Origin of the sequence: Caballeronia sp. LZ035 (assembly GCF_031451175.1) — a bacterium.
Taxonomy (GTDB): domain Bacteria; phylum Pseudomonadota; class Gammaproteobacteria; order Burkholderiales; family Burkholderiaceae; genus Caballeronia.
The window spans coordinates 635452-689991 of record NZ_JARUXS010000004.1 but is presented as its reverse complement, the minus strand read 5'-3'; the positions used below and the strand labels follow the sequence as shown (position 1 = coordinate 689991).

Annotated in this window: 58 protein-coding genes and 1 tRNA gene (2 of these 59 cut by a window edge); 32 read left to right on the top strand and 27 right to left on the bottom strand. The window is 64.1% G+C overall.

Annotated features, from left to right (window positions below; genetic code table 11):
* The 8 genes from QCE88_RS33495 to QCE88_RS33460 form a co-directional block, all read left to right on the top strand.
* Positions 1–391 carry the 3' portion of a DUF6232 family protein gene (locus QCE88_RS33495; protein WP_309909662.1) on the top strand. It extends 65 nt beyond the left edge of the window, so 391 of the gene's 456 nt are visible here — the last part of the coding sequence; the start codon falls outside the window, past its left edge; the stop codon is at positions 389–391.
* 26 nt (positions 392–417) lie between these two features.
* A complete protein-coding gene (locus tag QCE88_RS33490) occupies positions 418–741 on the top strand; it encodes a hypothetical protein (protein ID WP_309909661.1) in 324 nt (107 codons plus the stop codon).
* Positions 742–766: 25 nt separating this feature from the next.
* Positions 767–982: a hypothetical protein gene (locus QCE88_RS33485; protein WP_309909659.1), complete on the top strand. Its 216-nt coding sequence runs from the start codon at positions 767–769 to the stop codon at positions 980–982.
* 816 nt (positions 983–1798) lie between these two features.
* Entirely contained in the window at positions 1799–1963 is a 165-nt protein-coding gene (locus tag QCE88_RS33480; RefSeq protein ID WP_309909657.1) for a hypothetical protein, read from the top strand.
* On the top strand, positions 1960–2082 hold the full coding sequence (locus tag QCE88_RS33475; RefSeq protein WP_309909655.1) for a hypothetical protein: 123 nt from the start codon (positions 1960–1962) through the stop codon (positions 2080–2082). Before QCE88_RS33480 ends, QCE88_RS33475 begins: the two co-directional genes overlap by 4 nt.
* 24 nt (positions 2083–2106) lie before the next feature.
* Positions 2107–2235: a hypothetical protein gene (locus tag QCE88_RS33470; protein ID WP_309909653.1), complete on the top strand. Its 129-nt coding sequence runs from the start codon at positions 2107–2109 to the stop codon at positions 2233–2235.
* A 166-nt stretch (positions 2236–2401) separates the two neighbouring features.
* A complete protein-coding gene (locus QCE88_RS33465) occupies positions 2402–2743 on the top strand; it encodes a hypothetical protein (protein WP_309909651.1) in 342 nt (113 codons plus the stop codon).
* Positions 2744–2775: 32 nt separating this feature from the next.
* A complete protein-coding gene (locus QCE88_RS33460) occupies positions 2776–3609 on the top strand; it encodes a YfdQ family protein (protein ID WP_309909649.1) in 834 nt (277 codons plus the stop codon).
* Positions 3610–4475: 866 nt separating this feature from the next.
* Here the strand turns inward: QCE88_RS33460 and QCE88_RS33455 are convergent.
* Positions 4476–4736: a hypothetical protein gene (locus QCE88_RS33455; protein WP_309909648.1), complete on the bottom strand. Its 261-nt coding sequence runs from the start codon at positions 4734–4736 to the stop codon at positions 4476–4478.
* On the opposite strand from QCE88_RS33455, the gene QCE88_RS33450 reads away from it, so the two are divergent.
* The gene (locus QCE88_RS33450) at positions 4735–5397 is read left to right on the top strand and encodes a hypothetical protein (RefSeq protein WP_309909646.1); all 663 of its coding nucleotides are present in this window, start codon (positions 4735–4737) and stop codon (positions 5395–5397) included. The two genes, QCE88_RS33455 and QCE88_RS33450, sit on opposite strands and share 2 nt — an antisense overlap.
* Here the strand turns inward: QCE88_RS33450 and QCE88_RS33445 are convergent.
* Entirely contained in the window at positions 5394–5606 is a 213-nt protein-coding gene (locus QCE88_RS33445) for a hypothetical protein (protein WP_309909645.1), read from the bottom strand. The genes QCE88_RS33450 and QCE88_RS33445 overlap by 4 nt on opposite strands.
* Before the next feature lie 82 nt (positions 5607–5688).
* On the opposite strand from QCE88_RS33445, the gene QCE88_RS33440 reads away from it, so the two are divergent.
* The 4 genes from QCE88_RS33440 (at position 5689) to QCE88_RS33425 (ending at position 8102) form a co-directional block, all read left to right on the top strand.
* Complete coding sequence (locus QCE88_RS33440; RefSeq protein ID WP_309909644.1) at positions 5689–6411, top strand: HNH endonuclease signature motif containing protein; 723 nt, start codon at positions 5689–5691, stop codon at positions 6409–6411.
* Entirely contained in the window at positions 6408–6671 is a 264-nt protein-coding gene (locus QCE88_RS33435; protein ID WP_309909643.1) for a hypothetical protein, read from the top strand. Before QCE88_RS33440 ends, QCE88_RS33435 begins: the two co-directional genes overlap by 4 nt.
* A complete protein-coding gene (locus tag QCE88_RS33430; protein ID WP_309909642.1) occupies positions 6668–6886 on the top strand; it encodes a hypothetical protein in 219 nt (72 codons plus the stop codon). The genes QCE88_RS33435 and QCE88_RS33430 overlap by 4 nt, the downstream gene beginning before the upstream one ends.
* Positions 6887–7103: 217 nt before the next feature.
* On the top strand, positions 7104–8102 hold the full coding sequence (locus tag QCE88_RS33425; protein ID WP_309909640.1) for a hypothetical protein: 999 nt from the start codon (positions 7104–7106) through the stop codon (positions 8100–8102).
* Positions 8103–8126: 24 nt separating this feature from the next.
* Here QCE88_RS33425 and QCE88_RS33420 read toward each other — a convergent pair whose 3' ends face one another.
* On the bottom strand, positions 8127–8426 hold the full coding sequence (locus QCE88_RS33420) for a hypothetical protein (RefSeq protein WP_309909638.1): 300 nt from the start codon (positions 8424–8426) through the stop codon (positions 8127–8129).
* A 36-nt stretch (positions 8427–8462) separates the two neighbouring features.
* On the opposite strand from QCE88_RS33420, the gene QCE88_RS33415 reads away from it, so the two are divergent.
* Together QCE88_RS33415 and QCE88_RS33410 are read left to right on the top strand one after the other, a co-directional pair.
* On the top strand, positions 8463–8702 hold the full coding sequence (locus QCE88_RS33415; RefSeq protein WP_309909637.1) for an excisionase: 240 nt from the start codon (positions 8463–8465) through the stop codon (positions 8700–8702).
* Positions 8678–9853: an Arm DNA-binding domain-containing protein gene (locus tag QCE88_RS33410; RefSeq protein WP_309909636.1), complete on the top strand. Its 1176-nt coding sequence runs from the start codon at positions 8678–8680 to the stop codon at positions 9851–9853. Before QCE88_RS33415 ends, QCE88_RS33410 begins: the two co-directional genes overlap by 25 nt.
* Positions 9854–9878: 25 nt before the next feature.
* Here the strand turns inward: QCE88_RS33410 and QCE88_RS33405 are convergent.
* From QCE88_RS33405 to QCE88_RS33385, 5 genes are all read right to left on the bottom strand, one after another.
* Positions 9879–9955 (bottom strand) — tRNA-Ile (locus QCE88_RS33405).
* Positions 9956–10117: 162 nt separating this feature from the next.
* A complete protein-coding gene (gene rpoD, locus QCE88_RS33400; RefSeq protein WP_309821065.1) occupies positions 10118–12184 on the bottom strand; it encodes an RNA polymerase sigma factor RpoD in 2067 nt (688 codons plus the stop codon).
* A 470-nt stretch (positions 12185–12654) separates the two neighbouring features.
* On the bottom strand, positions 12655–14535 hold the full coding sequence (dnaG, locus tag QCE88_RS33395; protein WP_309909635.1) for a DNA primase: 1881 nt from the start codon (positions 14533–14535) through the stop codon (positions 12655–12657).
* Positions 14536–14554: 19 nt separating this feature from the next.
* On the bottom strand, positions 14555–15001 hold the full coding sequence (locus tag QCE88_RS33390; protein ID WP_309838653.1) for a GatB/YqeY domain-containing protein: 447 nt from the start codon (positions 14999–15001) through the stop codon (positions 14555–14557).
* A gap of 294 nt (positions 15002–15295) precedes the next feature.
* Positions 15296–16522, bottom strand: a complete 1227-nt coding sequence (locus tag QCE88_RS33385; RefSeq protein WP_309909634.1) for an NAD(P)/FAD-dependent oxidoreductase — start codon at positions 16520–16522, stop codon at positions 15296–15298.
* A gap of 111 nt (positions 16523–16633) precedes the next feature.
* On the opposite strand from QCE88_RS33385, the gene tsaD reads away from it, so the two are divergent.
* On the top strand, positions 16634–17662 hold the full coding sequence (gene tsaD, locus QCE88_RS33380; RefSeq protein ID WP_309909632.1) for a tRNA (adenosine(37)-N6)-threonylcarbamoyltransferase complex transferase subunit TsaD: 1029 nt from the start codon (positions 16634–16636) through the stop codon (positions 17660–17662).
* A gap of 6 nt (positions 17663–17668) precedes the next feature.
* Here the strand turns inward: tsaD and QCE88_RS33375 are convergent, their stop codons facing one another.
* Together QCE88_RS33375 and QCE88_RS33370 are read right to left on the bottom strand one after the other, a co-directional pair.
* Entirely contained in the window at positions 17669–18307 is a 639-nt protein-coding gene (locus QCE88_RS33375; protein ID WP_309909630.1) for a glutathione S-transferase N-terminal domain-containing protein, read from the bottom strand.
* A 24-nt stretch (positions 18308–18331) separates the two neighbouring features.
* Positions 18332–19573 (bottom strand): MFS transporter, encoded by a 1242-nt coding sequence (locus QCE88_RS33370; protein ID WP_309909629.1) that lies wholly within the window; start codon positions 19571–19573, stop codon positions 18332–18334.
* 104 nt (positions 19574–19677) lie between these two features.
* On the opposite strand from QCE88_RS33370, the gene QCE88_RS33365 reads away from it, so the two are divergent.
* On the top strand, positions 19678–20595 hold the full coding sequence (locus QCE88_RS33365) for a LysR substrate-binding domain-containing protein (RefSeq protein ID WP_309909628.1): 918 nt from the start codon (positions 19678–19680) through the stop codon (positions 20593–20595).
* A 56-nt stretch (positions 20596–20651) separates the two neighbouring features.
* Here QCE88_RS33365 and folE2 read toward each other — a convergent pair whose 3' ends face one another.
* The 4 genes from folE2 to QCE88_RS33345 all read right to left on the bottom strand — a co-directional run bounded on the left by folE2 (position 20652) and on the right by QCE88_RS33345 (position 24844).
* Positions 20652–21458, bottom strand: a complete 807-nt coding sequence (folE2, locus tag QCE88_RS33360; protein WP_309909626.1) for a GTP cyclohydrolase FolE2 — start codon at positions 21456–21458, stop codon at positions 20652–20654.
* Positions 21459–21609: 151 nt separating this feature from the next.
* On the bottom strand, positions 21610–23526 hold the full coding sequence (dxs, locus tag QCE88_RS33355; protein ID WP_309909624.1) for a 1-deoxy-D-xylulose-5-phosphate synthase: 1917 nt from the start codon (positions 23524–23526) through the stop codon (positions 21610–21612).
* A gap of 95 nt (positions 23527–23621) precedes the next feature.
* Positions 23622–24509, bottom strand: a complete 888-nt coding sequence (locus tag QCE88_RS33350; protein ID WP_309909623.1) for a farnesyl diphosphate synthase — start codon at positions 24507–24509, stop codon at positions 23622–23624.
* The gene (locus tag QCE88_RS33345; RefSeq protein WP_309909622.1) at positions 24506–24844 is read right to left on the bottom strand and encodes an exodeoxyribonuclease VII small subunit; all 339 of its coding nucleotides are present in this window, start codon (positions 24842–24844) and stop codon (positions 24506–24508) included. Before QCE88_RS33345 ends, QCE88_RS33350 begins: the two co-directional genes overlap by 4 nt.
* A gap of 312 nt (positions 24845–25156) precedes the next feature.
* On the opposite strand from QCE88_RS33345, the gene QCE88_RS33340 reads away from it, so the two are divergent.
* Complete coding sequence (locus QCE88_RS33340; protein ID WP_309909620.1) at positions 25157–26263, top strand: aromatic ring-hydroxylating dioxygenase subunit alpha; 1107 nt, start codon at positions 25157–25159, stop codon at positions 26261–26263.
* 102 nt (positions 26264–26365) lie between these two features.
* Here the strand turns inward: QCE88_RS33340 and QCE88_RS33335 are convergent, their stop codons facing one another.
* On the bottom strand, positions 26366–26626 hold the full coding sequence (locus QCE88_RS33335; protein WP_309909619.1) for a PepSY domain-containing protein: 261 nt from the start codon (positions 26624–26626) through the stop codon (positions 26366–26368).
* Positions 26627–26764: 138 nt separating this feature from the next.
* Here QCE88_RS33335 and QCE88_RS33330 point away from each other — a divergent pair, with 138 nt between their 5' ends.
* Positions 26765–27634: a sulfurtransferase gene (locus QCE88_RS33330; RefSeq protein ID WP_309909617.1), complete on the top strand. Its 870-nt coding sequence runs from the start codon at positions 26765–26767 to the stop codon at positions 27632–27634.
* Positions 27635–27640: 6 nt separating this feature from the next.
* On the opposite strand, the gene QCE88_RS33325 is transcribed toward QCE88_RS33330, so the two are convergent.
* The 3 genes from QCE88_RS33325 to polA form a co-directional block, all read right to left on the bottom strand.
* Positions 27641–28516 carry a dienelactone hydrolase family protein gene (locus QCE88_RS33325; protein WP_309909616.1) on the bottom strand — a complete coding sequence of 292 codons (876 nt, stop codon included), beginning with the start codon at positions 28514–28516 and terminating at the stop codon, positions 27641–27643.
* A 202-nt stretch (positions 28517–28718) separates the two neighbouring features.
* Positions 28719–30089: an NAD(P)/FAD-dependent oxidoreductase gene (locus QCE88_RS33320; protein WP_309909614.1), complete on the bottom strand. Its 1371-nt coding sequence runs from the start codon at positions 30087–30089 to the stop codon at positions 28719–28721.
* A 184-nt stretch (positions 30090–30273) separates the two neighbouring features.
* Positions 30274–33012, bottom strand: coding sequence for a DNA polymerase I (polA, locus tag QCE88_RS33315; protein WP_309910999.1), 2739 nt, complete (start codon positions 33010–33012; stop codon positions 30274–30276).
* Between the two features lies 1 nt (position 33013).
* Here polA and QCE88_RS33310 point away from each other — a divergent pair, with 1 nt between their 5' ends.
* Positions 33014–33763, top strand: coding sequence for a TIGR00730 family Rossman fold protein (locus QCE88_RS33310; RefSeq protein WP_309821083.1), 750 nt, complete (start codon positions 33014–33016; stop codon positions 33761–33763).
* A 48-nt stretch (positions 33764–33811) separates the two neighbouring features.
* On the opposite strand, the gene QCE88_RS33305 is transcribed toward QCE88_RS33310, so the two are convergent.
* Positions 33812–35338 (bottom strand): AMP nucleosidase, encoded by a 1527-nt coding sequence (locus QCE88_RS33305; RefSeq protein WP_309909613.1) that lies wholly within the window; start codon positions 35336–35338, stop codon positions 33812–33814.
* A gap of 219 nt (positions 35339–35557) precedes the next feature.
* Here QCE88_RS33305 and QCE88_RS33300 point away from each other — a divergent pair, with 219 nt between their 5' ends.
* The 3 genes from QCE88_RS33300 to QCE88_RS33290 all read left to right on the top strand — a co-directional run bounded on the left by QCE88_RS33300 (position 35558) and on the right by QCE88_RS33290 (position 37895).
* The gene (locus QCE88_RS33300; protein WP_309909611.1) at positions 35558–35968 is read left to right on the top strand and encodes a hypothetical protein; all 411 of its coding nucleotides are present in this window, start codon (positions 35558–35560) and stop codon (positions 35966–35968) included.
* Between the two features lie 125 nt (positions 35969–36093).
* Positions 36094–37065 (top strand): homoserine kinase, encoded by a 972-nt coding sequence (locus QCE88_RS33295; protein ID WP_309909610.1) that lies wholly within the window; start codon positions 36094–36096, stop codon positions 37063–37065.
* A gap of 8 nt (positions 37066–37073) precedes the next feature.
* On the top strand, positions 37074–37895 hold the full coding sequence (locus QCE88_RS33290; protein WP_309909609.1) for a BPSS1780 family membrane protein: 822 nt from the start codon (positions 37074–37076) through the stop codon (positions 37893–37895).
* 111 nt (positions 37896–38006) lie between these two features.
* On the opposite strand, the gene QCE88_RS33285 is transcribed toward QCE88_RS33290, so the two are convergent.
* On the bottom strand, positions 38007–38180 hold the full coding sequence (locus QCE88_RS33285; RefSeq protein WP_309909607.1) for a DUF3563 family protein: 174 nt from the start codon (positions 38178–38180) through the stop codon (positions 38007–38009).
* 129 nt (positions 38181–38309) lie between these two features.
* Positions 38310–39476, bottom strand: a complete 1167-nt coding sequence (locus QCE88_RS33280; protein ID WP_309909605.1) for a PHB depolymerase family esterase — start codon at positions 39474–39476, stop codon at positions 38310–38312.
* A gap of 322 nt (positions 39477–39798) precedes the next feature.
* Here QCE88_RS33280 and QCE88_RS33275 point away from each other — a divergent pair, with 322 nt between their 5' ends.
* A complete protein-coding gene (locus QCE88_RS33275; protein WP_309909604.1) occupies positions 39799–40485 on the top strand; it encodes a phosphatase PAP2 family protein in 687 nt (228 codons plus the stop codon).
* Positions 40486–40506: 21 nt separating this feature from the next.
* Here the strand turns inward: QCE88_RS33275 and QCE88_RS33270 are convergent, their stop codons facing one another.
* A complete protein-coding gene (locus QCE88_RS33270) occupies positions 40507–41331 on the bottom strand; it encodes a TOBE domain-containing protein (protein ID WP_309909603.1) in 825 nt (274 codons plus the stop codon).
* 56 nt (positions 41332–41387) lie between these two features.
* Positions 41388–42851 carry a CHAD domain-containing protein gene (locus QCE88_RS33265; protein WP_309909602.1) on the bottom strand — a complete coding sequence of 488 codons (1464 nt, stop codon included), beginning with the start codon at positions 42849–42851 and terminating at the stop codon, positions 41388–41390.
* A gap of 197 nt (positions 42852–43048) precedes the next feature.
* On the opposite strand from QCE88_RS33265, the gene QCE88_RS33260 reads away from it, so the two are divergent.
* Both QCE88_RS33260 and QCE88_RS33255 read left to right on the top strand, forming a co-directional pair.
* Positions 43049–44635, top strand: a complete 1587-nt coding sequence (locus QCE88_RS33260) for an inorganic phosphate transporter (protein ID WP_309909600.1) — start codon at positions 43049–43051, stop codon at positions 44633–44635.
* 324 nt (positions 44636–44959) lie between these two features.
* Positions 44960–45118 (top strand): DUF3309 family protein, encoded by a 159-nt coding sequence (locus tag QCE88_RS33255; protein WP_309838823.1) that lies wholly within the window; start codon positions 44960–44962, stop codon positions 45116–45118.
* Between the two features lie 105 nt (positions 45119–45223).
* Here the strand turns inward: QCE88_RS33255 and QCE88_RS33250 are convergent, their stop codons facing one another.
* Positions 45224–45532, bottom strand: coding sequence for a hypothetical protein (locus QCE88_RS33250; RefSeq protein ID WP_309909599.1), 309 nt, complete (start codon positions 45530–45532; stop codon positions 45224–45226).
* Positions 45529–45774 (bottom strand): hypothetical protein, encoded by a 246-nt coding sequence (locus tag QCE88_RS33245; protein ID WP_309909598.1) that lies wholly within the window; start codon positions 45772–45774, stop codon positions 45529–45531. Before QCE88_RS33245 ends, QCE88_RS33250 begins: the two co-directional genes overlap by 4 nt.
* Positions 45775–46050: 276 nt before the next feature.
* Here QCE88_RS33245 and QCE88_RS33240 point away from each other — a divergent pair, with 276 nt between their 5' ends.
* From QCE88_RS33240 to QCE88_RS33230, 3 genes are all read left to right on the top strand, one after another.
* Positions 46051–46323: a DUF2866 domain-containing protein gene (locus QCE88_RS33240; RefSeq protein ID WP_309909597.1), complete on the top strand. Its 273-nt coding sequence runs from the start codon at positions 46051–46053 to the stop codon at positions 46321–46323.
* A gap of 93 nt (positions 46324–46416) precedes the next feature.
* Positions 46417–46854 carry an MbcA/ParS/Xre antitoxin family protein gene (locus QCE88_RS33235; RefSeq protein ID WP_309909596.1) on the top strand — a complete coding sequence of 146 codons (438 nt, stop codon included), beginning with the start codon at positions 46417–46419 and terminating at the stop codon, positions 46852–46854.
* Positions 46854–47585, top strand: coding sequence for an RES family NAD+ phosphorylase (locus QCE88_RS33230; RefSeq protein ID WP_309909594.1), 732 nt, complete (start codon positions 46854–46856; stop codon positions 47583–47585). The genes QCE88_RS33235 and QCE88_RS33230 overlap by 1 nt, the downstream gene beginning before the upstream one ends.
* 21 nt (positions 47586–47606) lie before the next feature.
* Here QCE88_RS33230 and QCE88_RS33225 read toward each other — a convergent pair whose 3' ends face one another.
* Both QCE88_RS33225 and QCE88_RS33220 read right to left on the bottom strand, forming a co-directional pair.
* The gene (locus QCE88_RS33225) at positions 47607–48926 is read right to left on the bottom strand and encodes a DNA topoisomerase IB (RefSeq protein ID WP_309909592.1); all 1320 of its coding nucleotides are present in this window, start codon (positions 48924–48926) and stop codon (positions 47607–47609) included.
* Between the two features lie 84 nt (positions 48927–49010).
* Complete coding sequence (locus tag QCE88_RS33220; RefSeq protein ID WP_309909591.1) at positions 49011–49748, bottom strand: metallophosphoesterase; 738 nt, start codon at positions 49746–49748, stop codon at positions 49011–49013.
* A 137-nt stretch (positions 49749–49885) separates the two neighbouring features.
* Between QCE88_RS33220 and QCE88_RS33215 the strand changes: the two genes are divergently transcribed.
* The 3 genes from QCE88_RS33215 to QCE88_RS33205 form a co-directional block, all read left to right on the top strand.
* The gene (locus tag QCE88_RS33215) at positions 49886–50557 is read left to right on the top strand and encodes a DUF1345 domain-containing protein (RefSeq protein ID WP_309909590.1); all 672 of its coding nucleotides are present in this window, start codon (positions 49886–49888) and stop codon (positions 50555–50557) included.
* A 328-nt stretch (positions 50558–50885) separates the two neighbouring features.
* Positions 50886–52562 carry a glycogen synthase GlgA gene (gene glgA, locus QCE88_RS33210; protein ID WP_309909589.1) on the top strand — a complete coding sequence of 559 codons (1677 nt, stop codon included), beginning with the start codon at positions 50886–50888 and terminating at the stop codon, positions 52560–52562.
* A 399-nt stretch (positions 52563–52961) separates the two neighbouring features.
* Positions 52962–54540, top strand: partial view of a maltotransferase domain-containing protein gene (locus QCE88_RS33205; protein WP_309909587.1) — the 5' end (the start) only. Its footprint extends 1826 nt past the window's final position; only the first 1579 of its 3405 coding nucleotides appear in the window; its start codon is at positions 52962–52964; its stop codon lies off the right edge, out of view.

Sequence of the window (54540 nt, the reverse complement as noted above, 5' to 3'; positions counted from 1 at the left end):
CGAGGAGATTTTTTACGACGACGGAGCGGTCCGAGTCACCAACGCACGATTTATCGTGCCAGGCCAGACGTTCGCTATGAGCGGGATCACGTCAGTCCAGCATTGGCGGACGCCGCGGAAATGGCTGTTTGGGGTCTTGTTGATTGCGCTCGCCGTTCCGATGTTTCTTTCCGGCCTGGTGCTGATCTCCAATGGCGAGTCAGTCGGCCCGCTCGGTCTCGGTGGCATCATCGCCGCGCTCGGCGCATATCTATTGTGGCGCGGCCGTCCGCAGTCACAGGTGCGTCTCAGATCATCGTCGGGCGAGACAAAAGCCTTTGTCACTTACGATGACGCGCAAGTCGCCCGAATCGTTCTCGCGCTCAACGATGCGATCGTCGCGCGCGGATGATGACCACATTTCCGAATCGTCGGACAATGAACCGAATCGTTCTGCTCGCGCTCATCGCAACCTTGGGAGCCTGTGAATCTTCGGCCGATCTGCGCGGTAGACAAGCCGTCTTCTCTGGCACGACCAGCCGGCCGGCACCCGAGTATGCGGGCTGCGTACAACGCGGATGGCAGGACAAAGGGACCAATACCGTCGAGTACTCCCCGACGAAGGACGGCGTCACGCTGACCGTGCGAGGCATGTCCGGGCACGAAGTGGTGCTCGATGTCGTATCCGGCAGGGTCACGATGTTCAGCAGGGTTGCGTTCGGCGAGCATGAGCTAGTCGACGTGGCGCGGCGCTGTCTGTGATTTGCATAACCATCAAGGGTTAACCATGATGAACGACGAACCTCGCTGGACCAAAACGCAGATGTTCGAGGCGCTCCGCACCTATCAAGCCGGCTTCGGCGAAATCCAGGGGCACATCGACGAAATCTCCGCAAAGCTCAACAGATCAGGACTGACGCCAGAGCTACGGACGTTCCTCGACCAAATCCTTGGGACGATCGTGGCTACCACCGTAGACGTCGCTTCTTTGCTGGATGAGTGAGCGGTGCTGTCTGTGATGGTTGACGTTCATACTAGCGACGCGGCCGCGAAGCCAAGGATGCCTTAGCTAACGTAGTGGGGATCGATCCCGCTTCGGCGGGTTTTTTGTTACAGGCGCAGCCTTGCCTTCCGCGCGGCGTTTTCTATACTGAACCCCGATACCCAACTTTCTACCCTTCACGGGTAGCCACGTCCCGCCAACAGGCCCTCCTGGCGGGATTTTTTTCGTCCGCGTTGCTTGTCCGCAGGGTTATCGGCGATTTTATGCAAGTATTTAGTCCGCACGTTTCCCGATTTGCGTCCACACGCTCCGAGCGTAAATTGGGTTTGCCTCCGAGGGCGTTCGACCGGCAACAAGCCGGCACCCACATAAAATCATCTGAGAACACCTGCGTCTTCGCAGGTTGAGCCCGCCGCGCGCGGGCTTTTTGTTGCCTGGACAGTTCGTTCCGCCTTCCTGTCCCTGTCTGTTACAAAATTCCCGCGAATCTAGTAGCGTTTGCTACTTGCCCTTTCTAGTAGCGATTGCTACTATTCACTTCACGCACTTACCGATGCACTGGAGGGGGAGATGGCAGATCAAATGAACGTCGTGGCAGTTGCCGTGACGATCGCCATCCTCGTGACGGCGGGTGGCATCTGGCTGATGTCGATCTGACGAAGCCGCGCACCGCCTGGGCGGAATGCGATCGTTCTTTAAGAGTGCCAGCGCGCGGAGACCCGCAAGGGAGGAATCCGCCGGCCACCGGCCCCGAGAGTGCCGGATGTCTCACCAGTGCGCCACGCGATGACGCAGCGGTAAGACAAGGAGATCGACATGAATCGTGTTTTGAACGAAAACGCCCTGCTCCGCGACGTCGAGCGATTGCAGGACGCGAATACTCTGATCAAGGCGGTCGGAGTTGGCAGCCTCTACGCAATCGGCATCGCTTGCGTGTGGTTCCTGTGTGTCGCAGTTCCCGCTGGAGCGCTCTGGAAATGAAGCTCTGGCAGATCTGGGGCTTGACGCTCATCGTCGTGGCCGTGTTTCTCGCCCTCGACTCAGAGACGTCGCATCGCAACGCTCAAATGGAACGCTGCGCTCACACGCGCTGCATCTGATTCACCTTCCCGAAAAGGCTCACCATGTCTCTGTTCTGCATAGGACTGCTTATCTGTGGACTCCTCGCGTATCTGCTGGTGCGCGGCGCTGACGAACGCCTGGCCGACATCGAGCAGCGCAAGAACCGCATCCACTGGCCGGCAGGCAACTGATCACCACCACCGCGCGCCGACGCGTAATCCGGCAGGAATCCCTGAGAGGAGGACGGCGCGGCATGTCTCTTTGAGGCTCGCCTTGCGTGGACGAAGTGAAGCGCAAAACAGTCGTGACAGGCCGGAGAGACGGCCACCGAATTCAACCACACGATCGGAGGATCGGATGAAGAAGGCTTTCACGCAGACGCTGATGGACTTGCGCGGCGGCGCAGTCGTCGAAGAAGCGACGAACGAACTGAACACCCTCGTCGCGATGGTCCGCGACACCGGCAAGGCCGGAAAGATCACGATCACCGTCGAGGTGAAGCCGTTCGCCAAGGTGCAGGACGCGCTCGAAGTGACTGGCAAGGTCGTCGCCACCCTGCCGCGCGAGAAGGAATCGGCTGAAGTCTTCTTCCCGACCGTCGAGAACAACCTGTCGCGTCACAGCGAGCGGCAGACCGAACTGCCCGGCATCTCGCTGGCGGACAACAACTCCAGCGGCCGATCTGCCTCGTACGGCTGAGCAAAACATCCATCCACCACTGAGAAAAACAGATGATCAACGAATTTCACGGCGAACAAGACGTCGCAGCAATTCTCGGCGCAGGCACCGCGCTCGCAGGTCCGCAAAAGAGCCCGCTGTCCGATGGCGTGCCTTATGTGGTCGTGCCGGAAGGCTACAAGCTCGAGCACATCTTCGAACGCGACGAAAGCCCCGCGCGCGCCACGGGCACCGTGAAGCTGCGCGACGCTGCAAGCTTCATCGAATATTTCAACCGTCAGAAACGTCCGGAGAGCCTGATCTATGCGTCGCTCGACCCGGCGCGCATCCTCGGCGTGATCGATGACCACCGGGCATACGGCTCGCGCGAGGACGCGCACGACGGCGCCAACTGGCGCGCGTACCGAGTCGAGTTCCCGGTGCCCGCCTCCCGCGAGTGGAAGACGTGGACCAGCAAGGACCGCCAGCCGATGGGCCAGCTTGAGCTCGCGGAGCTGATCGAAGACAACCTGCCGGACATCATCACCCCGGACGGATCGACGATGCTCAGCATCGCGCTGAACTTCGAAGCCAGCAAGGAAGGCAACTTTGTGTCGGCCGCGCGCCTGCAGGACGGCAGCACGAACTTCGTTTGGAAGGAAGACGTGAACGCCACCGGCAACAAGATCGCGATGCCGTCGCAGATCACGCTCAGCATCCCTGTCTTCGAGAATGGCGCGTCCTACTCGATCGACGCGCGGATCAAGTACCGCATCAAAGATGGCGTGCTAAAGATCTGGTACGAGCTGATCCGCCCGCACAAGGTGCTCGAAGCCGCGTTCCGTGAAGTCTGGGCGCAGATCGAAGAACAGACGGCCACGAAGATCCTGCTCGGCACGCCCGAGTAAGGCCTTGGGGCGGCGCGCTGGCGTCACCGCTTTCGGCGCACTGAAGCACCCGGAGAGAAAGCACGACGTTGCCTACAGAGGAGGCCGTCTGCTTTGCTTTCGAGCGAACGCTGATCCGCCCGCATACGCCTCTTCTTCGCTTTCGTATCGAAGGGCGCCTTCAAATCGGATCTGCTCGATTTTCCCTTTGGTTCGATCGACTTCGATACAGGTGTATGTGAATCCGCCGCTGAACAGCGACTCAACCACTACATGGAACTCTAGAGCTCCGATTCTTAGCAGACGCGACATTCAGAACTCCAATAGTGGGCGATCATCCTAACACGCATGGTGCTTCCACCTTCTCCGAGCGTAAGCAATAGCCAAGGCGGCCAATCGCGTTAGGAGGTGGAGTCAAGCCCGCTAATTTTCATCTTTCTCGTCGTTGACGCAGCCGTCGATGAACCTCTTAGCTTGCCGCTCCGCGTATCTGACACCCGCGTCGGGCGATAGGAAGTTCAGCTGCTCAGGCAGGCTCACTATGGGAGTAGCGTCAGGCGCAGACGAAGCAACGCACCAGGACACGGCGTACCGGAGTTGTTGGCCGTCGATTGATGGTGTCTTACTGGAAGCGACGCGCACGTCTATCGTGTACCCGCGATAGGGGACACAGGACACGTTTTCCATGTTCGCTCCGTAAACACACCGGAAGCGGCATGTGAAACCACTATACCCCCTTCGCGATGGCTCTACGAGCGATTACGGACGAAGGCGCATCAGTCATGCGACACGTGCTTCCACTTATCCGGCCATCTGACTTGATGGCGCCGCTCCGCTGACCGTGATGAGTGGCCGCGCGAGCGTGACAGGACTGCAGCATCGGCGAATCAGGTCTGGAAATCCGCTCGCTTCACGACGATCGGCTGCTGCTCGCCCGCGTTGAACTTATCTTCCCCGATCGCGATGATGCGCCGCCAGTGAGCATCGAGCGCCGCCCGATCGCTCTCCTCTGTCCCGTCAGAAGCAAGCGCATCCACCAGGCACTCGTGCGTCACCTGAATGTGAATGATCGCGCCGCCAGATGCTGCGTGGCTGAAATGCCAGTCGGTACCAACGCGGACAGCCGTAGCGCCAATTGGAGAATTCATGACAGAGCGTCCTATTTTGTTTTCCAGCGCGATGGTACGTGCGCTTCTCGACGGCAGCAAGACGCAGACGCGGCGAATCGTGAAGCCGACCGGCGCGCATCACATCTTCCAGTTTCGAGGGAAAGATGAAGCGCACGGCGCCGACGAGCCAACCGGCGAATGGGCCTGGTGCAGCTCCGCGCACGTCGTAAGCGATCACATCCGCTGCCCGTATGGAAAGCCCGGCGACCGTCTGTGGGTGCGCGAGACGTGGCGCGGCGTCGTGGAAATCAACCCGCCCGGCAAGTGCACTGAGCTTGGCGTCGCGCGCTACGTGCCGGACCAACAGTACTGCCGACGCGTGGAGTACCAAGCGACGCACGGCCGAGACTCCGAGCCGTGGCGTCCGTCCATCCACATGCCGCGCTGGGCGTCGCGCATCAACCTCGAAGTCACCGGCGTGCGCGTCGAGCGCCTCGACCAGATCACCGAGGACAACGCCCAGGCGGAAGGAGCGGCGCCCGCCTGGCTGGATGTTGACGGCGGCACGGTGAACGTCGGCCAGCCTACCTATCGGCAAGGCTTCGCGCGTCTCTGGCGCGACATCAACGGCGATGAGTCATGGGACGCCAATCCGTGGGTCTGGGTCGTCGAGTTCAAAAGGATCGGAGAGGCTGGCTAAGCATCACCCGTCGGCATGCTGTCGGCCTTTCGATTCGCGTCACGCTCCGCCTCAGACATCGCCAAGTCCTCTGAAGCGGCTGGTCGCTCGCGCAGAGAGGTGTAGTTCAGAGCGTCGATTGTGTAATACCAATCCCACCTACCGCGCTTCGCTTCGGTGACGTTGATATTGATGCGGTGCCCATTGCGCACGTAATTCTTGTTTGACATGTCGAACCCGGCGATTTGTTTGAAGGAATCCTAGCATGAGCGAGAACAGCAAGATCGAATGGACAGACCACACGTTCCCACTATGACGAAGCGCAAACCCGGATCCCTTTCTCCGTCGCGCCGGTTCTGGAGTCCCACGGAGATCGAACAGCTGCGCAGCGAGTATCCAAGCCGACAGACGGCCGAGCTTGCAGCCCTGTTTAACTGTTCCATCCCGCGAGTCTATGCGAAGGCAGCGGAGCTAGGACTACACAAATCCGAGGCTTTCATGGAGTCGGACCGCAGCGGGCGCGTTCAGCGGGGCCAGCAGCATCCGAACATGAAGGCGACGCAGTTCAGGCCTGGCCACCAGCCTTGGAGCAAAGGCACCAAGGGCGTCGTCGGCACGCATCCGAACTCTCGGGCTACGCAGTTCAAGAGAGGCTCGATGAGTGGCGCGGCGCAGCGCAAGTACCAGCCAATCGGCTCCGAGCGCATCAGCAAGGACAGATACCTCGAACGGAAGGTGACCGACGATCATCCGGTGCCTGCGCGCCGCTGGGTCGGCGTCCACCGGCTCGTATGGGAGGCCGCGAACGGCCCGATTCCGCCTGGCCATGTCGTCTGCTTCCTGCCCGGCCGGCGCAGCGCCGACGCCGCGCGCATCACGCTCGACGCGCTGGAACTCGTCAGCCGCGCCGAGCTCGCGCACCGCAACCACCCGCGCAATCGAGATCCCGAGTTGGCAAAGCTCGTGCAACTCAAGGGCGCTATCACCCGCCAAGTCAACCGAATCGCCCGCGAGGCGAAGGAGGAACAGTCGTGAGCAACAACATCAGCACCGTCCGTCAGCACCTGCTCGACACCCTCGCGGACCTGCGCAACCGCGATAACCCGATGGAGGTCGAGCGCGCCCGCGCCGTCGCCGACGTCGCGCGCGTCCTAGTCGACAGCGCGAAGGTCGAAGTCGACTTCATCAAGGCGTCCGGCGCCACAGGCTCGGACTTCATGCAGGCCGACGAAGCCACCGCGGCGCCGCAACTGCCGAACGGCATCACCGGCATTCGGCGCCACCAAATCAAATGAAGCCGCGCAAGCTGCTCGACCGCGCGGCCGCGATCATCGAACGCGAGGCGGAAGGCATACGCGCCGCCCATGCGACGTTTGGGCGCTGGGACGATACGCCCGAGGCGAAACGTGACTACACAGAGATGCTGCGCATCGCCGAGCAGCTTCGCCAAGCAGAAGCGTTCGATTCGGCCGTGCGACCGTCCTCCGCCAGCGACGGAGCGAGCCATTGAGAAAGGCACAGGTGCACATTCATTCCGTAGGGCCCAGCAGGAGGTCGATCGCAGCTTGTCCGGCCACTTCTCCGACGAGAAGGGCCCATCGCTCGGTAAAAGGACCGTTACGAAGACGCACGTGGTCAGCGCGCGCGCCGATTACCTGAATGTTCTGAGCGCCCTTTATGTGAAAGGTCACTTAAAAAAAATCGCGATCAGCAGGAGTCAGCTCTAAATGAATCTCGAAACCACGGTACTCAATCATACGGTTCATAAAACCTCCGATTTGGAAGCGAAGGCTAGCACGGACGGTGGCGACGAAAAAGAAATCCGCGCATTCAAGGGGATTGGAATGACTGAAGACCAGATTGAACAGCTTGTCTATAAGCACAGTTGCGACGATGACGAACCGCTGTTCTCGTTCAGCCGCCGCGATCTCTTTGCGTTCACCCGCGCGCTTCTCTCCTCCGCGCTTGCCGCAGAGGGCGGAGAGGCGAGCGACAAGCAAGTGGCAGAGTTGCCAGAAGTTAATCAAGACTGGGCCAGCGTAGAACCGTCCGTCGCGTTTCACCTGATCGAGCGCCATGCGGAAGATTGGGCGCACGCCGGTCGAATGATGGAAGCATGGCGCGCAGCTAACACCGACGCCCCTCAATCTCAAGTCGATAGCGAATGTGCTGCGCGCGGCCATCGGCTCGTAGATGCTCGAAACCCTATCGTGCAGTCTGGTTATCTCTGCCTTGATTGCGGCGCTGTGTTCCGCGCTGGGGACCATGACGCCCCGCATTCTCAAGGAGAGAAGGCGGTGGCGAGCGATCGCAAAACGCAGGTCATTGAAGGCTTGCGCGATCAGGCGATGTCAATGCTCGACGCCCCGCGCTCTGCTGCGCGAGATGACGCGATTCGCAAACTGATTGCCGCGCATGCCGATGAGCTGGAGCGCAACGACTATGCGTACTTCGAGCTTGCGTACACCCGCCGCACCGGCTGGATGGCGTGGATCTGCTCGAACTGCCGCGACGATGATCCGGATCGCAAGGTGATCGCGCGCGGCCAGGGTGACACCCCGGACGAAGCCTGTGCCGACGCCATTGCTGGCGAAGCCGCCCCGCATCCTGCAGACGAACAAAGGGCTCCGAACTTGCCCAGGTTAGAAGCCCGGGGGACGGAGCCCTCGAAGGACAGCGAGGCTGACCTTGAAAGCAGCGTATCCGATTCGCCGCCCGCGGCGTGACGACCGGAGAGGGAAGCTGAAGCGTCAGTGCATGCGCGATGGTCTGAGCTGCTCGAACGGCGGCTCGATGATCGCGAGCAGGTCGATGTGCGTGTATCCGGGTGCGCGGGCCTTCACCAGCGATTCAAAGACGGCCTGATGCGCATGGCGATGCACGCTGTTGTCGTCGTCATATTCGCCGAATTGATCCGCGACGATCGTCTCGGCGTCCTGGTCGGACAATTCAAGGATGTGGGTGGCTTGGTCTTTGTTCATGCCCGCAGTATCGGCACGCCCGGCCAGAACTTTAGGAAGTGGAATGCAGCAGCAAATCGAAGAATTCATGCGCATCACGCGCGAGTACTTGGAAAGGAGTGAAGTGTGAATCGAACGACTGCACCGTACATAGCCGAAGCAGCGCGCGCCGCGCTGGTTTCACCGGCGTCTTATGTGACGATCGCGCTCGCCGCTATCATCACGGGCCTTACCGAAAAAGCCATCCGTCGCAAGATTGAAGACGGCAAATGGATCGAGGGACGCGAATATCGGCGCTCCCCTGATGGCGGAATATTCATTGATCTCCGGGGATACGAAAGATGGGTGGAAAGAGCGGCGGCGTAGAAATTCGCGAGAAGTCGATTCGCCTTTCTTTCACTGTCGACGGCGTGCGCCAGCGACCGACGATCAAGATCGACGGGAAGCCGATGGCGCCCACGCCGGCGAATATCAAGTACGCGAACCGGCTGCTGATCGAGATCGGCGAGCGCATCCGCGCGGGCTCGTTCAGCATGGTCGAATACTTCCCCGACTCCGGCGCGCCGACCACGCTGACCGTCGGGGCCTGGCTGGACAAGTGGCTGAACGCGCAACGGGTCGAGAAGTCCACTCGCCACGGATACGTCGCCGCGGTGAATTTTTGGAAGCGAGCCGTCTGCGATGACCGACAACGGAAGATGGGCGACGTGACGCTGCGTGGCCTGAAGCTATCGCACGTCCTGACCGGGATCGCCAACCATCCGAATCTGAGCGGAAAGACCATCAACAACTACGTGTCCGCGCTGCGGCAGGGCCTCGCACTCGCGCTCGCCGACAACCTCATCGCGAAGAATGTCACGGACGGCGTGCCGCGCGCCAAGCATCAACGACAGCCACCGGACCCGTTCTCACGCGAAGAGGCAGAGCTGATCATCGCGGAAGCCGCGAAGGTTCATCCACAGATCCAGAACTTGATCGAGACATGGTTTTGGACGGGGCTGCGCACGTCCGAGATCAACGGACTGGAATGGCCATACGTGGACTTCAAAGACGACACGATCGGCATCGAGCGCGTGCTGGTGTCAGGCGAGGAGAAGGATCGAACGAAGACGGCCGAGCCACGCCTGGTCCGGATGAACAGCCGCTCGAGGGCAGCGCTTCAGCGGCAGCGTGCGCTGACGCAGATGGCCGGCGGCCGAGTGTTTCAGGATCCCCGACACAACGAGCCGTTTCACAGCGAGGAGGCATTCCAGCGCGTCTTCTGGGCGCGCATCCTGAAGAGGCTGGGAATCCGGTATCGACGCCCGTACAACATGCGCCACACCTACGCGACGAGCATGCTGATGGCAGGCATGACGCCCGCGTTCTGCGCGCGGCAACTGGGTCACACCGTCGAGATGTTCCTGCGCATTTATACGAAGTGGATCGATGGAAGTCAGAACGACTTAGAGATGGCGCGGCTTGAGAGTGCGATTCAGTCCCCGGAAAGCCCCCGAGACAGGGAGACGGGAAGCTAAGTATCTGAGGGGATTGAACAAATTGTGGTGGGCCGGGTGGGATTCGAACCCACTATCGGTCGATTATGAGTCGACAGCTTATACCAATTAAGCTTCCGGCCCTTTGGCGTCTTGGCGCAGCAAACCTAAACCTTCAGGCGCGACGGGCAAAAAGAAAGCGCCCTGAAGCGGCGCTTTCCTGACTTCCGAACCGTGCGCTGGGCGTTTCCGAAGGCTAGCGAGTTTGCCTCACTACGCCTCTCAATACAAGCCCGCCGTGCCGGTTCAATTGCCTTCGAGGAACGACTTCAGCTTGTCCGAGCGGCTCGGATGACGCAGCTTGCGCAGCGCCTTCGCCTCGATCTGGCGAATGCGCTCGCGCGTCACGTCGAACTGCTTGCCGACCTCTTCCAGCGTGTGATCCGTGCTCATCTCGATCCCGAAACGCATGCGCAGCACTTTCGCCTCACGCGGCGTCAGCGAATCCAGCACGTCCTTCACGACATCGCGCATGGACGCATGCAGCGCGGCATCCGACGGCGCCACCGTGTTCGTGTCCTCGATGAAATCGCCGAGATGGGAATCGTCGTCGTCGCCGATCGGCGTTTCCATGGAGATCGGTTCCTTCGCGATCTTCATGATCTTGCGGATCTTGTCCTCCGGCATTTCCATCTTCTCGGCGAGCGTAGCCGGATCCGGCTCGAGACCGGTTTCCTGCAGGATCTGCCGCGAGATGCGGTTCATCTTGTTGATCGTTTCGATCATGTGAACCGGAATACGGATGGTGCGCGCCTGGTCCGCGATGGAACGCGTAATGGCCTGCCGGATCCACCACGTGGCATAAGTCGAAAACTTGTAGCCACGACGGTATTCAAACTTGTCCACCGCCTTCATCAGGCCGATGTTGCCTTCCTGGATGAGATCGAGGAACTGCAGGCCGCGGTTCGTGTACTTCTTCGCGATGGAAATCACCAGGCGCAGGTTGGCCTCGGTCATCTCGCGCTTCGCCTGACGCGCCTTCAATTCGCCCGCCGCCATCTGGCGGTTGGTTTCCTTGAGATCCTTCAGTGGCAAAACGACACGCGCCTGCAAATCCAGCAGACGCTGCTGCTGCTCGCGAATAGCGGGAATGTTCCGCTCCAGCACGGCGCTGTAATCGTGCCCTTCGGCGACCACTTTCTCGGACCAGTCGAGATCCGTTTCGCTGCCCGGAAAGCGCGTGATGAACTCGGCGCGCGGCATGCCGCATTTGTCGACGACCGTATGCAGGATCTGCCGTTCGACCTGACGCACTTCATCGACCTGCGCACGCAGCGTGTCGCACAGGCGCTCGACGGTACGCGCCGTAAAACGGATGTTCATCAGTTCCGTCTGGATGGCTTCCTGCGCCTTCAGATACGCCTTCGACTTATAGCCTTCCTTCTCGTAGGCGCGGCGCATCTTGTCGAACCATTCGCTGATGAGCGCGAATTTTTCGAGCGACTGGAGCTTCAGCGCTTCGAGCTGGGCGGCGTTGGCGCTGGCTTGCGCGGCGCCGTCGTCCTCTTCTTCCTCTTCCTCGTCGCCGTCCTTCTCTTCCTCGGCTTCCTCGTCTTCCGATTCGATCGCCTCGGCTTCCTGTTCGGAAAAGCCGTCCGTGTCCTGGGCGTTCGGATCGATCAGGCCGTCAACGAGTTCGTCGACGCGAATCTCCTCGTTCTGCACGCGCTCGGCCATGGCCAGAATGTCGGCGATGGTCGTCGGGCAGGCGGAGATCGCCATGACCATGTGCTTGAGGCCGTCCTCGATGCGCTTCGCGATCTCGATTTCGCCTTCGCGCGTCAGCAGTTCGACCGTGCCCATCTCGCGCATGTACATGCGGACCGGGTCGGTCGTGCGGCCGAATTCGGAATCGACGGTGGAGAGCGCGACTTCGGCTTCTTCCTCGACTTCGTCGTCGGAAGAGGCATTGGGCGCGTTGTCGTTCAGGAGCAGGGTTTCGGCGTCGGGCGCTTGCTCGTACACCGCCACGCCCATGTCATTGAACGTGCTGATGATGCCTTCGATCGCCTCGGTTTCCGTGAAGTTGTCCGGAAGGTGATCGTTGATCTCGCCATAGGTGAGGAAGCCGCGCTCCTTGCCGAGCTTGATGAGCGCGCGCAGCTTGCCGCGCCGCTCCTCGAGTTCCTCGACCGTGCCCGGCGCGCTCGACGAGAACGCATCCTTCAGAAGTGCCTTCTCCTTCGCGCGGCGATCGCGAGCCCTGGCCTTTTCGACCTTCGCCGCGGGAGCGGCGGCGCCAGACTCTGCGTTTTGCATTGCGTCGTCTTCGACGGATACATCGTTCAGCTTTTTCGTCATGGAGTTCGCCATACCGGCTTTAGTCTCGACTCGCGGCTGCTGGACAACAGCCGATGGAACCGTGAATACCCAATATGCGCACGCTGCTTCGTCCTGCGTGCCCTGCCCGGAGCGCTACCGCTGATCCGACAAGAATGAACCGCCTGTCTCGCCCTACCCGCAATAGCAGCCGCTTCCCTTCCGCCCGTCTGTACGCCGGCGTGCCTTTCCGTTTGTTTCGTATGATTTATGCGGCCTGTGCCACGCAAATCGACGAATTTCGCAACAGATATCGCCGTGAAAACTGCCCGCTCAGCCAGCGCCGTCGTGTGCTCCGCGTGCCGCCTACTGTTCCCATGGCCCGCTAAAAGCCGTTCGAATACCCCTTCGAATGCCCTTTTTCAACCGCTCTACTGATGTTGCGCCGTGGGCGTTAAACAACAGTCCTGCGACACAAGCAGTTGACAAAAAGCACTTCCATTTGAACTTTTAATTATAGCATTTCACTTTCCGCTATCCGGGCTGGCGACACGCCCGGCCTTGATCTGCGCAACCCGTGCAGAAAGGTCCGAAAACTCCGCCACTTCTTCCGCCGACAAGTTCGCTTGCCGCGCCAGTTGATCCAGCCGGGCGCGATAGCTGTCGTGTTTCAGCTTCACGACGGTTGCCTGCAACTCCTCGGCAAGCAGACGCTTCTGTTCCTCGACCCGCTGTGCCGCGTCCTCGTCGGATGGATCGCGCAACAGCAAATCGCGAACGTTTTCATCATAGGCGAGAATTTCCTGGAAGATATCTTCGTACGTGGCCGCATTTGCTGCATTTCTCAAGACGTCCGAGAGCATCTGGAACTCAGCCTCACCACCCAGTTCACGCGCGTGCCCGATCACTTCGCTGAACAATTCGCCGTGTTCGGTCATGGTGACGAGCGTGCGCTCGCTGTCCTGATCGAGCGCCACGCCAATGCCCGGATACATCACCAGGTTGCGCAATGCCCGCTGTTCCTGGCCGGTCACCCGGCGGCGCTCGCTTTTCGGCACGTTCGCGCGGGCCACGGCGGCCGCGCGCGAATCGATGTCGCACAGCGCGGCAATCTCCGTGAACGGCGTGCTCAGCCGGTCCGCGAGCATGTGCAAAATCTGCACGCGCAGCGCGTTCGCGGGCAACGCCTGAAGCAGCGGCTTGGCGTCGAACAGCGCCTTCGCGCGGCCTTCGGGCTGCTCCAGCTCCTTGTCGTTCAGCACCTCGTTCAGCAAAAACTGCGACAGCGGCATCGCGCGATCGACCTGCTCGCCGAAACCATCCGTGCCGAACTCGCGGACGTAGCTGTCCGGGTCGTGCTCTTTCGGCAGGAACAGGAACTTGATCGTCCGATTGTCGGCCGCGTGCGGCAGCGCCGCTTCCAGCGCGCGACGCGCGGCGCGGCGTCCGGCCGAATCGCCGTCGAAGCTGAACACCACGGTATCAGTCTGGCGAAACAGCTTTTGCACATGAACCGGCGTACACGCGGTGCCGAGCGTCGCGACCGCGTTGGCGAAGCCGAGCTGCGCCAGCGCGACGACGTCCATATACCCTTCGACGACCAGCACGTAGCCCAGTTCACGCACGGCGAGCCGCGCCTCGAACAAGCCGTACAGTTCGCTACCCTTGCTGAAGAGCGGCGTCTCGGGCGAGTTCAGATACTTGGGCTCGCCGCCGTCGAGCACGCGTCCGCCGAAGCCGATCACATTGCCCTTCACATTCCGGATCGGGAACATCACGCGTTCGCGGAAGCGGTCGTAGCGGCGCGCCTGCCCCTGCGAATCGGTCTTCTCACTAACGATCACGAGGCCCGCTTCGACCAGGTTCTCATCCCGATAATCGGTAAATGCGGCTTCGAGGTTCTGCCATCCGTCCGGCGCGTAACCGAGGCCGAAGCGCGCCGCCACCTCGCCCGTCAGCCCGCGCTTCTTGAGATACGCAATGGCATTCGGCGCGCCCCGCAACTGCTTGCGATAGAAATCGCAGGCGGTCTGCATGACGTCGGTGAGCGCGACGCTGACGGCCCGGCTCGGCGCGCTCTCGCCGTTCGACCCGCCGCCGCCACGAAACGATGGCTCTTGCGGCACGGTGAGTCCGGCGCCTTGCGCGAGATCCTTGACGGCTTCCGGGAAGGTCAGGCCGGTGTGTTCCATCAGGAAGCCGATTGCCGTGCCATGCGCGCCGCAGCCGAAGCAGTGATAGAACTGCTTGGTCGGGCTGACCGTGAACGACGGGCTCTTCTCGTTGTGGAACGGACAGAGGCCCATGAAGTTCGCGCCGCCCTTCTTCAACTGGACGTAGCGGCCCACCACGTCGACGATGTCGACGCGGTTGAGCAGGTCTTGCAGGAAAGCGTGAGGAATCACCGGGCAGTCGGCAGCTGATTTACTTGGCGAGCGCCGCCTTCACCTGTGCCGAGACGGCCGTCATGTCGGCCTTGCCGGCAAGCTTCGGCTTCAGCACGCCCATCACCTTGCCCATGTCCTGCGGACCGGCCGCACCGCTTGCCGCGATGGCGGCCTGCACTTCGGCGGCGATGGCGTCGGCGGAAAGCTGTTCGGGCATGTACGCGGACAGGATGGCGAGTTCCGCCTTTTCCTTGTCGGCGAGATCGGTGCGGCCCGCGCTTTCGAACTGGCTGATGGAATCCTTGCGCTGCTTGATCATCTTGTCGATGACGGCCGTGATGGCGGCGTCGTCGAGTGTGACGCGATCGTCGACTTCACGCTGCTTGATTGCCGCGAGCAGCAGCCGAATCGTGCCGAGGCGCTCGGTTTCGCGCGCGCGCATGGCAGTCTTCATGTCGTCGTTGATCTGGTCCTTGAGGCTCATCGTTCACCCGGTGCAATTGCGATAAATGGCGGTAACTGGTTCCGGCTGGCCCGGCGATGCCGTGATCGTGAAAGCAAAAACCCGCTTGGGAACGCATCCTCAAGCGGGACTTTTCTGCGGGCCATTCCGGGCCGCGGCAAGGCGTGCTGCAACGACGCTCCCGCGTGCCAGCCAGAGCGGAGGGCTTCCTCCGATGTCCGGTTGAGTATAGCAAACGGGTTCGCGTTTCGAGACTCGCCAAAACCCCCGTTCCGGAACAATTGACCGGCTTTCCGCGCGGCCTTCCGAAGGTGCTCAACCGCCCGTCGCCGCGCCGCGCGCATGTTCCGCCGCCGCCTGGCCTGCCGCGACCCCCGAGGCCCACGCCCACTGGAAGTTGTAGCCGCCGAGCCAGCCGGTCACATCGACCACTTCGCCGATGAAAAACAGCCCGGCGACGCGCGCGCTCATCATCGTCGCCGACGACAGCTCGCGCGTATTCACGCCGCCGCGCGTCACTTCCGCCTTGCGATAGCCTTCGGTGCCGCTCGGCGTCAGCGTCCAGTTCGACAGCGAAGCGCCAAGCGCGCGCAACGTGCGGTCGGGGAGATCGGCGAGACGGGCATCGAGGGCGACCTTGTGCGCCGCGAGCCACGCCTGCGCGAGACGCGCGGGCACCTGCGCGGCCAGCAACGTGCCGATCTGCTTCTTCGAGCCGGCCTTGGCCTCGAGCAGCATGGCGGTGGCGTCGATGCCGGGCAGCAGGTCGATCTCGACCGGCTCGGACGTATTCCAGTAACTCGAAATCTGCAACACGCCCGGCCCGGACACGCCGCGATGCGTGAGCAGCAGGTCTTCGTCGAACTCGCCGCGCGTCTTGCCCTTGCCCGCGCCGATGCGCACCGGCAGCGACAGCCCCGACAGCGCCGCGAACGGCTCCCAGTCGGTCGACGTGAAGGTGAGCGGCACGAGCGCGGGCCGGGTCTCGACGAGCGTGTGGCCGAACTGTTTCGCCACGCGGTAGCCAAAGTCCGTCGCGCCGATCTTCGGAATCGAGAGCCCGCCCGTCGCGATCACGAGGGCCGTCGCGCCAAGCGCGCCCGCGTTCGTGTCCAGCGTGAAGCGCGCGCCGTCGTGACGAATCTCGTGGACCGTCACCGGGCGCCGCCACGTCACGCCGCCTGCGTCGCACTCGCGCTTGAGCATGTCGATGATCGTTTCGCTGGAGTCATCGCAGAACAGCTGGCCCTTGTGCTTTTCGTGCCATTTCACGCGATGCTGCTTGAGCAGCGCGAGAAAGTCGCGCGGCGTGTAGCGCGCCAGCGCGGAGCGGCAGAAATGCGGATTCTCCGAGAGAAAGTTGGCTGGCTGCGCGTGGCTGTTGGTGAAGTTGCAGCGCCCGCCGCCGGAGATGCGGATTTTTTCGGCGAGGCGCGCGGCGTGGTCGATCAGCACGACGCGGCGCCCGGACTGCGCGGCCACCGCCGCGCACATCATGCCGGCCGCGCCCGCGCCGATGACGGCGATATCGAAGGATTCCATGGCGCGCATTCTAACCGCTGCGCCGGGCCACCTCCGGGCCACCTCCGGGTCACGGAACGCGCGCGGGCCGCCGCTGCTATACTTTTTTGTTCCCTCCGACGTCTCACTCCCATGCTCGTTCTCGGCATCGAAAGCTCCTGCGACGAAACCGGCCTCGCCCTCTACGACACCGAACGCGGCCTGCTGTCGCACGCCCTTCATTCGCAGATCGCGATGCATCGCGATTACGGCGGCGTCGTGCCGGAACTGGCGTCGCGCGATCACATCCGGCGGGCGCTGCCGCTGCTCGAAGAGGTGCTGAAAGAGTCGGGCGCGGCGCGCGACGACATCGACGCCATCGCGTTCACCCAAGGTCCGGGGCTCGCGGGCGCGCTGCTGGTGGGCGCGAGCGTCGCCAATGCGCTCGCGATGGCGTGGGACAAGCCGACTGTCGGCATTCACCATCTGGAAGGGCATCTGCTGTCGCCGCTGCTGGTGGCGGAGCCGCCGCCGTTTCCGTTCGTCGCGCTGCTGGTGTCGGGCGGTCACACGCAGTTGATGCGCGTGACCGATGTCGGCGTCTACGAAACCCTCGGTGAAACGCTCGACGACGCCGCCGGCGAAGCCTTCGACAAAACCGCCAAGCTGCTCGGCCTCGGTTATCCGGGCGGCCCGGAAGTCTCGCGGCTGGCCGAATTCGGCACGCCGGGCGCGGTTGTGCTGCCGCGTCCGATGCTGCATTCCGGCGACCTCGACTTCAGCTTCAGCGGGCTCAAGACGGCCGTGCTGACGCAGAGCCGCAAGCTCGGCGCCAATGTGTGCGAGCAGGGCAAGGCGGACCTGGCGCGCGGTTTCGTCGATGCCGCCGTGGACGTGCTGGTCGCGAAGTCGCTCGCCGCGCTGAAGAAGACCGGCCTCAAGCGGCTCGTGGTGGCGGGCGGCGTCGGCGCGAACCGGCAACTGCGCGAAGCGTTGTCGGCGGCGGCGAAGAAGCGCCGCTTCGACGTCCATTACCCCGACCTCTCGCTCTGCACCGACAACGGCGCGATGATCGCGCTCGCTGGTGCGTTGCGCCTGTCGCGCTGGCCGGAACAGGCCGTGCGCGACTACGCGTTCACCGTGAAGCCGCGCTGGGACTTGTCCTCGCTGGCGCGTGCCTGATTCCGCTTATCGCGGCGGGTTGAACGGCTGCACGATCGATTCGAACACCGGCAGCGTTTCGCACCGGTCGCTGTGGGCGATCAGCGCGGGCCATCTTGTCGACGTAAAAATCTCCGGATGCGCCTCGCGCGCGAAACGCAGCGCGCAGGCGACGGCGATATCCGCGTGGCCGATCGCATCGCCGAACCAGAACGCCGCCGGACGCACGGCGCGATCCGCTTCCAGTGCATTCAGCACGCGCTCGACCTGCCCCGTGCAACGGTCGAGCCAGGTCTGCGACCGCTCCTTGTGCAACACGCGTTCATAGACCAGCGCGACGGCCTTGTCGGCCAGGCCGGTGGCCAGCGCGCAGATCTTCAGCGCGTGACGCCGTTCCGGCCCCTCCGCTGCGATCAGCGCGCGCGCCGCGCCGGCCTGCTCGTCGAGATAGTCGAGGATCATTGCGCTTTCGATCAGCACGTCGCCGGAATCGAGCACGACCGTCGGCACGCGGATCAGCGGATTGAACGGCGCGATCTTGTCGGCGTCGCCGAAGACGGACCACGGACGATGCTCGACCGCCATACCGTAGAGACTCGCCGCGATGGCGACGCGCCGCACGAACGGGGAATCGTATTGGCCGATCAGGATCAAGGTGCGCTCCACGGATGTTTTTGTCGGACGGTCAGTTTAAGCGCGCGCGGGCCTCGGGAACAACGGCCACGCGAGCGACGCGCAGATGCCCGCTACGAGCCAGACCAGCGGCCAGGAGCCCAGCGCGAGCACATGCGGAATGGCGAGCGGCGTCAGGAAGAAGCCGACGAACACCGCCGTGTTCGCCATGCCGAGCGCCGTGCCGGCGCGCGCGGTGCCTGCGAGCGTCGCGAGCTCGGTATAGGCCACGCCGTGCCACGCGGACACGCACACGCCCGCCAGGATCAGCAACGCGGCCAGCAGCACCGGCAGATGGACCGCGCCCAGCGCCGTCGCGAGTCCCAGCACGACGAACGACGCACACGCGACCACCGTGGACATCTTCAGGTAAGCGCGGCGATTTCCATGGCGGTCGGTATGCCGCCCGCTCCAGACGCGCATCCCGATGGCGCCAAGTTGCAGCGCGCCCATCGTCGCGCTGATCGCGGTCACGCCGAAACGCGCGGCGTCGTGCAGGAAAATCGTCGCGAAACTCAGCACCGCGAATTGCGCCACGCACAGCACGCCGATGCCCAACACGACGCGCCATACCTGCATGTCGCGCAAAGGCGTGCCTTGGGCGGGCCGGACCTTGCCCTGCGTTGGCTTGTGCTGCGCGAGCGGCGGTTCGTGAAGCCAGCGCCACGCGAACGCGCCCGACAAGAGGCACATGGCGGCGAGCACGCCGAAGACCGCTGAAAACCCGTGCGTCGACGCCAGCCACGGCAGCACCGCCGCCCCGATGCCGCCGCCGAGCGGCACAGCCGTCTGGCGAATGCTCATCGCAAGGCCGCGTTCGCCTTCGCCGAACCACGCCATCACGGCGCGCCCGCTCGAACCGTTCACGCTGCCGCCGAGCAGCCCGAGGCCGCACATCGCCGCGACCAGCCATCCAAAACTCGCCGTGGCGGGCGTGGCGAACAGGGCCATCGCGATGAGCGCCGCCGCTGTAGTAAGCAGGCCCGTCAGCAGCACCGGCCGATCGCCCCAGCGGTCCGTCAGCACGCCCCACGGCAGTTCGGACAACGCGACGCCCAGTCCCAGCGCGCCCAGCACCACGCCCAACTGGCCGTTGGTGAGGTGATACGCCGAGCGGACCCAGACGGCGGTCGTCGGAAAGCCCGTCGCCGCCGCCGACACGCTCGCGTTGGCCGCGACGCCCACGCCCAGGACTTTCCAGCGATGCCGGCCGTCGAGAACGGGCGACTTGATCGAATTCGATACCCAGGAAATATCCATGACGCAGTCCGGAGGAAGTTTGACTGCGACCAGTCTGAAGGCTTAGGATCATCCTGAAAATCGCAAAGTTTTTCACCATCCATTCAGATAAACAGGATGATTCCATGGGCCAGACGACTTTCGACCTCGCCGTGCTGCGCAGTTTCGTCGCCGGCATGGATCTGGGAAGTTTTGCGCGGGCGGCGGACCGCGTCGGCCGCTCGACCTCGGCGGTGAGCGCGCAGATCCGCAAGCTGGAAGAACAGGCCGGCACGCCGCTGTTTCGCAAGGCGGGCCGCGGGCTGGCGCTCACGGATGCCGGCGAAGTGATGCTCAACTACGCGCGACGCCTCGTCGAACTGAACGACGAAGCGGCCGTCGCGGTGCGCGGCGTCGATCTCGAAGGCTGGATCCGGCTCGGGCTACAGGAAGATTTCGGCGAAGTGGTGTTGCCGGACGTTCTGGGACGTTTCGCGCGCGCGCATCCGAAAGTGCGCATCGAGGCGCGCGTCGCACGGAATACCGAGCTGCTGGAACGCATCGACGGCGCACAGCTCGATCTCGCGCTCGTCTGGGGCGCGGCAGGCGTCAGCGACGAGAGCCAGGCAGCCAATCTGCCGCAAGCGATCGCCGCCCCGGCGATGCGCTGGATCGTGTCATCAAGCGTGCCGTGGCATTTCGACCTCGACGAACCGCTGCCGCTGATCGCCTTCGACCGTCCGTGCCTGTTCCACAGCGCGGCCGCCGCGGCACTCGACCGCGCCGGCATCCGCTGGCGCGTGGCGTTCACGAGCCCGAGCCTGTCGGGATTATGGGCAGCTGCCGCAGCCGGCCTCGGCGTCACGGTGCGCACGAGCTACGGCCTGCCTGCGACCGTCCGTCCGCTCGACGCCGAGGAGGGCGGCTTGCCCGCGCTGCCGTCCATTCCGCTCGCGCTGCATCGCGCGTCGGGTATCGGCTCGCCACTGGTCGAGCGGCTGGCGTCGCTGGTGGTGGAATCGGTGCGGGAAGCGCATGTTTCGTCGGAAACTGCGTTCGCATAAGAAAGAGCCGGTGCGAAGACCGGCTCTCAGGAAGACGTTGTGCGAACGATCAACGATCAGGCGTCGCGGCGCTTGTCGCGCTCGATTACCGCATACGCGCTGTGATTGTGGATCGACTCGAAGTTTTCGGCCTCGAGCGTGTACGCAACAATGCGTTCATCGGCATTCAGGCGCGTGGCGACATCGCGCACGAGGTCTTCGACGAACTTCGGATTTTCATACGCCCGCTCGGTGACGAACTTCTCGTCCGGGCGCTTGAGCAGGCCCCACAACTCGCACGACGCCTCTTCCTCCGCGATGCGGATCAGTTCTTCCACCGCCACTTCGCCCGCCAGTTCGGCCGTGATGGTCACGTGCGAACGCTGGTTGTGCGCGCCGTATTGCGAGATCTTCTTCGAGCACGGGCACAGGCTCGTCACGGGCACGAGCACTTTCATCGACAGGCGGGTTTCGCCGTCGCGCCGTTCTGCAATGAAGGTCGCCTCGTAGTCGAGCAGACTCTGCACGCCGGACACCGGCGCGGTCTTCATGACGAAGACCGGCAGGCTCACTTCGATGCGTCCCGAATGCGCTTCGAGCTTGGTCAGCATGTCGGCGAGCAGCGTGCGCAGCGTGGCCTGATCGAGCGGCTCGCGATTGTCTTCGAGCAGCGCAACGAAGCGCGACATGTGCGTGCCTTTCTGGTCGGCGGGCAGATGCACGTCGAGATTCCACACGCCGACGCTCGGCTGCACGCCGTTCGCCGTGCGCACCGACAACGGATGCCGCACGCCCTTCACGCCGACGCGCTGAATGACGATCTGACTCGTGTCGGGCTTGCTCTGGACGTCCGGCATCACGAAGGCGCGGTTCATCTGGTTCATATGGTATGTCATTATGCGCCGCGCGTCATGACCACGCGGGCGGTTCGATGCTTGAAGCGCACACGGCGCGGATTGGAGCCCGCGCCGTGTGTGAAAGTGATCAATGAAGCGATTCGTATCGTACGGCGCGCCCCGAGCGCGCCGTACTGTTTCAGGCGACGCGCTTGGTCAGCTTGTCCGCCTGCTCGCTTTCGACGGCGTCGAGAAAGCGTTCGCGAATCGAGCGGGCGATGCCGGCCGCGTCGAGGCCCACGCTCGCCAGCAGCTTCGCGGGATCGCCATGATCGATGAACACGTCCGGCAGACCGAGTTGCAGCACCGGCTTCAGCACGCCGCCCGCAAGCAGCGCTTCGACGCAGGCCGAGCCCGCGCCGCCCATGATCGTGCCTTCCTCGATGGTGACGATGGCGTCGTGCGTGGCAGCGAGCTCGCGCAACAGGTCGGCGTCGACCGGCTTCACGAAGCGCATGTTCGCGACGGTGAGATCAAGCTCCCCGGCCGCGACCAGCGACGGCGCGACCATCGTGCCAAAAGCGCAGATGGCAATGCGCTTGCCCGAGCCGAGCTTCTGCGACGACTCGCGGCGCATCTCGCCCTTGCCCACCGGCAGCGCGGTCATCTGCTTGACGGTCGCGACACCGGCGCCCGCGCCGCGCGGATACCGCACGGCCGTCGGGTTGGATTGCTGCAACGCCGTGTAGAGCATCTGACGGCATTCGTTCTCGTCCGATGCAGCCATCACCGTCATGTTCGGGATGCAGCGCAGGAACGCGAGGTCATAGTTGCCCGCATGCGTGGCGCCGTCCGCCCCGACCAGGCCCGCGCGGTCGATGGCGAACACCACCGGCAGATTCTGCAGCGCGACGTCGTGGATCAGCTGGTCGTACGCACGTTGCAGGAAGGTCGAGTAGATCGCCACGACCGGCTTCATGCCGTCCGCCGCCAGGCCGCCCGCGAAGGTCACCGCGTGCTGCTCGGCGATGCCGACATCGAAATACCGTTCCGGGAAGCGCTGTTCGAACTCGACCATGCCCGAGCCTTCGCGCATCGCCGGCGTGATGCCGACCACGCGCGAATCCTGCGCCGCGGCGTCGCACAGCCATTCGCCGAACACCTGCGTGTAGGTCTTCTTCGAAGGCGCCGTGGACGGCTTGATGCCTTCGGCCGGATTGAACTTGCCCGGGCCGTGATAGAGCACCGGATCGGCTTCGGCGAGCTTGTAGCCCTGGCCTTTCTTCGTCACCACGTGCAGGAATTGCGGACCGCGCAGTTCCTTGATGTTCTGCAATGTGGGGACCAGCGAATCGAGATCGTGACCGTCGATCGGGCCGATGTAGTTGAAGCCGAACTCCTCGAACAGCGTGGCCGGCACGATCATGCCCTTCGCGTGTTCTTCCAGCTTGCGCGCGAGGTCCAGCATGGGCGGCGCGGCGCGCAGCACGCGCTCGACGCCTGCGCGCGCGGCAGCGTAGAAACGCCCCGACATCAGACGCGCGAGATGCCGGTTCAGCGCGCCGACCGGCGGCGAGATCGACATGTCGTTGTCGTTGAGGATGACGAGCAGCGGCAGGTCGTCGGCGACGCCCGCGTTGTTCATCGCCTCGAAGGCCATGCCGGCGGTCATCGCGCCGTCGCCGATCACGGCGATGGAATAGCGGTTGTCGCCCTGCAGCTTGTTCGCGACCGCCATGCCGAGCGCCGCCGAAATCGACGTGCTCGAATGCGCGGTGCCGAAGGTGTCGTACTCGGACTCGGAGCGGCGCGGGAAGCCGGAGATGCCGCCCAACTGCCGGAGTCCGGACATCCGGTCGCGGCGGCCGGTGAGGATCTTGTGCGGATAGGTCTGATGGCCGACATCCCAGACGATGCGGTCAGCAGGGGTATCGAACACATAGTGCAGCGCGATCGTCAGCTCGACGGTGCCCAGATTGGACGACAGATGCCCGCCCGTCTGCGAGACGCTGTCGAGCACGTAGGCTCGCAGCTCGTCGGCTAGCGGTTGCAGTTGACGTCGATCGAGGGCACGCAAATCGGCCGGATCGTCGATGGATTTCAGCAGGTCGTACATCGTCGTCCCATTTTAGGAAAACTGGCGTGATTCGTTCAGCGCGATGCTTCCGGGTTGGCTCGCTCGCGCCGTGGGGTTCGTCACGCGTTCAACAATCAATTCACCCGGTTCACAACCAGGTCTGCAAGCTCGGCCAGCCGCTGGCCGCGCGGGCCGAATGGCTGGATGGCGCCGTGCGCGTCGCGGCCGAGTTGCGCCGCGAGTTCGCGCGACGCGTCGAGACCGATGATCGACACGTAGGTCGGCTTGTCATGCTGCGCGTCCTTGCCCGCCGTCTTGCCGAGCGTGGCGGAGTCCGCGGTGACATCGAGGATGTCGTCGACCACCTGGAATGCGAGGCCGACCGCGGCGGCGTATTGATCCAGCGCCGCGAGCGCCTCTGCGTCCGGCGTGGCGCCCGCCAGCGCGCCCATGCGCACCGACGCACGCAACAACGCGCCTGTCTTCTTGCGATGCATGGTCTCGAGCTCCGGCCGCGACAGCTTGCGCCCGACGCTTTCGAGGTCGATGGCCTGCCCGCCCGCCATGCCGAGCGAACCGCTCGCGACCGCCAGCTCGCGCACGAGCGCGGCTTGCTGGCTATCGTTCAGACCGTTGCCGGCCGCGGTCAGCGCAACAAAGGCCTGCGATTGCAGCGCGTCGCCGACCAGCAATGCCGTCGCTTCGTCATATTGGATGTGTACCGTGGGCTTGCCGCGACGCAATGCGTCGTCATCCATGGCGGGCATGTCGTCATGCACCAGCGAATACACGTGAATCATTTCGAGCGCCGCGCTGGCCGCTTCCACCGCCTGCGCGCTCGCGCCGGTCAGTTCGCCGGCCGCATGGACCAGCAGCGGACGCACACGCTTGCCGCCGCCAAGCACGGCATAGCGCATAGCTTCGTGCAGACGCGCCGGCGCGATATCGGTACCTGGCAGATAGTGCTCCAGTGCCGTCTCGACGCGGTCGAGCGTGCCACGCATCCATTGTTCGAAGGTCATAGGTCGTCGTCCCCGTCGTCTTTCATTGCACCCTGGGTGGCGCGCTGTACCTCGGCGGGCAGCGGCTTGAGCGTCTCGCCGTCGAGGACGCGTACTTGCTGCTCGACTTTTTCGAGCTGTTGTTGGCAAAACCCTACAAGCGCCGCGCCGCGACGGTACGCCGCAAGCGACTCCTCGAGACTCAGCGCGCCCTCTTCCATGCGCGCCACGAGCAATTCGAGTTCGCTCAGCGCCGCTTCGTAATTCTCCGGAAGCCGCGCGGCGTCCGCGCCGGGCGCTTCGGCGCCACTCGCGCCGGTGACCTCACTTGTGTCCTGAACAGCGGTTTTCGCCATGAATCGTGGATGTGCAATTTAATTTTTGGAGCCAAGTCGCACATTCTACGGCAAAAGACAAAATTTCGACCCGCATCCGGGCTATCCGGAACTGCTAACAGTGCTTTGCCGCATCGTTCGTGAATTCGCTGGCGGATTGCGAAACGTGCGCGCCCGCGACGCAATCGCGCGGAACTCCCGGCACAATTTATACCCAAATCAAGACCTTAAGCTCCCCAAGGAAGGGGATTTCGGTATAATCGCGGGCTCCCTAAATCGAATCCATCGATGGTTGGGTTGTTCACTGCTTTCACGTTTTCATCGGGAGTGGGAATGTCCAATCTGAGCAATGCATTGCAGCTCAAGGCTGTTCATAGCCAGCTGCCAGTCACGGCTTACTTTGACGAAGCGCTTCTGACGCGCGAACTCGACATACTTTTCAAGCAGGGTCCACGCTATATCGGGCACGAACTCATGGTGCCGGATGCGGGAAACTATTTCGCGCTTCCGGGTGAAGGCGAAGGGCGCGTGCTCGTTCGTAATCAGCAGAACAATATCGAATTGCTGTCGAATGTGTGCCGCCATCGCCAGGCCATCATGCTCAATGGCCGCGGCAGCGCGGACAACATCGTCTGCCCGCTGCACCGCTGGACCTACGACCTCGACGGTCAGCTGCTCGGCGCGCCGCATTTCGCGGACAAGCCCTGCCTCAACCTCGGCAAGACCTCGCTGCAGAACTGGCAGGGGCTGCTGTTCGAAGCGGAGGGCCGCAACGTCGCCGCGGATCTCGCGAGGCTTGGCACCGCCCGGCATTTCAACTTTTCGAACTTCATGTTCGATCACGTTGAAGTGCATGAGTGCAACTACAACTGGAAGAGCTTCATCGAGGTCTATCTCGAGGACTATCACGTTGCGCCGTTCCATCCGGGACTCGGCAGCTTCGTGTCGTGCGACAACCTCGAATGGGAATTCGGCGACTGGTACAGCGTCCAGACAGTCGGCGTCCACAAGAATCTCGAGAAGCCGGGCAGCCCGACGTATCGCAAGTGGCATGACGAAGTCCTGCGCTTCCGCAACGGCACGCCGCCCGAATTCGGCGCGATCTGGATGGTGTATTACCCCGGCCTGATGATCGAGTGGTATCCGCACGTGCTGGTCGTGTCGTGGCTGATCCCGCAGGGCACGCAGAAGACGCGGAACATCGTCGAGTTCTATTACCCCGAGGAAATCGCGCTGTTCGAACGCGAGTTCATCGAGGCCGAGCGCGCCGCGTACATGGAAACCGCGCGCGAGGACGACGAGATCGCCGAACGCATGGACGCCGGCCGCCGTGCGCTGATGTCGCGCGGTGAGAACCAGGTGGGCCCGTATCAGAGCCCGATGGAATCCGGCATGCAGCACTTCCACGAGTTCCTGCGGCATCAGCTCGGGACGATCTGAACGTCCCGACGCAAGCTTCGGAATGACACATGGCCCGATCGGCGTAAGCCGGTCGGGCCATGCGTTTTCTGCGCGGCCAACGGGCAGCCGCGCAGTCCGGCGTCAGTGCTTCGGTTCGCTCTTGGTGATCGCACCCGAATGCGGATCGACGTGCAGTTCGTAGATCCGTCCGCCCTTGGTAGCTTCGCCTTCCCAATGACCATCGTCGGCCTTCAGATAGGCGTTGGCATAGCCCTGTTGCGTCAACTTCTGAATGGCCTGTTCCTTTGGCATCCAGTCAGCGCCGGGGGTATCGGCGAATGCGGTGTGAGCGGCCAGCATGGTGGCCGTCGCCAGCAAGACCCGCAGTCTGGTTGTTTTCATTGAAGCCTCCGTCGTATGAATACCGGACGCAGGCGCAAGATCCACACCGCACCGTCCCTCAAAACGGTGACGATCCACCCCTCATGTGTTTAGACTGACGTCTCCCCTTGCCCAACGAGCGTCGCTCCAGGAGCCGCCATGCAGCACACCCACTACACCACGCTCATCTCCGCCGCGAACCTCGCCGACCGCCTCGCCGCCGCGCCCGGCAGCGTGCTGGTCTTCGACTGCCGCTTCGACCTCGCGGCACCCGACGCAGGCGCAGCCGCCTACGCCGCCGGCCACATTCCGGGCGCGCATTACCTGCATCTGGATCACGATCTGTCCGGCGCGAAAACCGGCACGAACGGACGGCACCCATTGCCCGAGCGCGCGGCGCTCGTCGAAAAACTGGCGGGCTTCGGCCTCGATGAAGGACGCCAGGTCGTTGCCTATGACGCACAGGGCGGCATGGTTGCGGCGCGTCTCTGGTGGCTGCTGCGCTGGCTGGGACATGATTCCGTCGCGCTGCTCGACGGCGGCCTGAACGCCTGGGAAGCCGCTGGACAGCCGCTGGACAGCGCCGTGCCGGCACGCACGCAAGGTACGTTCAAGGCGGCAGCGCCGTTGCAGGTGACCATTGACGCAGCGGCCATCGAGCGCAGTATCGGCACCCGCGATCATCTGCTGATCGATGCCCGCGCCGCCGACCGCTATCGCGGCGAGAACGAAACGCTCGATCCCGTCGGCGGCCACATTCCAGGCGCGCTGAATCACTTCTTCAAGAACAACCTGAACGCGGACGGCCGCTTCAAGTCCGCGCACGATCTTCGCGAGGCCTTCGGCACGCTGATCGGCGCGACTTCACCCGACCGCATCGTGCTGCAATGCGGCTCGGGCGTGACGGCGTGCCACAACGCCCTCGCGATGGAGATCGCGGGGCTGCACGGCGCCGCGCTCTATCCCGGCTCGTGGAGCGAATGGAGCGCCGATCCGGGCAGGCCCGTCGCGACCGGCGCGACGCCCTGAAAGGTCTTATCGGACGCCGTGCTCGCGGAACCACGCGAGCGCGCGCTTCCAGGCGTCTTCCGCGTCCGCCTTGCGATAGCTCGGCCGGTAATCCGCGAAGAACGCGTGTGGGGCGTCGTCGTACACGACGAATTGCGAGTTGCGGGCGGGCGGCGGATCGTTGGCAAGCGCCTGCTTCATCTGCTCGATGGTGTCCTGCGGAATGCTCTGGTCCTGCCGGCCGTACAGCCCGAGCACCGGCACCTTGAGCCCGCTGGCGAGATCGAGCGGATTGGTGGGCGTGTTCTCCGTCTTGTTGCCGACGAGCCGTCCATAGAACGCAACCGCTGCTTTCAGCGACGGATTGTGTTCCGCATAGAGCCACGAGATGCGTCCGCCCCAGCAGAAGCCGACGATGCCCACGCGCTTCGGATCGCCGCCATGCTCGCCCGCCCACTTGACGGTCTGATCGATGTCCGAGATCACCTGCGCGTCCGGCACCTTCGACACGAGTTGTTCGTTGAGCTGCTGCATCGACTTGTAGGCCGAGGCGTCGCCCTGACGCGTGTAGAGGTCCGGCGCGATCGCCAGATAACCCTGCTTCGCGAAGCGCCGGCACACGTCGGCGATGTGCTCGTGCACGCCGAAGATCTCATGAATGACGATGATGACCGGCAGATGCGTCTTGCCCTTCGGCTGCGCGCGATAGGCCGGCACGAGCGTGCCGTCCGCACCGCGCACGCCGATCGCGCCGGCTTCGAGGCCGTCGCTGTCGGTATGGATGGTTTGCGCGGAGACCGGCAGCACCGCGGCCGCGAAGCCGGTGCCGATGCTTGCCTTGATGAAGGTACGGCGATTGAACGGGACGTGCGGAATGAGGCTGTCGACTTCTGGGTCTAGCATACGTGGCTCCCGCGGCGAGGCCGTCGCATTGCGCTTGCAGTGTCAATGCGCGGCACGGATCCTTGAAACCGCGCGACGTGCTCAAGGCTGCACGCGGCGCGGCGCTGCACGACGACGAACGTGCGCTTCGGAAAAAGCGCGCCGCTCATTCTAAACAGCTTTGAACGAACGACGCAGCGCTTCTATTCCAAACCCGTGCACATCAATGCAGCTTCACACGCGGTGCAGTAGAGCGGCGCAGCCAGTGCGCGATGGTATCGAGCACCATGCGTGCATAGCCGTGCAGCGCGGCGACATGCAGCCGGTACAGCGACATGTACATGAAACGCGCGAACAGCCCTTCGATCAGCATGTTGCCGCCGATCAGCCCGCCCATCAGGTTGCCGACCGCGCTGTAATGCCCGAGCGACACCAGCGAGCCGAAGTCGCGATAGGTGTATTCCGGCAGCGGCTTGCCTTGCAGCAGCCGCTCGAACGATTTGAACAGGAAGCTCGCCTGCTGATGCGCGGCCTGCGCGCGCGGCGGGACATTGCGCTCGTTGCCGGGCCACGGACACGCGGCGCAGTCGCCGAGGGCGAAGATGTTGTCGTCGATTTCGGTTTGCAGCGTGCGGCGCACGTTCAGCTGGCCGAGACGGTTGGTCGGCAGGCCGTCCAGGTTGGTGAGAATGGCGGGCGCCTTGATGCCTGCCGCCCACACCGTGAGGTCCGCGCGAATCATCTTGCCGCTCGCCGTGTGGATCGAGTCCCGGCCCACGTGCGCGACGGTTTCGCCGGTCATGAGCTTCACGCCGAGCTTGGTGAGCAGTTCGGCGGTCGCGGTGGAGACACGCTCCTGCAACGCGGGCAGCACGCGCGGTCCCGCTTCGATCAGCACGATGCCGATGTCGTGTTTCGGGTCGAGCTTGTGCAGGCCGTAGGCGGACAGCACCTGCGCCGTGTTGCGCAGTTCCGCCGACAATTCCACGCCGGTCGCGCCGGCGCCGACGATCGCCACCTGGATGCGCGGCACGGGATCGACGCCCGGCGGGTCTTCGGCTCCGGCTTCGTCCACGCCCGCGGCCACCGGCTCGGGCGCGACGTGTTCGGCGCGGATGCACGCCGCAATCAGCCGCTTGCGAAACAGTTCGGCCTGCCCGACGGTATCGAGCGCGATGGAGTTGGCTTGCGCGCCGTCGACGCCGAAGAAATGCGTCGTGCTGCCGATGGCGATGACCAGCGTGTCGTATTCCAGGTCGCGTTCCGGCAGGAGTTCGCCAAGTTCCTCGTCGCGCAGCGCGCCGATCCTGATGCGCCGGTTCGCGCGGTCCAGTCCGATCAGATCGCCCTGTTGGAACTCGAAGCCATGCCACAGGGCTTGCGCCGCGTATTCGAGTTCCTGCGTGAACGGATCCATGCTGCCCGCCGCGACTTCATGCAGCAGCGGCTTCCAGATATGCGTCGGATTGCGGTCGACCAGCGTGATTTGCGCTTTCGGCGGCGTCTTGCTGTCCGTGCTGCCGAAGCGGTCGCCGAGACGCGTCGCGAGTTCGAGGCCGCCGGCCCCTCCGCCGACGATGATGAAGCGATGCATGGAACTCTCCCTGTGTTTTTTATGACCGGTCGGCTGTCGTGCTTGTTTCCTCGATGAACAACGGATTGTGCGCGAGGCCCGATGACAGTCACAAGCGCGTCGATGACATGCCGGGCATACGCGTTCGAAGCAGCATAGGCCTTCGCGCGGCTCGTGTCAGCAGGCCTCGATGACGCTCACGGCGTCAGTGCGCCTCCTCCCAGTTGTTGCCGACGCCCACTTCCGCGATGAGCGGCACCTTCAGCTGCGCGACGCCGCACATCAGTTCAGGCAAGCGCTTCCTGACTTCTGGAAGCGCTTCCTCGGGAACTTCGAGCACGAGTTCATCGTGGACCTGCATGATCATCTTCGCACCGGTGCCCGAGGTTTCGAGCCAGTCCTGCACGGCGATCATCGAGAGCTTGATGAGGTCGGCGGCGGTGCCCTGCATCGGCGCATTGATGGCCGCGCGTTCCGCCGCCTGCCGGCGCGGACCGCTGCCGCCGTTGATCTCGGGCAGCCACAGACGCCGGCCGAAGACCGTCTCGACGAAACCATGCGCCTTCGCGGCGAGACGCGTGTTCTCCATGTAGGCGGCGACGCCCGGATAGCGCGCGAAATAGCGGTCGATATACAGCTTCGCTGCATCGCGCGTGATGCCGAGGTTGGAGGCGAGACCGAACGAGCTCATGCCGTAGATCAAGCCGAAGTTGATGACCTTGGCGATGCGGCGCTGATCGTTATCGACTTCGAGCGGCGTCACGCTGAACACTTCCGACGCGGTGGCGCGGTGCACGTCCTCGCCTTCCTTGAACGCGCGCATCAACGAGGCGTCGCCGGAAATGTGCGCCATGATGCGCAACTCGATCTGCGAATAATCCGCGGACACGATCTTGCGGCCCGGCGGCGCGATGAACGCTTCGCGAATGCGGCGTCCCTCGCCGGTGCGCACCGGGATGTTCTGCAGGTTCGGCTCATTCGACGACAGCCGCCCCGTCACCGCGACGGCCTGCGCATAGTTCGTATGCACGCGGCCGGTGCTGGCATTCACCATGCGCGGAAGCTTGTCGGTGTAGGTGGACTTGAGCTTCGACAGACCGCGATGTTCGAGCAGCACCTTCGGCAGCGGAAAGTCTTCGGCGAGTTTCTGCAGCACTTCTTCGTCGGTGGAAGGCGCGCCGCTCGGCGTCTTCTTCACGATCGGCAATTGCAGCTTCTCGAAGAATATCTGGCCGATCTGCTTCGGCGAACCGAGATTGAACTCGCCGCCCGCAAGCTCGTACGCCTGCGCCTGCAAATCGATGAGACGCTTTGCGATCTCGGTGCTCTGCGCATCGAGCCGTTCGCGGTCGATCAGCACGCCGTTGCGTTCCATCTTGCGCAGCACGCGCGACGTAGGCAATTCGATATCGCGATACACGCGCAGCAGCCCTTCTTCCTGCTGCACTTGCGGATACAGCGCGCGATGCAGACGCAGCGTGATGTCGGCGTCCTCGGCGGCATAGGCGGAAGCCTGTTCGAGCGGCACTTCGTCGAAGCCGATCTGCCCCGCGCCCTTGCCCGCGACGTCCTCGTACTTGATGGTCTTCACGCCGAGATGGCGCAATGCGAGGTTGTCCATGTCGTGCGGACGATGCGACTCCAGCACGTACGATTGCAGCAGCGTGTCATGCTCGACGCCGCGCATCTCGATGCCATAGTTCGCGAGCACCTGCTCGTCGTACTTCAGATGCTGGCCGACCTTCTTCTTCGATGCATCTTCGAGCCACGGCTTGAGCTTCGCGAGCACTTCGTCGCGCGGCAACTGCTCGGGCGCATCCGGCCCGCGATGTGCAACCGGGACATATGCCGCGTGACCCGGCTCGACCGAGAACGACATGCCGACGATCTGCGCGGTCAATGGATCGAGCGACGTGGTCTCGCTGTCGAACGACGTGAGCTCTGCTTCATTGATGCGCTTGAGCCAGGCATCGAACTGGTCCCACGTCTGCACGGTCTCGTAGTGATGCTCGATCTCGGTGACTTCGGCGGGCGGCGTGTCGCTCGGCCCTTCCACGGCATCAGCGATTTCAACTTCGCGCAGCCAGGTCTTGAAGCCATGACGCAGGAACACATCGCGCAGTTCATCGCGCGATTCGGGACGGCTGACGAGCGTTGCATCGATTGATTCGATCTGCGAGGCAAGGTCGCATTCCGTGTGTACGGTCACGAGTTTCCGGGCCATGGGCAGGAAGTCCAGAGCCTTGCGCAGATTGTCTCCTACCGCACCTTTGATCTCGCCCGCATGTTCTACGATGCCATCAAGGGTGTCGTATTGCGTGAGCCATTTGAGCGCAGTCTTGGGTCCGCATTTCTCGACGCCCGGCACGTTGTCGACCGTATCGCCGATGAGAGAAAGATAGTCGACGATGCGCTCGGGCGGCACGCCGAACTTGGCCTGCACGCCGGCACGGTCGAGCGTTTCGTTGGTCATCGTATTGATGAGGGTGACATGATCCGTCACGAGTTGAGCCAGATCCTTGTCGCCCGTCGAGACGATCACCTTCATGCCGCGCTTCTCGGCCTGCACGGCGAGCGTGCCGATGACGTCGTCAGCCTCGACGCCCTCGATCATGACGAGCGGCCAGCCAAGCGCGCGCACGGCAACGTGAATGGGTTCGATCTGCCTGGAGAGGTCTTCGGGCATCGAGGGCCGGTTGGCCTTGTACTCGGCGTACCAGTCGTCGCGGAAAGTCTTGCCCTTGGCGTCGAAAATGCACGCGCTATACTCTGCATTGATTTCGCGCCGCAAGCGCCGCAGCATGTTGATCATTCCATACAGTGCGCCAGTGGGACCGCCGTCGGGGCCTCGCAGGTCAGGCATCGCATGGTAGGCCCGGTACAAGTAACTAGAACCGTCGACCAATAGCAGGGTCTTACCTTCAAGACTGAGTTCTTCAGGCATTATGAACAAGAGAAAAGTGATTCCGAGTCTGCGATCGCTCGCAGATCAAGAGCGCGCGACAGCCAAGAAGGCCCGCGCATCGTGGCAGATGTTCACGATTATGGCAGAGTTTATCGAGGCAACCGAGTACCTCTCGGAGATCCGGCCTGCCATCAGCATCTATGGTTCGGCCCGTCTCAAACCCGAGTCGCCGTACTATCAGCGCACCATTGAAATCGCGCAGAAGTTCTCCGACGCGGGCTTCGCCGTGATCTCGGGCGGTGGCCCGGGCATCATGGAAGCAGCCAACAAGGGCGCGCATGCGGGCAAGTCGCCTTCGGTCGGTCTCAACATCGAATTGCCGCATGAACAGTCCGGCAATCAATGGCAGGACATCTCACTGCGCTTCCGTCACTTCTTCACGCGCAAGGTCACGTTCGTGAAGAACTCGGACGCGGTCGTGGTGATGCCGGGCGGCTTCGGCACGCTCGACGAACTCGCCGAAGTCCTCACGCTCATCCAGACGAAGAAGTCGCGTCACGTGCCCATCGTGCTGGTCGGCGCGGAGTTCTGGGCCGGCCTGCTCGACTGGTTCAAGAAGACGCTGCTGACCAACGGCGTGATCGGCGAGAAGGATCTCGACCTGATGCAGGTCATCGACGATCCCGATCAGGTGCTCGACGCCGTGCTGCGCTTCTACGAAGACCGTGAAGACGCGCCCGAGCAGCCCGCCGAAGGCAAGTCGGACGAAGACCGGATGTTCTATCTGTGAGATGGGTTGCGGGGCGAGCGCCGCTCGCCCCGATGCAACGCTTCTGACTTACTGGAACGCCACTTCGGCGAAGCTGCGCAGCTTGCGGCTGTGCAATTGCGACAGCCCGTTCATGCGCAGCAACTCCATCGCCTTCACGCCGATCTGCAAATGCTGGTCCACCTGCGCGCGATAGAACTGGTCGGCCATGCCGGGCAGCTTCAGTTCGCCATGCAGCGGCTTGTCCGACACGCATAACAACGTCCCGTACGGCACGCGAAAGCGAAAGCCGTTGGCGGCGATCGTCGCACTTTCCATGTCGAGCGCCACCGCCCGGCTCTGTGACAGCCGCCGTACCGGTTCGCGATGATCGCGCAGTTCCCAGTTGCGGTTATCCACGCTCGCCACCGTGCCCGTGCGCATCACGCGCTTCAAGTCGGTGCCTTCGAGCCGCGTCACCTGCGCGACCGCCTTTTCCAGCGCCACCTGCACTTCGGCCAGCGCCGGCACCGGCACCCACAGCGGCAGGTCGTCATCGAGCACGTGATCTTCGCGCACGTAACCGTGGGCGAGCACGTAGTCGCCGAGCCGCTGCGTATTGCGCAGCCCTGCGCAATGTCCGAGCATGATCCACGCATGCGGGCGCAGCACCGCGATATGGTCCGTGATCGTCTTCGCGTTCGACGGTCCCACGCCGATGTTCACCATCGTGATGCCGCTGCCGTCCGCGCGCTTCAGGTGATACGCGGGCATCTGCGGCAGGCGCGCGGGCGACGTGCCCTCCTCGGGCTGTTCGCCGAGGTTCGCGTTATACGTGACCACGTCGCCGGGTTCGACGAACGATGAATACTCGCTGCGATAGGCGCGCGTGGCTTCGTCGTCGGCACGGGACATCATCGTGCGGCCGAGCTTTACGAATTCGTCGATATAGAACTGGTAGTTCGTGTACAGCACGTAGTTCTGGAAATGCGTCGGCGAGGTCGCGGTGTAGTGGCGCAGCCGGTGCAGCGAGAAGTCCACGCGCGCCCCCGTGAACAACGCGAGCGGATGGGGCTCGCCAGGACCCGGCTCGAAGGTGCCGTTGACGATGCGGTCGTCGAGCAGCGCGAGGTCCGGTGTATCGAAGATATTGCGCATCGCGAGCAGGCGGTCGCGGTCCAGGTCGCCTTCGAGATGAATGCCTTCCGCGAAAGCGAAGTGAATAGGGATCGGTTGCGCCGACACGCCCACTTCAATGCCCACGTGATGATTCTTCGCGAGCAGGCGCAACTGCTCACGGTAATAATCGCCGAACAGGTCGGGACGCGTGAGCGTCGTTTCATAAATGCCCGGGCCGGCGACGAAACCATACGAACGGCGCGAATCGATCTGCGTGTTCAACTCGGTCCGCACGCGCACGAACGGATAGCACGCGCGCACGCGATGCGTGAACTGCTCGTTGCGTCGATAGCGCGCGAATGCGTCGCGCAGGAATGCGGTGTTGGCTTCATAGATCGCGGAAAGCCGCGTGACGGCCGCGACAGGATCTTCGAAGGATTCGGTCGGGAAGTCGTTGGCAGGCGTGCCCTGGGTGCTTTGAGTCCGGTCGTTTGTCATGATCTTGTGTCTTTTTTTCGATGCCCTCGATGAATCGACATTAACACGGAAGAATGCCCGGACCGTGAAGCCCCTGATCGCGGGAGTGCGTGCGATCACACCGCACCACAGTGTTTTTTCGGCGCCACGTCGAAATGCTGAAAACCAGCGCACAATAAGGCGTTCCACTGATTCGGCAAGGCTTTTTGCTAGAATCCGGCCATCGCCTGGAGAACCATCATGAAGCTGCACCTTTGCGCCGCCGTTGCGGCAGTCCTCGCCGCCGCAAGCCTCGGCGCAGTTGCGCAGCCAGCGCCGCAAGCCGCTCAAATCGAGCCGCAACCCGCTACACAGAAAATGTCGCCGGAAGAAGCAGCAGGGCTTCCGGACCTGAAGGCCATCAACCGTCCGCCGGCCAACGTCAGCTCGAAAGTCGAAATCTCGCCGCCGCGCACGCCGAGCTATCACGAACTGAGCACGAACGGCACTGAAATCACCGAGTTCCGCGACAAGGGCAAGCCTGTCGAGATCGACGTGCGTTCCAACTTCGGCACGCGTTACCAGATGAGCTCGCCCGCCGATACCTCGCCGCAAGTGCGCGACAACGGCAAGGCCAGCACCCGCCTGCCATCGATCAACCTGCGTTACTGATCTTTCCTGATCGCGCCGGACTCGCTTTGACAGCGGGTCGCGGCCTCGCGGCGCGGCGTCCGACAGGCCGCGCCGATCTTCACAGGCCCGCTCCGGGCCGTCCAACCTGACCGACGCTTCCCTGCATGGCCGTCTTTACCCCCGTCACCCACGCCGAGCTCGGCGACTGGCTGCAAGACTACGATCTCGGCGATGTCGTCGAATTGCGCGGCATCCAGTCCGGTATCGAAAACAGCAACTTCTTTCTCACCACCACGCGCGGCGAATTCGTGCTGACGATCTTCGAGAATCTGAGCGCCACGCAGTTGCCGTTCTATCTCGATCTGATGCGTCATCTGGCCTCGCATCGCGTGCCCGTGCCCGATCCGATGCCGCGCCGTGACGGCACGCTGTTCGGCATGCTGCATGGCAAGCCCGCTTCGGTGGTCACGAAACTGGAAGGCGCGCCTGAACTTGCGCCGACGCCCGCGCATTGCATCGAGGTCGGGCAGATGCTTGCGCGCCTGCATCTTGCCGGACGCGATTTCCCGCAGCATCAGCCGAATCTGCGCAGCCTGTCCTGGTGGCAGGAGAAGGCGCCGTCGATCGTCGAATTCCTGAGCCACGAGCAGCGCGAGCTGTTCGAGGGCGAGCTGGCCTGGCAGACGGCGTTCTTCGGCTCGGCGGATTACGCTGGACTGCCCGAAGGCCCGTGTCATTGCGATCTGTTCCGCGACAACGTGCTGTTCGCGCCGGGGCTCGAACACGCGCGCCTCGGCGGTTTCTTCGACTTCTATTTCGCGGGCGTCGACAAATGGCTGTTCGATGTCGCCGTGACCGTCAACGACTGGTGTACGGATCTCGCAACGGGTGTGCTGGATGCCGCGCGTGTCGATGCGTTGCTGCGCGCGTATCAGACCGTGCGGCCGTTCACGCCCGCTGAAGAGCGTCACTGGAACGACATGCTGCGCGCAGGCGCGATGCGCTTCTGGGTGTCGCGCCTGCATGATTTTCATCGGCCGCGTGAAGCGCAAATGCTGAACGCTCACGATCCTGGTCATTTCGAACGCATCCTGCGCGCGCGCGTCCAAGCCGCTGCCCCATCCGCACAAGGCTGATTCTCTCTATGCGACTGATCGAAGTTCCCGCCAAGACTGGCTACGTGTGGTTCCGCCAGGGTCTCTGGCTGTTTCGCCGCAACCCTTTTGCGTTTCTCACGGTGTTCTTCGCGTATTTGTTCGTAATGACGCTGATCTCGCGCGTGCCGCTGATCGGGCCGGTGCTGCCGCTCGTGTTCATTCCGGGCGTGGCGGTCGGCTTCATGGCGGCGTGCCGCAACACGATTGCAGGCAAACCCGTCTGGCCGACCGTGCTCGTCGACGGGTTCCGCTCGTATGGGAGCGTCGTTGCGCGCAGGCTGCTGGCGCTCGGCGCGTTGTATGTGGTGGCGATGGCCGTGATCTTCGCGGTGTCGGCACTGGTGGACGGCGGCACGCTGCTGAACCTCATGATGGGCGACACACCCGCCGGCGATCCGGAAACCGTCGCGGCCAGCTTCAGTCCGCTTGCCGTGCTCGTCGCCCTGGCGTGCTACATCCCGTTCGCGATGCTGTTCTGGTTCGCGCCGATTCTCGTCGCATGGCACGACGTGCCGCCTGCGAAAGCGTTGTTCTTCAGCCTGGTGTCGTGCTGGCGCAACCGTGGCGCGTTCGTCTACTACGGCGTGTTGTGGATTGCGATTGCGCTCGCGGTGTCGTTCGGCCTCACCGCGTTGATGCAGGCGCTCGGCGCCGGGCAGGAGATGGCGCTGGCGGTACTGATGCCGGCGTCGATACTGGTTACGACCGCGCTGTATTGCTCGTTCTACGCCACGTATCGCGGCTGCTTCGGCGTGCAGTCGCCGGATACGCCGGATATCCCGGACGCCTCCGACACCCCGAAGGTCTAGAACGCCACGCGCAAGAATTCGAGACAAAAAGAAGCCGGCTCAAGCAATTGAGCCGGCTTCTTTGTTTGTTGCTGCCGGACGATGATCCGGCGTACGACTCAAGTCAGAGACTTAGTTCGCCATCCACGACGGGTGACGCGTCTTGACTCGCTGATCCAGCTTCTTCATACGATATTCGAGATCGTAGACGTCCGTGGCTTCGGCGAGATAGGCGTCGTCGCGCTCGCGGTCGCGCTGGTCGGCAGACTTGGTCAGGAACAGGAAAATACGGCTGAGCAGGAACATGGTGGGCCTCGCTGGGATACTAGGGTTACTACCTATGAAGCGATTATAGGGTAATCCCTGATCCAGCGCCAGCCCCGAACAAAATAAATCGCTGATCTAAAACACAATTTTGCGACACTTCGACGCCCATCAGGCCACGCGAGCCTTGCTGGTGGCCTCGCCGGAGCGCCGCTGGTGCTTGAAAAATTCCCATATCACAGCGGATGAATCCGGCCCCTTGGACGAATGGAAGGCCACCGTGTCGTCCCCGCCGGCCCATGCGTGGCCGAGTCCGCGCACGATCGACGTCTTCACGACCCGCCGGCCGTTCTTGATGTAATCGCTGACCACGCCGTCGGCGAGTTTTTCCTCGCGGACTTCGCCCGCGCGACGATGGCCTTCCGCATCGATAAAACCGTTGAGCCGCAGGAACTGCCGGGTAAGCTGCTCGGCATTCGCGGCCGTCACGACGGAATCCAGCTCGCCATGCACGATGATCGCCGGCATGCCGGGGTACGCGCGCACGTCGACGGCGGCATCGATCAAGGCGACCGGGTCCGTACGGCTGCCGCGGCGCATGACATCCATTGCGCCGATAGCCGAATGCGCCTCGCCGAACACGACGCCGGAATGCAGCCCGACCGCCGCGAATGTCTGCGGATGGCGGATGGCGAGCAGCGCGGCGAGCCCCGCCCCGGCCGACATCCCGGCCACGTAGACGCGCTCTTCATCGAGATCGTGTTCCGCGACGATCGCCTTGACGAGCGAGATCACGGAAGCCGCCTCGCCGCCACCGCCGCCGCCCGAGTCGTCGTACCAGTGCCAGCAGCGATGCGCATGCTCGTGCTTGGATTGCTCCGGATACAGCACCGCGAAGCCGTACTTGTCGGCGAGGAGATTGATGCGCGTGCCTTGCGCGAACTCGTCCGCGTTCTGCTGGCAGCCGTGCAGCATGACAACGAGCGGCATCGGCTCAGCGCTTTCGTTCGGCGGCAGATACAGCGCGTACGACAGATGATTCACGAGACGACCGGCCGAAGTCGGCGGCGCCGAGTGATAGGAGCGCGCCCACTTTCCGCGCGCCCAGGCCGACGCGCGCGGTCGCACACGCGACTCGCGTACGGCCGGGCGCGCGCCGGCACGCGGCGACGACGCCTTGGCGCTCGCGCCGGACTGGAGTTTCGTCTTGACGGTTTTCGCCCGCGTGGGCTTGGCCTTGGGTTTGGCCCGGGGCTTGGGCGCGTGAACCGCTTCCGCGTGGCTGGCGACCAGGCGTCTCAAGCCGCGCAGCCAGAGCTTGGTAAGGCTTTTCGACATTCGGCTGGGTCCTCCGCAAACTGGCAATCGAACGGCGCGAGCAGGAAATCCGCGCCGGGTTGTGCAATGCACAATAACACCTTTTGCTCGCGCGATCGCTCGTCCTCGCGTGACATATCGGTATGAATTAACGGCAATTCAACAAAATAGCGAAAATTAAACGTAAGTTACGCGATGTAACGAGCCGGCCCGCTTCGCGTTGGCACATAATTGCGTCTGACAGGAGACAGTTATACTGCTGAAGATTGGCCTGCCCCTTTGCGTCCTGGCCGTGCAGGACGCTGGTTACCGCGCTGCAGCAACCCCTATTCCCAAGCCATCAATGACCCTGGAGCTTCCCGTTTCCGTCTGGTACTGGATCACCGCGCTCGGCAGCGTCGGCGTGATGGGCCCGGTCGCGCTGATCATTGCGGCGTGGCTCGCGCTCGGCTATCGCTGGACCTATGCGGGCGCATGGCTCGCGCTGCTCGGCGTGGCAAGCGGCCTCGTCGCGCTGAGCAAGATTGCGTTCATTGGCTGGGGAATCGGCATGCGCAACCTCGACTTCACCGGCATCAGCGGACATGCGCTCATGTCCACGTCGGTGCTGCCGGTGGCCGTCTTCGTCGCGCTGCTGCCCGCGCGGGGGCCGCTGCGGGCGCTCGGCGTTGCCGTTGGATTGCTGCTGGGACTGGCCGTGGGCGTGTCGCGCGTGGTGCTCGATGCCCATTCGGTGTCGGAGGTCGTTGCGGGTTGCGCGCTCGGCGCCGTGGTTGCGCTGGCTTTCGTGCGTTTCGCGTGGCGCGCCGAGCCCGGCAAGCTGGCGCCGATGCCCGTGGCCGCAAGTTTCGCTGCGGTCGTCATCGCGTTGCACGGCGTGCCGGTGCCGACGCAGCACTGGATCACCGAGATCGCCCTGGGTTTGTCGGGCCATGCACGGCCCTATGTGCGAGCCAGCTGGAAGGTCAAACGTCCGCGCGCGCCGGAGCATCGCACGGAGGTTCAGGCGGCGGATCCAGACGCCGCCTGAAATTGAGTCGATAGAACAGGCTCAGTCGTTCACGCCGATGATCACGCTCGACGCCTTGATCACCGCCACCGCCTTCTGACCTTGCGCGAGTCCGAGCGTGTCGGCGCTCTGGTTGGTGATGATCGCCGTGACGGTGGTGCCGCCGTCGAGCGTCAGCGACACTTCCGCGTTCACCGCGCCTTTCGTCACGTTGCTGACGGTGCCGCGCAGCTGATTGCGGGCCGAGAGCTTCGCGCTCGTGTCTTCCATCAGCATCACCCACGATGCCTTGATCAGCGCGAAGGCGTCGCTGCCTTCCTTCAGGCCGAGCGCCTGCGTGCTTTCGTGCGTCACGACCGCGACGATGATCTGGCCGCCCGGCAGGCCAAGTTCGATTTCGTCGTTGACGGCACCGCGCGTGACCTTGGTCACCTTGCCTGCCAGTTGATTGCGTGCGCTTGTTTTCATCCCCAGTCTCCCGATCAGTTGCCAGTCATGGGCAAAGCCGGCGATCGCCGCGCCCGCCCGTTGCAGAAATTTGCGATGCTCGCGCTCCACCACGCGATACGTCTCGATGAGACGCAGCGCCGCCGGCGTGAGCGTCGTACCGCCGCCGCCCCGGCCGCCGCTCGACGTGGTCACGAGCGGCTCGCCGGCGAGGTTGTTCATCGTATCGACGGCGTCCCACGCCGCCTTGTAGCTCATGCCGATCCGCTTGGCGGCGGCGGTGATCGACCCGGCATCGCGGATCGCGGCGAGCAACGCAATGCGCGACGCGCCGCCGAGCGTTTCCGTCCCGTTCGTCAGCCACACGGAACCGCCGAGTTCCAGCGACTCGCGCCGCGCGAGCGGTTCGTCAGCCTTCATGCATCGTCTCCAGAGGTCGCGCCATGACTGAAACCGAAACAATCCGGCGTGTCGCATTATAGCGACGCCTTCAGCCGCGGACGACGCAGCGCACGCAGCAAACGTTCGCCTTCCTGCGCGTCGGCGCGCGCCGCAGCCGCGCTCCACGCGCGCGCGAAACCGCGCTGATAATCGGTGGCTTCGGGCAGCGCGGCGAGCCGGTCGGCGGCGACGGCGGCATCGTTGGCTTCGCCCAGCGCGGACTGGAGTTGCCCCAGCAGCGCGCCGGCGTGCTTGCGGGTTCGGGAGGACAGAATTGAGCGGAAGAACTCCAGCGCGTAGCGCAGCCGGTGCCGCTCCTGCGCCGGAAGCCGGACGAGATCGGGCACGCCGGCGAGACGGCGATAGTCCTTGCGGATCCGCCTCGCCGCGAACGCGACGAAGCTCGCCGGGGCGGCATCCTCTTGCACCGCGAAGCGCGCGAGCCATTCGATGAAGGCCAGCGCAAGCCGCGCATGCCGCTTCGACGCCAGCGCATCGCGCAGTCTTTCGCGCGCGTCCTGCCGCCGCGTGTGCGCCGCCGCGATGAGCGCTTGCCAGCGGGCGGGATCATCGTCAGCAGCGGCGTAGGCCAGCAGCGTCTTGCCGGCGAAGACGTCCCAGTCGCGCGCTTCGGCGAGCAACTCGCCGAACCAGGCGAGATCAGGGGCGATGTGCGTGCGCCGGGTCTCGTCGATATCGTCGCGGAACAGCTTCAGCAGCGTCTTCAGCCGCCGCTGCGCGACGCGCAGTTGATGCACGTGCTCGTCGCCGAGACCGTGGCGCGCGGCGGCTTCGTTGCCGAACCACTGCCCGGCCACCGACGCCGCCATCGTGACGAAGGCCGTTCGCCGCGTCGCCGAAGGAGGCACGTCGAGGCTGGCCGCGTGAACCGGATCGGTGTTGAAGGCGGACGTCGCGCCGGACGCCATGACGAACGGCGTTGCGTCGATGACCGCGCCCGCCAGTCTGAACAGCGCATCCAGCGAACCGTCCACGGCGGGCGCGGCCAGACGCAGTTCCGGATGGCCGTCGGCGGCGGTGTCGAGCGACGCGCGCAGGAACACGCCGTCCATGTCGATGCGCCACTCGATGCGCTCGATTTCACGACCGTCGCAGGCCACCGGCACTTCCTGGGCCGCAAACCCGATCACGCGATGCGCCTTCGCCAGCGGCACGCGCAGGGCGGCTTCGGCTTCGGCAAATTCGCGCAGCGATGCGCCGAGATCATCACCCGCCGGTCGCGCGAAACGCCGGTAGCGCGCGAAGCCGGGCAGCGCCGGTTCTTCCATCTGGATCGCATGCAGCGTGCGCGCGCCGTCCCGCGTCTCGACCATGAGCCGCCAGTCCGGCGCTTTCAGCCGAATCTCGCGCACGTGGAGCAGCGCGCGCGCGGATGGATGCCCGGCGAATGCCGCAAGCCGCGCAAGCACCACTGTCAGCGCAGCCGTCCCGTTCCCTGGCTGGGCCGCCTGCAACGCGATTTCGATCCACATCGTCATGGTGTCTCCCGCGCGCGCTTGCGCCGCCGTTCAGATCATATGAATCCACGATTGATCCGCGATTGGTGCGTGTTTCATGAAATCGACACATGGCGGGTGAAACATCACCGATTGTGCTTTGCAACGCACCCATCCGCCGTTTCCCTATTTGCCGCCCACTCGCGCATCGCGCGCAAGCCCAGCCTCAAGGACGCGACATGAATCAGGTTGTCTTTCCCCAAACCCAGGAAGGCCGCTCTCCCGGCCAGCGCTACGCCCTGCTGATCTTTCTGCTGGTGATCGCGGCAGGTGTCGTCTATTGCGTGATGCATCTGCTCGACGATCTCGCGCCGGTGCGGGAATCGTCGGTACTTCCGTATGTCCTGCTTGGCGTCGCGCTGCTGATCGCGCTCGGCTTCGAATTCGTCAATGGCTTCCATGACACGGCCAATGCCGTCGCCACCGTCATCTACACCCACTCGCTGACGCCCAATCTGGCCGTCGTCTGGTCCGGCATGTGGAACTTCATCGGCGTGCTGGTTTCGAGCGGCGCGGTGGCCTTCGGCATTCTGCAACTGCTGCCGGTCGAACTCATCATCGGCGTCGGCAGTTCGCAGGGCTTCGCCATGGTGTTCGCGCTGCTGATCGCCGCGATCATCTGGAATCTCGGCACCTGGGCGCTCGGCCTGCCGTCGTCGAGCTCGCATACGCTGATCGGTTCCGTGATCGGCGTCGGCCTGATGAACCAGATGCTGCACGGCACGACCGGCACGTCGGGCGTCGACTGGAGCCAGGCGTTGTCGGTCGGCAAGTCGCTGCTGTTCTCGCCGATCGTCGGCTTCGTGCTCGCGGGCTTTCTGCTGTACGTGCTGAAACTCGTCGTGCGCGTGCCGTCGCTCTACAAGGAGCCGGAAAAGAACGCGCCGCCGCCGTTCTGGATCCGCTGCCTGCTGATCCTGACCTGCACGGGCGTCTCGTTCGCGCACGGCTCCAACGACGGCCAGAAAGGCATGGGCCTCATCATGCTGATCCTCATCGGCACCGTGCCGACCGCCTATGCGCTCAACAAGGCCGTGACGGCCAACGAAACGCAGACCTTCCTCGCCGTGAGCCACAGCGCCGCCGAGGCGTTGCAGCGCTACAGCAACGGCGTCGCGCCCGCCGCCGATGCGCGCGCTCAGGTCGAGAAGTTCGTTCAGACGAAGACCTTAGCACCGGATTCCGTGGCCTCGCTCAAAAGCCTCGTCGACTCGATCGAATCGCAGGTTCGCCCGAGTCAGACCATGGCCGATCTGCCGCAAGGCAACGTCCGCAACGTGCGCAACGAGATGTATGTCGCGTCCGAGGCGCTGCGCATCATGGAGAAGCAGAAGACGCCTGCGTTCTCGCAACCCGACCTCTCGACCCTCGACAACTACAAGAAGCAGCTCGATCACGCGACCAAGTTCATCCCGACGTGGGTGAAGGTGGCTGTGGCGGTGGCGCTGGGACTCGGCACCATGGTCGGCTGGAAACGCATTGTCGTGACGGTGGGCGAGCGCATCGGCAAGACCCATCTGACGTATGGCCAGGGCGCATCGGCGGAACTCGTCGCGATGCTGACCATTGGTGCCGCCGATGCCTACGGCCTTCCGGTCAGCACAACGCACGTGCTTTCGTCGGGTGTTGCCGGCACGATGGCCGCGAATGGCTCCGGCCTGCAATGGCGTACGGTGCGCAGTCTCGCGCTCGCGTGGATCCTGACGCTGCCGGTATCCATCGCGCTCGCGGGCGCCCTGTTCTGGGCCTTCCGCGGCATCTTCTGAAGCGCGGCCTGAACGCCTGAATGGCGGGAGCGCGACGAACCGCGCTCCCGCTCATTTGAAAGTTTTGCGTTTCCTTTAGCGTTCGCTCGTCTTTTTGACAATCCGCCTGTGCCGGCGGGTGCCCTGGGAAATGGCTGAAGCCTTGTAGCAATTGGGTTTCGAACTGACTGGCACAGCCATTGCTCCACACTCCTCGTCGATCGCACCTCGGACCGGACGGCAGTCAAGTTCCGCCGCCCCGGCGCACTGTGCTGCAAGGCAGTTGGGAGGCCGCGCCGGGTGTCGATTCGTCAAATCGCGATCAATTAACAAGGAGACGTCAAAATGACGATCGGAACCATCCTGCTGATCATCCTGATCCTGATTCTGGTCGGCGCCATTCCGTCCTGGCCGCATAGCCGCAGTTGGGGTTACGGGCCGAGCGGTATTGTCGGCGTCGTGTTGATCGTGGTGATCGTGCTCTTGCTGATGGGACGGCTGTGACGTCCCGCGCGCCCGTGCGGCATTGAACGGGTCGCGACTTGCGCAAATGAGAAGGGGCGCCCGACTGGGCGCCCCTTCTCATTTCTTCGAACCCGTCGCGCAATGTCAGACGCGCATGACCTGCCCGTTCGGCTCGATCTTGCGTGGAATCATGGGTTCGGACTGTTTGGGAGACGTCGTCTTCGGCGGTGCCGTGACGGCGGGCGCTTCGATCGCAGCCTTATCGGCTACCTGTTTCACCGCCGGCGCGCTCTTGCGCTTTTTCTTCGCGGCGACCTGGCTGCCCGTGCGTGCCTTCGACTTGCCCTTCACGGCTTGCGCCTCGGGCGGATTCCAGACTTCCGTGTAACGCTCGGCGGCAAACAGCGACGACGAACCGAAGACCAGCAGAAGAATGAGCAATGCGCGCTTCAAAGGTTTTGCTCCAACGGTAAGTGGCCCGCTCTGCGCGAGAGGATGGCGTCGAGCGAGCGCTCGGAGGTGTCGAGTTCGTGTAACGCGGCGTCCAGCCGACCGATTGAACTTGCGGCGGACTGGCCGCCTGCTTCGGGACCGGGCTCGCCTCGCGTGGCGTCGAATGCTGCGTGGACAGCCCGCGTCGCGCGCATGAAACGTTCGAGTGCGGCGGCTTCGGGCGAATCGCTGGGTCGATTCATCGGCAAGCTCCTGTTACGAACAAGCTGTACGAATATACAGTAATCGACCAGCACGGCAAACCCGTCAAAGCCGGCGTGGTGAAAATACCGCAACCCTCTTGACCCGCCCCGCCGACGTCATTTTGCACGCTCCCGGTGACATTTCGACGCGCCCTGCGACCGGCCATCTCGAAATTAAGTCGCGCTTAATTCTGGGCCGACACACTTCATGCGCGATCCGGCTCCGCTGGCGCCGTCTGCATGACGGCCCGAGCCGCCCACGATGAGGAATGTGCCATGCCCGCCAACACCACTGCGCGCCCGTCTTTCGCCAATCTCGCTCCGACGCTGCGCAAAAAGCACGCGCTCGCGTTGCGCCGCTGTCGCTTGTCCGCGCCGGTCGAGCGGCTGTTCGGTCCGGCGTACCGAACGGTCGAATGGGAGGACAAGAACGATCCGCGCGTCCAGTGCCGCATCTTTCCCGCCGACTGCACGTCCAAGCAGATCGCCGAAGCGTTGCGAGGGCACGTGCCAGGCCGCCGCTATGGGTCCGGTGATGAAGACGCGTGATCCGTCGCGCCGAGCACGAAAGTTCATGCATCGCTTGAATTAATCCACATATGGACTATTATTGTCATCAAGTTCTTTTAGAGACTTGATGACATGTCCCATGCCGCACGCGCCCATTCGGCGGCGACAGGCCACACGCCGCCGCCCCCGCCGCTGCTTACAGGTGATCTCTCCGCCGCTGGCCTGCGCGCCTTTTTCAATATTGCCCGGGACTGGTCGCTAACGGCCGAAGAGCAGATCGTCCTGCTCGGTTCGCCCGGCCGCTCCACCTATTTCAAATGGAAGAACGCGCCTGAAACGGCGCGGCTCGAACGCGACAAGCTCGAACGCCTGTCGCTCATTCTCGGCATCTACAAGGCGCTGCAAATCCTGCTGCCGGACCCCGGCGCCGCCGACACGTGGATTCGCCGCCCCAACAGCGCGCCGCCCTTCGGCGGCAAGCCGGCGCTCGACCGCATGCTGGCCGGCAACATCAGCGACCTGCTTGCCGTACGGCAATACCTCGATGCCATGCGAGGCGGATGGGCGTGATGGGCATCGAATTCGGCAAGAACCCGTCCGACTGGCGGGAACGCTGGCCACATGGCCTGCTCGACTGGTCGCCTGCGTATCGCGTGATTCCCACTCGCTTTCCCGCTGTGAACCTGTTCGACCGCGTGGCGTCGCCGCACGATTTTGAAGCGTTGTACGCACTCGAGGCGATGACCAACGACCGCCTGCGGACCGAACTCGGCGAACTGGATCTCGTGCCGCAGGACGAGCGCTGCTTCGGGCCGGGCTGCGGGCCGATCATGGCCGCGTTCACGCATCTGAATCCCAACGGCAGCCGCTTCTCCGACGGACACTACGGCGTGTTCTACTGCGCCCGCGACCGGCAGACAGCCATCGAGGAAACGCGTTATCACTCGAGCGTGTTCCTGCGCGCCACGAACGAAGCGCCGACACGGCAGCAGATGCGCCTCTATTCGGTCACGGCGTACGGTGAAGTGGTCGATCTACGTGGGGATGCCATCGCGCGGAATGGGCTGGACGCGCGTCTGCTCGATCCCGTCGATTACAGCGCAGGCCGCGCGCTCGGCCGTGCGGCCCGCGCAGCGGGCGCGGCGGGGATTGCGTATCCGTCGGTGCGCGACCCGCAGGGCGAGTGCCTTGCAGCCCTGCGCACGACGATGCTGCGCGACTGCCACCATGCGGCCTATCTCGAATACAACTGGAACGGCCACGCGGTCGACTACGTCTTCGAGCTGAATCAGGTCGGCTGAACGCCCGCCTGTCAACGCCCGTCAGCGGATGGCGAGCGCCGTGGACGAACGCGTCCGCGCGATCTTCTTCGACGCCGGCCGCGCCGCCTTGGGCGCCGGCTTCTTCGCGACTTGCTCCAGCGCCTGCGCCGCCGCGCGCTTGCCACTGGCCTTCAACGCACCGGCGCGCGCCTTGCGGCTGGATGCGTCGAGCAGATTGGTGAGACGTGCATCGCTCGGCTCGGCGCCCTTGCGAGGCTTGCGCGCCGCTTCGCGGGCGCGGCGCTTCGCGTCCAGTTCGAGAAAGATGGCAAGCGCGGCCTCGTCGGTCTTGAGTCCATGGCGACGGCTTGCCGGCATCGATTCAGCGAGTTCGCCCGCCTCGAAAGCCTCGATCACCGCCGGATGCACATAGCACTTGCGGCACACCGCCGGGGTATTGCGCAGCAACTGGGACACCTCCTTGATCGTGCCGACGATGTGCTTGCGCGCCTCCGTCACCGTGTCCCACTTGAGCCTGCGCAGCGCCGCGAGCGCGAACACACTGCCGGCCCACGTGCGATAGTCCTTCGCGGTGAAGTCGGCGCCGGTGATCTCGTGCAGATAGTCATTGATGTCGGATGAGCTGACCGCATGACGCTCGCCATCGGCATCGAGATACTGGAACAGGTCCTGCCCAGGCAGATCCATGCAGCGCTTGATGATGCGTGCAAGCCGTACGTCGCTCACCGAGACATCGTGCTCGATGCCGCTCTTGCCGCGAAACCGGAAGCGCAGCGTACCCGCCGAGAGCTTTAAATGACGTTTGCGCAGCGTCGTCAGGCCGTAGGAGCGGTTCTCGCGCGCGTATTCTTCGCTGCCGACGCGGATCAGCGTCGTATCCAGCAGCCGCACGACCGTCGCGAGCACCTTGTTGCGCGGCATGCCGTCCAGCGCCAGATCGCGCGTCACGCGCGCCCGCAGCTTCGGCAGCACCGCGCTGAACGCCAGCATGCGCTCGTACTTGGTGGCGTCGCGGGTCTCGCGCCATTGCGGGTGATAGCGATACTGCTTGCGTCCGCGCGCATCGCGGCCAGTGGCCTGCAAATGACCGCGCGCATCGGGACAGATCCAGACGTCGGTATAGGCGGGCGGAATCGCGAGGGCGTTGATGCGGCGCACCTCGGCTTCGTCGTCGATACGTTTGCCCAGCGTATTGAAGAACGCGAACGCGCCGTCGATCCATTCGCGCGTATAGCCGCGCCGTGAGTCGTCCATGTAGCGCAGGCCCGGCGGCAGATCTTCCGGGCAACCCTGCACGCCGCCGGCCGGCACGTCGCTCGCGCCGCCGCCCGCTTCACCGTTTCGTCCGATTCTCGCCACCGTGTGCCTCGCCTGTTTTTCGTTCGACTGATGGCAAGACATCGAGCAACGGCCGTGCCGGGCGCGCCGGCCGCTACGATGGCATCAAGGCAGCGCGAGTGTGCGGGCGCCTTCGGACGCGGCCCAGCGCTCCTTCACCGACCAGCGTTCGTCGGTGCCGGCCTGCACGATGGTCAGCCGCCCTTCCGACGCAAACGCGCCCGTGTCGATGAAAATCTGCGAGCCGATCTGCTTGATCGCGCGCATCGGCGTGTGGCCGCAATAGGTGGGCGACAGCCCGCGCTGCTGTCCCGGGTCCGCCTGGCCGAGCGCGAGACCGCGGCCCCACAGCATCTCGTTGCGGACGTCGTCGGAGTAATCGGCGGTGTCGAGGTCGGCGTCGCTGCCGAAGAACTCCGCGTGCAGCACGTTGAAGCGCCGCGCGCCCTCGCCGACGATCCGCACCAGCGGCAATTTCGCGAGCCGCACGGCGAGTTCGCCAAGCTGATCGTCGCCGAGCGTCTCGGCCCATGCGCCGCCGATCGCATACCACGCCTGCCTTCGCATCGCGCCGGTGGCCACGGCGATCAGCGAATCCTCGTGATTGCCGAGCACCGGATAGAACCACGGCTTGTCGATCAGATCGACCGCCGCGAGCGAGTCCGTGCCGCGATCAACCAGGTCACCGACGGAGAACAGACGGTCACGTGCGCCGTCGAAGTGGATCTCGTGCAGCAGATAGCGCAGCGCATCGACGCAGCCATGCAGGTCGCCGACCACGAAATCGCGGCCCACGTTGTTGGCGGGGTGTCGGCAGACGACAGGATAGGTAGGACCATTCATGCGTCGATCTTAGCGCCGGTGGATGACAGCGTGTGAGGGCTTGCTCGCTTTCGGAGTCGAATGGTGCATGCGCGCGCTGTTTGAAAGCCGCATAGGCAATAATCGCCGCATCGCGCGCATCCGTCTGGACTTAGTGCATGCCAAATAACAAGCAAAAAAACGTCCTCCCGTCCGTGTTGCGCAACCGTCCGCGGCTGCTCATCGGGCTGATGGTCGGCTGCGTGGTCGCCGCGCTGGTGCCCGCGCATTTCCGTCCGACCGCACGCGCCTTGATCGGCTGGGACACGGCCGTGTGGCTGTATCTCGTGCTGATCTGGCTGCAGATGGCCACCGCCGGCCAGAGCGACGTGCAGGCGCTGGCCGAGCGCGAGGACGAAAACGCGGCGATGGTGCTGATGATCGTCAGCGTGGCGGCGCTGGCAAGCATCGTGGCGATTGTCGTCGAACTGGCGGCCGCGAAGAGTCTCGGCGTCAAGGCGCTGCCGAACTACCTGCTCACCGGCGCCACCATGCTCGGCGCCTGGTTCCTGATCCCGACGATGTTCACCCTGCATTACGCGCGGCATTTTTATCAGTCGCCCGACAACGAACCCGCGCTGCGCTTCCCCGACAAGCACCTGAAGCCCGGCTACTGGGACTTCCTTTACTTCTCCTTCACCATCGCGGTCGCCTCGCAGACCGCCGATATCGCGCTCGGCTCGACCGCTGCGCGCCGCAGCGCGCTCGCGCAATCGGTGCTGTCGTTCTTCTTCAACCTCGCGGTGCTGGGGCTCTCGATCAACATCGCGGCGAGCCTGGTCGGCGGCTAAAGACGGCTGAAGCCGGAACGCAGCGCCTCATCACGCCGCTGTCACGCGGCCTCCTCACACTCGCTGAGTGCGCGTGTAAAAACGCGGCGCGCGCCGCTGTCAGTTTTACACGCGAAGCCGACGCCGTTGCGCACCGCACCCGATAAGCGCGCTCGGACGCTCTTGTCGAACGAAAGGCGGACTTTCCCGTGCTGCACCGCACATAGACCGTGAGCGGGTGGCACAGCGATTGCTGCATTGCGCCAGCCATCCCCAATAAGCATGTCCCGATCAGCACTCGCCGGCGCGGCGCATTGACCGCGCGTTCCTCTCGCTCAGGAGCCCCATTTTGCCTTTGAACGTTCTGCTGGTCGCCTCTGAAGCCGTCCCGCTCGCCAAGACCGGCGGACTCGGCGACATGGTCAGCGCCTATGCTGCCGCGCTGCGCCAGGCCGGCGTCGATGCCACCATCCTGCTGCCCGCCTATCCGAACGCGATCGCGCAGGTTGAAGGGCTCACCAAGGTCGGCACGCTTGCCGACCTGCCCGGCGGCGACGCCGATTTGCTGCGGGGCCGCATGCCCGACACCGGCGTGCCCGTGCTGCTGCTGCGTTGCGACACGCTGTACGCGCGCACGGGCCTCTACCAGGACGCTCAAGGCCGCGACTACACGGACAACGCCGTGCGTTTTGCGACGCTCTCGGCGGCGGCCGTGCGAATCGCACAAGGCGTGCGCAACGTGAAGCGGCCGGACATCGTGCATGCGCATGACTGGCACACCGGCCTCACGCCGCTGTTGATGAAGGCCGCGGGCGTGCACGCAAAGAGCGTTTTCACGATCCACAATCTCGCATTCCAGGGCAACTATGCGCTCTCGCTTGGTGCGTCGCTGGGCGTGCCGGACAAATGGCTCGTACACGCGCTGAGCGACCCGCAGAGCATCGAGTTCTACGGCGCATTGAGTCTGATGAAAGCGGGCATCGTCCACGCGGATCGCGTGACGACCGTCTCCGAAAACTACGCACGCGAAATCCTGACGCCGCGTTTCGGTCATCTGATGGAAGGCGTGCTGCAAAGCTGCGCCGACAAGCTATCGGGCGTGGTGAACGGCATCGATGAACACGTATGGAATCCGGCCACGGATCCGACCATCGAGCGCAACTATTCCTTCGACGACATGCGCGGCAAGCATGCCTGCAAGCGCGCGCTGCAACGCAAGTTCGGCCTGCCCGTCGATCCTTTCGCGCCGGTGATGGCAATCGGCAGCCGCATGACCAGCCAGAAGCTCGCCGATGTCGTGCTCGAAGCGCTGCCGCGTCTGCTGGCACAGCATCCGCGTCTGCAACTGGCAGTGATCGGCAAGGGCGAAGCGCATATCGAAGCGGGTTTCCGCAAGCTGGCGCAGGAATGGCCGGATCGCGTCGGCGTGACGATTGGCTATGACGAACGGCGCGCGCACGCGCTGCACGCCGGCGCCGACATCCTGCTGCACGGCAGCCGCTTCGAGCCGTGCGGCCTGACGCAGATGTATGCGATGCGCTATGGCACGCTGCCGATCGCGTCGCGCGTGGGCGGTCTCGCCGACACGATCGTCGATGCGGCGCAGAACGCCGACGTCATTGCCCCGAATGTGCTGCATCCGTCCGTGTATCTGCGCGACGGCACGCACGACCAGCCCATCGCGCACGCCCCCGTACCGCGGGCCGCGGACGCGCCTACGGGCTTCCTCTTCGACGGCGAACGTGCCGACGACATTCTCCACGCCGCCGCCCGCGCGCTCGACGCCTACATGCGTCCGCAAGTGTGGCGCGCGCTGCAGCGCAACGCGATGTCATGCGATTTCGGATGGAACGAAGCCGTCGCGACGATGGTCGCACTGTACGCCGGCGTGAGCGAGGCCCGGCCGAGCCGGACAGCGCTGCGGCCGCGCCGTGCCGCCGAGGCCGTGTGCCCGCCGGTAGCCGTGCCGGCGCAGGACACGCGTGCACTCGCTGCTGACAAGACACTTGTCGCGCGCAGTGCGTGAGCGCGACGCCTGCACTTGCTCCATAGTAGTGCCCTGATGCAGAGCTGACCCGGCCGGTGTGCCGGGCGCGGCACGCAACGTGCTCCCTCCCCGAGCGATGTTCCTGGGGCATCCGTTCGGGATCGACTGCCGGGACGCGTGGCGCGCCGCGAGCGCGAATTGCGCCCGGCGCACGGTGTATCGCGTGACTGTATTGCGTGATCCAAGCAGGGCGAACAGGCCGATGTCGATACTCGACCCGTCACGCGCCTGTCGTCCGCACGCGAGCAGCAGTGCGCCATGCGCCGGAACGTGCGGACCGGCTCTTCAGCCGTTTGGCCCTTGAGCTGGCCCGTGAGCGCGATCGCGATCGAAGTCCGCATCCCCGCCACCGCAGGACGACTCTGGAAAATACGAACGATGGAAAACCATCAAGCTCATCATGCGTACGCGCCGCGAATCTACTTCATCGATCCCCTGCTCGTCGGCCCGCTTGCCAAGTGGTCGGCCCAGTTCGAGCACGCGGCCTCGCTCGGCTTCGATCACGTCCTGATCGGCTCGCCGTTCGTGCCCGGCAGCAACGGGCATCGCGAGGCCGTTGCCGATCATCACCGGCTGCACCCCGTGTTCGAGTTCGCCGGCAGCTCGGCTGAAGGTCTGGGCCAGCTCGCCGCCGCCGCGAAGAAGCACGAACTCACGCTGCTGGTCGATATCGTGATCGACCGCGTCAGCGCCGAAGGCGGCCTGTATCAGGACAACAAGCATTGGTTCCAGCCGTTCGAAAGCGCCGATGCGCGTCTCGATCCGCGCATGCCGCCGCGCAAGCGCGACGTCGCTTCAGCCGACTTCTCGAATGGTGAAGCCGCGGACCGCCTGACCGAATGGTGGGCGCGTGAGCTGAACCAGATCTCCGATGCAGGCGTCGGCGGCTTTCGTTTCGATGCGCCGCACGCCGTGCCCGCGCACGTGTGGCGGCGCCTCGGCGCGGCGGTCCGCGAAAAGCATCCGGAGTCGCGCTGGCTTGCGTGGACGGTCGGCGTCACGCGTCACGACCTGCACGGCCTCTCCGATGCCGCCTTCGACGCCGTGTTCACCTCGACCCGCTGGTGGGACTTCAAGAGCGCCTGGCTGTTCGACGAACATGCGGCACTCGCGCGCATCGCGTCGCCGGTCGCGTTTCCGGAAGATCCGTTCGGCACGCGCTTCATCGGCGACCTGACCGATACCAGCGACACCGCGCTGCTCGAACGCGCCTACACGCGCGTGCTCGACACCGCCGCCGCGCTCGGCACGGGCTGGATGGTGCCGATGGGCTTCGAATACGGCATCGGCCTGCCGTTGTCGCCGCAGTATGGCGTCGCGGCTGAGTACGCGCGCGCGACGAGCGAGAAGCGCATCGACCTGACGGCGCGCATCCGCCGCGCCAATGACCTGCAACGCAACGTGGCCACGCTGTCGAGCGTCGGCGAACTGCGCTCGCTGACCGGCGCGGGCACGCCCTACGCCGCGCTGATCCGTGCCGACGGCGGCGATCTGCGGCGCAGCGAAGGCGCCGTGCTGGCGGTGTTCAACCCCGATCTCGTCGCGCCGGTGCAGGTGGATACGCTGCATCTGCTCGAATCGGTGCCGGGCAATTACACGCGTTTCGCGCCGATCGACGATACGCTCGGCCAGGCTGAACGCCTCGCGCCGTTCACGCTGCACGCGGGCGAAGTGCGCCTGTTCCGCGCTGAAGCCGAGCCCTTCATCCTGCTCGCGCAACCGCAGGTCAAGCGCGGTGCGAAGGCCGCTGACAAGAAATCGGTGGCCGAGGCCATCGCCGCGCCGCGCGTGTCGATCGAAAGCGTCACGCCTTCGGTCGATCACGGACGCTTCCCGGCGAAGCGCATTGTCGGCGAGGCGCTGGAAGTGCAGGCCGCGATCTTCGCCGAAGGTCACGACAAGATCGCCGCCTCGGTGCAATGGCGCGCCGCCGATGAAACCGACTGGCACGAAGCGC

Bases quoted from the DNA above. Each gene is read 5' to 3' on its own strand.
- tsaD (WP_309909632.1), top strand. From the start codon at position 16,634: ATGCTCGTTCTCGGCATCGAAAGCTCCTGCGACGAAACCGGCCTCGCC.
- QCE88_RS33365 (WP_309909628.1), top strand. From the start codon at position 19,678: ATGGGCCAGACGACTTTCGACCTCGCCGTGCTGCGCAGTTTCGTCGCC.
- QCE88_RS33345 (WP_309909622.1), bottom strand. From the start codon at position 24,844: ATGGCGAAAACCGCTGTTCAGGACACAAGTGAGGTCACCGGCGCGAGT.
- QCE88_RS33300 (WP_309909611.1), top strand. From the start codon at position 35,558: ATGAAGCTGCACCTTTGCGCCGCCGTTGCGGCAGTCCTCGCCGCCGCA.
- QCE88_RS33390 (WP_309838653.1), bottom strand. From the start codon at position 15,001: ATGAGCCTCAAGGACCAGATCAACGACGACATGAAGACTGCCATGCGC.
- QCE88_RS33445 (WP_309909645.1), bottom strand. From the start codon at position 5,606: ATGTCAAACAAGAATTACGTGCGCAATGGGCACCGCATCAATATCAAC.
- QCE88_RS33290 (WP_309909609.1), top strand. From the start codon at position 37,074: ATGCGACTGATCGAAGTTCCCGCCAAGACTGGCTACGTGTGGTTCCGC.
- QCE88_RS33215 (WP_309909590.1), top strand. From the start codon at position 49,886: ATGCCAAATAACAAGCAAAAAAACGTCCTCCCGTCCGTGTTGCGCAAC.
- QCE88_RS33490 (WP_309909661.1), top strand. From the start codon at position 418: ATGAACCGAATCGTTCTGCTCGCGCTCATCGCAACCTTGGGAGCCTGT.
- QCE88_RS33420 (WP_309909638.1), bottom strand. From the start codon at position 8,426: ATGAATTCTTCGATTTGCTGCTGCATTCCACTTCCTAAAGTTCTGGCC.
- dxs (WP_309909624.1), bottom strand. From the start codon at position 23,526: ATGTACGACCTGCTGAAATCCATCGACGATCCGGCCGATTTGCGTGCC.
- QCE88_RS33220 (WP_309909591.1), bottom strand. From the start codon at position 49,748: ATGAATGGTCCTACCTATCCTGTCGTCTGCCGACACCCCGCCAACAAC.
- QCE88_RS33255 (WP_309838823.1), top strand. From the start codon at position 44,960: ATGACGATCGGAACCATCCTGCTGATCATCCTGATCCTGATTCTGGTC.
- QCE88_RS33385 (WP_309909634.1), bottom strand. From the start codon at position 16,522: ATGGAATCCTTCGATATCGCCGTCATCGGCGCGGGCGCGGCCGGCATG.
- QCE88_RS33235 (WP_309909596.1), top strand. From the start codon at position 46,417: ATGTCCCATGCCGCACGCGCCCATTCGGCGGCGACAGGCCACACGCCG.
- QCE88_RS33425 (WP_309909640.1), top strand. From the start codon at position 7,104: ATGAATCTCGAAACCACGGTACTCAATCATACGGTTCATAAAACCTCC.
- QCE88_RS33240 (WP_309909597.1), top strand. From the start codon at position 46,051: ATGCCCGCCAACACCACTGCGCGCCCGTCTTTCGCCAATCTCGCTCCG.
- QCE88_RS33310 (WP_309821083.1), top strand. From the start codon at position 33,014: ATGAACAAGAGAAAAGTGATTCCGAGTCTGCGATCGCTCGCAGATCAA.
- QCE88_RS33350 (WP_309909623.1), bottom strand. From the start codon at position 24,509: ATGACCTTCGAACAATGGATGCGTGGCACGCTCGACCGCGTCGAGACG.
- QCE88_RS33465 (WP_309909651.1), top strand. From the start codon at position 2,402: ATGAAGAAGGCTTTCACGCAGACGCTGATGGACTTGCGCGGCGGCGCA.
- QCE88_RS33335 (WP_309909619.1), bottom strand. From the start codon at position 26,626: ATGAAAACAACCAGACTGCGGGTCTTGCTGGCGACGGCCACCATGCTG.
- QCE88_RS33430 (WP_309909642.1), top strand. From the start codon at position 6,668: ATGAAGCCGCGCAAGCTGCTCGACCGCGCGGCCGCGATCATCGAACGC.
- QCE88_RS33480 (WP_309909657.1), top strand. From the start codon at position 1,799: ATGAATCGTGTTTTGAACGAAAACGCCCTGCTCCGCGACGTCGAGCGA.
- polA (WP_309910999.1), bottom strand. From the start codon at position 33,012: ATGCCTGAAGAACTCAGTCTTGAAGGTAAGACCCTGCTATTGGTCGAC.
- folE2 (WP_309909626.1), bottom strand. From the start codon at position 21,458: ATGAACCAGATGAACCGCGCCTTCGTGATGCCGGACGTCCAGAGCAAG.
- QCE88_RS33330 (WP_309909617.1), top strand. From the start codon at position 26,765: ATGCAGCACACCCACTACACCACGCTCATCTCCGCCGCGAACCTCGCC.
- QCE88_RS33230 (WP_309909594.1), top strand. From the start codon at position 46,854: ATGGGCATCGAATTCGGCAAGAACCCGTCCGACTGGCGGGAACGCTGG.
- QCE88_RS33265 (WP_309909602.1), bottom strand. From the start codon at position 42,851: ATGACGATGTGGATCGAAATCGCGTTGCAGGCGGCCCAGCCAGGGAAC.
- QCE88_RS33460 (WP_309909649.1), top strand. From the start codon at position 2,776: ATGATCAACGAATTTCACGGCGAACAAGACGTCGCAGCAATTCTCGGC.
- QCE88_RS33475 (WP_309909655.1), top strand. From the start codon at position 1,960: ATGAAGCTCTGGCAGATCTGGGGCTTGACGCTCATCGTCGTGGCCGTG.
- QCE88_RS33485 (WP_309909659.1), top strand. From the start codon at position 767: ATGATGAACGACGAACCTCGCTGGACCAAAACGCAGATGTTCGAGGCG.
- QCE88_RS33285 (WP_309909607.1), bottom strand. From the start codon at position 38,180: ATGTTCCTGCTCAGCCGTATTTTCCTGTTCCTGACCAAGTCTGCCGAC.
- QCE88_RS33320 (WP_309909614.1), bottom strand. From the start codon at position 30,089: ATGCATCGCTTCATCATCGTCGGCGGAGGGGCCGGCGGCCTCGAACTC.
- QCE88_RS33470 (WP_309909653.1), top strand. From the start codon at position 2,107: ATGTCTCTGTTCTGCATAGGACTGCTTATCTGTGGACTCCTCGCGTAT.
- QCE88_RS33295 (WP_309909610.1), top strand. From the start codon at position 36,094: ATGGCCGTCTTTACCCCCGTCACCCACGCCGAGCTCGGCGACTGGCTG.
- QCE88_RS33305 (WP_309909613.1), bottom strand. From the start codon at position 35,338: ATGACAAACGACCGGACTCAAAGCACCCAGGGCACGCCTGCCAACGAC.
- QCE88_RS33340 (WP_309909620.1), top strand. From the start codon at position 25,157: ATGTCCAATCTGAGCAATGCATTGCAGCTCAAGGCTGTTCATAGCCAG.
- QCE88_RS33455 (WP_309909648.1), bottom strand. From the start codon at position 4,736: ATGAATTCTCCAATTGGCGCTACGGCTGTCCGCGTTGGTACCGACTGG.
- QCE88_RS33260 (WP_309909600.1), top strand. From the start codon at position 43,049: ATGAATCAGGTTGTCTTTCCCCAAACCCAGGAAGGCCGCTCTCCCGGC.
- QCE88_RS33410 (WP_309909636.1), top strand. From the start codon at position 8,678: ATGGGTGGAAAGAGCGGCGGCGTAGAAATTCGCGAGAAGTCGATTCGC.
- QCE88_RS33440 (WP_309909644.1), top strand. From the start codon at position 5,689: ATGACGAAGCGCAAACCCGGATCCCTTTCTCCGTCGCGCCGGTTCTGG.
- QCE88_RS33280 (WP_309909605.1), bottom strand. From the start codon at position 39,476: ATGTCGAAAAGCCTTACCAAGCTCTGGCTGCGCGGCTTGAGACGCCTG.
- QCE88_RS33270 (WP_309909603.1), bottom strand. From the start codon at position 41,331: ATGAAGGCTGACGAACCGCTCGCGCGGCGCGAGTCGCTGGAACTCGGC.
- QCE88_RS33450 (WP_309909646.1), top strand. From the start codon at position 4,735: ATGACAGAGCGTCCTATTTTGTTTTCCAGCGCGATGGTACGTGCGCTT.
- QCE88_RS33245 (WP_309909598.1), bottom strand. From the start codon at position 45,774: ATGAATCGACCCAGCGATTCGCCCGAAGCCGCCGCACTCGAACGTTTC.
- rpoD (WP_309821065.1), bottom strand. From the start codon at position 12,184: ATGGCGAACTCCATGACGAAAAAGCTGAACGATGTATCCGTCGAAGAC.
- QCE88_RS33325 (WP_309909616.1), bottom strand. From the start codon at position 28,516: ATGCTAGACCCAGAAGTCGACAGCCTCATTCCGCACGTCCCGTTCAAT.
- QCE88_RS33370 (WP_309909629.1), bottom strand. From the start codon at position 19,573: ATGGATATTTCCTGGGTATCGAATTCGATCAAGTCGCCCGTTCTCGAC.
- QCE88_RS33275 (WP_309909604.1), top strand. From the start codon at position 39,799: ATGACCCTGGAGCTTCCCGTTTCCGTCTGGTACTGGATCACCGCGCTC.